Source organism: Undibacterium sp. WLX3042 (assembly GCF_049544825.1).
Taxonomy (GTDB): domain Bacteria; phylum Pseudomonadota; class Gammaproteobacteria; order Burkholderiales; family Burkholderiaceae_D; genus Undibacterium.
Window position 1 is genome coordinate 2421128 of sequence record NZ_CP186698.1, and the last position, 57671, is coordinate 2478798.

The window sequence follows — 57671 nt, forward strand, 5'->3', positions numbered from 1 at the left end:
TGACCCAGATATCGCCTTGCGTTTCACTGATCAGTGCAAATCCGCGTGTCATAAAGCCGCAAAAATACGAAACAGCAAAGGTGACCAGAAAGGCGGTAAAGGTTACGCCGAGTATCAGTGTGATGAATTTCGTCCGGTCACCACCCAGCATTTTTAATGCGATGTGATACATGTTGAATTATCCGGTGTCTGTTTCTGAAAACAAGAGTCTGTATCGCTGAGCTGGGATTCTGCCGATGAATGGTAAAGATGGCCGGCAAATGCCTTGTTGATCGCTATCCAGCTCGAAGCGAGGGCGGCGGTACTGCGTATCTGCTCTTGCTGGGTAGTGATCCAGGTATGTCTGGCATGCAGAACTGCGCGATAATCGCTGAGTCCCGCAGCATAATGTGATTCAGCCAGAGCGAGCCGTTTTTGAGCAAGTGTGACATTTTCTGAATATTGAGCTTGCAGTTTTTTTTCCTGCTCATAGCCGGTCAAGCTGTTTTCCACATCTTCTGTGGCCTGCAGAATAGTCTGACGATAAATGATCAGCGCCTGCTGTTGTTCTGTATTACGTACCTGTATGGTGGCAGCGATTTGTCCACCACGCAGCAGGGGCCACGATAAGGATGGACCGATACGCCAGATGCGGCTTGCGCCTTCGGCCAGTTTGCCGAAAACAGAGCTGGCCAGACCGATTTGTCCGAGCAGAGAAAAGCGTGGATACCAGTCGGCCTGTGCTGCACCTGCTCTGGCGGATGCTGCTGCCAGAAGTTTTTCTGCAGCCAGAATATCAGGGCGTTGCCGCAGCAGTTCAGACGGCAGGGCGGATGGAAGGGCAACGGGTGTTACAGGTAACTGCTGAAAACGACTGAGTTGCAGCTCGCCGGGGTATCTGCCAAGTAAGACACTCAGCCGGTTCAGTGCGACATTCTTCATTACGCGCAGCGGTACGAGCGCCATTTGTGCCGAGCGTAATCCAGTTTCTGCTGTGATCAGATCAGCGCCGCTCGCAAACCCGGCATGACTTCTGGCGCGTACCAGCTCCAGTATATTTCGTGCTGTTTCCTCGTCATCCTGTGCTGCTGCGATCAGCGCCTCCGCCTTTCTCAGTTCAATGTAATTGCGGGCGACCTCCGCCAGCATCGTTACACTGACATTAGCGAGTCCGGCCAGTGTCGCCTCTGTCTGCGCCAATGCGGCATCTGAAAGCTGATGGCGCACACCAAAGAAATCCAGCTCCCAGCTTGCATCAAAGCCGAATTGAAACAGACTGCCGGTTTCTCCTGGCTGGCTGAATGTACTGCTATCGATGTTGGCGCTTTCGTGTTCACGCTTCGATAGTGCATTACCCTGAAGTGCAGGATTTCGCATAGCGCTGATGCTCTGGTATTCAGCGCGGGACTTACGCAGCAAAATGCGGGCGCGTTGTATATCCGGATTAAGGTGTTTAGCTTCCGCCATTAACAGATCCAGTTGCGGATCGGCAAACGCTTGCCACCACGGAGCATTATCAGGTAAAGCCGTCGTCTGTTCCGGCATGGTTTGCCATTTTTCCGGTAGCGTGATGACGGGGCGCTGGTAGCCAGAAGGCGTGGAACATGCCGACAACATCAGACAGATCAAGGCACAGATAACAGGTATCAGTTTCATGGTCGTGATGTTTCTGCTCTTACTTGTCTGCCTTTGATGCTGTTCGCTGGCGCAGACCCGGCATCAATAAAGACATCCAGCACTTGACCAATATACAGTGGTATTTCTTTTGTCTCTACACTGTAGATAACTTGCAGAACGCGGGTATCAATCCGTTCTGCGCTTGCTCCGGTCAGAGTTGACTTCGGGCGTAAATACGGCTCTGTCCGTTCAAAACGTAAGGTGAGCGGATGTTCTGTGTCGTTCCGTAAATAAGCGATCGCTGCTGCATCCGGGCGGAAGCGGCGGACATCGTTTTCGTCAATATCGACACGCACCTGACGACGAGCGGCGTCACCCATTAGTATTAATGGAGCACTGTTATCAGCATATTCGCCGCTGTGCAGGCGGATCTGCAATATCTGACCCGATACAGGTGCGCGAATGATACGGCGCTGCATCTCCATTCTGATTTCATCGACGGCAGCTTGTGCGGTGGCGACAAGCGCTTCATCTGTTTTGGCGGCGAACCGCCGGTTGTCAAGTTCTTCTGTGCTGATGGCACGTTTATCCGTTATCTGCTCAGCGCGTTCGCGGGCAAGACGTGACATTGCCAGCCTGGTCTGTGCTTCCTTCACGCGTGCATTAGCTGACGGCAGACGGGCTTGCAGATCGCTGTCATCCAGATACACCAGTGGTGTACCGGCACTGACCGTACTGCCCCAGCTTACGGGTATGCTTTTGACAATCGCAGTCACGGGCGTGCCGACAGCGATATTGCCTCCAAAAGCTTCCGTAATTCCTGTACCAGCGACCTGACTGGAAAATGGCGAGCGGATCTCTGTGCCCGGCGCTTTATCCGGCATGGTGACCTGCTCGTCGCGGATAACGGAAAACACGGTCAGTACGAGGCCGGAGAAGGTCAGTAGAGCCAATACATAATAACGATTCATAACGTCTAATTTCAGGAAGGGGACGTTTCAATGGAAATCACGCGGCCGTCGTCCATATGGGCGATGCGGTCAGCAAAACAAAAAATACGCGGATCGTGTGACACCACCAGCAGCGCTCGTCCGGCAGTTTTCGCAAGCGTGCGCAGGATTTCCATCACGTTTTGTCCTGCATCATGATCGAGACTGGAAGTCGGTTCGTCACAGATGATCATTTGCGGTTCGTGTACCAGCGCACGCGCAATGGCTACCCGCTGTTGCTGACCGCCACTCATACGTCCGGGTGAGTGGTCGGCACGACTGGCCAGCCCCAGCGACTCCAGCACAATTCTGGCCTGAGCTTCGGCGGCTTGACGCGGAACGCCTTGCAGTAAAAGCGGTACAGAGACATTTTCAACAGCGGTCAGCGCCGGTAATAAATTAAAACTCTGAAAAACAAAACCGATGTGCTGTCTGCGAAAATGTGCCCGCTGCTGCGCGGACATCGTTTTTATATCGTTGCCAAGTATTGTGCAATCTCCGCTGTCGGCATCGAGCATACCGCCGATAATCGAGATCAGACTGGTTTTACCGCAGCCTGACGGCCCGGCCAGCATCAGTAATTCGCCATCCTGAATATCGAGATTAACGCCGCGCAGGGCAGGGGTCTGCACCTCACCCTGATAGTAGGTTTTATGAATCGCTCGGCAGGAGACCAGCGGAGATACAGAGGGCATATTCTGGACAGGTATTCATTCGGAATCTGATTAACCAGAATAACAGTCACGTCTGATAGCAGCATGACGCGAATCTGACGATTTCGTCAGATTCGCTGCGGCATTCAATATGCAGAGGAAATAGGTCTAGGCCAGCACGGTTCAGCGCTGATGCCTTGCGTGGTGTGGCGATGCGGCATCAGGTGGAAATTTTCAGGCAGATGCACTGTGTCGGGATAGATCGTCTGCCGGGAATTGCAGTTTTACCTCGGTGCCCTGACCGGGAGTGCTGCTGAATGTGATCGTGCCACCGTGCAGACGCATGATGGACTGCACGATGGCAAGGCCCAGGCCACTACCCTGACCGAGACGCTGCCTGGATCTGTCTGCAGTATAAAAACGTTCCGTGATGTGTGGCAGATCTTCGTTCGCAATTCCACAACCGGAATCGCTGACGCTTAGCTCGACGTCGCCATCTTGCAGAACGAGGGCGTTCAGTGTCACTGTGCCTCCTCTGCCGGTATGTCTCAGCGCGTTATCCACCAGATTTGCGAGAGCGCGCCGTAAAAGTCCCTGATCCGCCGACAGATGGCCGTGCGCCTGCATGTGAAGAGTGATATCAAGCTCGTCCGCCATGGCCTGAAAAAAATGGCAGACAGACTGTAATTCGGCGGACAGATCGAGATTTTTATAATCGAGAGCAGTATCGGCTTGCTCAGCGCGGGCGAGGAACAGCAGAGCATCCACCATACGTGATAGCCTGGCGTATTCATCAAGCCCGGATTCCAGGCATTGCCGGTATTCCGCCGGGGAGCGCTCACGCGATAAGCTCATTTCAGCCTCGCTGCGTAATATCTGCAACGGTGTGCGCAGTTCATGTGCAATGTCTGCGGAAAAACGTGACATACGGGAAAATGCGTCGTCCAGTCGTATCAGAAGTCGGTTGAAATTATCTGCCAGCAGGCGCAATTCTTGCGGCCAGTCGGTTTCGCCGACACGCTGATTCAGCTGCTTTACACTCAGTCCGTCAACCAGAGCGGCCAGACGATGCAGCGGTGCCAGCCCGTAGCGCGCAATCGCGTAACCGGCGAGCATGGCGATCAACAACACGGCGGCGACGCCGGTCAGCAGCATATCGCGATAGAAGTTCAGCAAGCGCTGTTCCTTGGCGAGGCGCATGGCTGCGTGTATGGTCAGCTTACCGGAGTGCTGTTGCATCAGGCGGTAACGCGTTTGCTGACGGTCGTACCAGTCTGTTTTTTCTGTTGTCCACGGCATGGCATCGAATATTTCTGACGCAATACCATGTGTATTTTCATTATTGGTATCAGCAATGACAGCATGATGCTCATCAAGAACTCTGACGCGAATATCAGGAAAGGTCTCGCCTTCGTGTTGCAATTCCTCTTGCAGAGCGTCGTAATTTTCCGGGTGCAGGGCGATCACGGCGCGCGCTTCTGAGACTTTACTCAATAAAAAAGTATCGTCTTCGCGCAGCAGCCGGTCAGCCAGCATCCAGTACATTGTGTAACCCACTGATGCGATCAGTGTCGTACTCAGCAATGCGTACCAGACCGTCAGCCGGATGGAAATCGAATTCAGTTTCATCGTCAATCAGTGTCGTACTTCCAGCACGTAGCCGACACCGCGCAAGGTATGGATCAGTTTTGGCTCAAACGGATCGTCCACTTTTTTACGCAGGCGACGGATAGCGGCATCGATCACATTGCTGTCGCCGTCGAAGTTCATATCCCATACCTGTTCAGCAAGATGAGTGCGGGTCAGCACTTCACCTGCATGGTGCATCAGATAATCGAGTACCCGGTATTCTTGTGGTGCCAGATCGAGTATCTGCCCGGCACGGGAGACACGGTGTCTTTTTCTGTCCATTTCAAGATCGGCAACCCGGATTAAATCTGATGCTTGTACCGGTGCGCGTCGTAAAACATTACGGATACGTGCCAGCAATTCAGAAAAAGCAAAGGGCTTGACGAGGTAGTCGTCCGCGCCGGCATCGAGTCCTTTGACGCGATCAGATACCGCATCCAGTGCGGTGAGCAGGATAACAGGCAAGTTGGCCCGCTCCGCTTTGAGTGTACGTAAAACAGACCAGCCATCACACTTGGGCAACATGACATCGAGTATAATCAGTTCGTAGCTTTCACTCAGTGCCAGATGCAGACCATCGATGCCGTTCTCAGCGATGTCCGCAGAATAACCTTCCTCCCGCAGGGAACGAGCCAGCGCAGCGGCAGTCTTAGGTTCATCTTCGATAATGAGAATTTTCATAAAGAGGGGCGTGTGACCGATCAGAAATTCGCGCCATTGTAACGCGAATGACTGTTACCGCTTTGCCCGGATAAACACTGGGGAACTGACGCACGACTTCGTTGCGGCGGTCGGCGGGATGACAGTGAAGCCAGCTGCAACTGAATGTCCCGGAATACGATTTGCCGCGTATTGCGTATGCTGGCCGTCACTCAGTCCTCAGGCTGGGAAGGATGCCAGCAGCATATTGACGCCATTCGTTGCGGCTTCTATTGCGCCGGCGACGTAGCCTGGAAACTGTGGTGACCATTCGCTGGCGATACCTGTGATTCTGTTACGCCACGGGCCCTCCGCAACAAAGGAAACAGGCGCACTGGTGTGATGTCCTGACACTTCCAGATCGGCGCTGGTGGCCGTCCAGGGATCGGCAGCCCAGTCTTTGATGAAATCCGCTTTCGGCGTTGATGCTTGCCCACCAAACAGCCGTGACAATTGGGCTCTGCAGTGTGCCCGCAATGCATCTTCACCGACATCGCTGCGGGTACGGGCAGGAATGCCAAAAAAGCCAAAAAGCGCCGCGTTGCCACCGGGTATCGACGCATCATGAATTTCGGCAAGCGGGCCTTTGGCACTGCGCGCTTCGCCGGATAATCCTTGCATACGCCAGAAAGGTTCATCGTAAAGGGCAAGGTACTTGGCATGTGCTGCCATCCAGGTGGAGGTATGACGCCAGGCACGTACCAGTGACTCCGGAAGCAAGGGGGCGAAGTCGATTTTTGCCAGTGCCAGTCGCGGCGGCACAGCCAGCAGCACATGTTCGACCCGAAAGCTGTTGAGTTTGCCTTGCGTATCGAGAGTATCTTTAGTATCGAGTTCGATATGGCCGTCTTCACTGCGCATGCGCAGTATCTGTTGCCCCGGGAGCAGATTTTCTGGCGTTAATTTCAGACGTAAGGCCTCGGTCAGCGAGCGCATTCCTCCTGGCAAGCGCATGGATGCTGGTGTCGATGCGTAACCTCTCATGCGCATGGGGATGGCGTGCTGCGTGTGTTCGACCAGCATATCGCCGTCTTCATATTGGGCGAAACTTTCCAATCCCAGATGCTTGATGAGCTGATCGAGCTGCGGCTGATAAGCAGGCCAGAACCACGTTGGCCCGAGATCAAAGCGATCAAGCGGATGCGTACCTTCGAGGTGTGATGCAGATGCGATTCGGCCGCCCCATACTTTTCGGGCATCCAGAATAATGTAATCATTGATACCGTTCTCTTCCAGCAGATATGCTGCGTACAGGCCGGAAAGGCCTCCTCCTGCGATGGCGACGCGTGCTGTCTGTCTGCTCATATTTCTGTTCCGATTTCCGCGAGGTGACTGATCTTGAGATAAAGGATCGCGCCTTGTGTGCCGGCAACGATATCGGGATAGTGGCCTGCCGGCAGGCGAATCCAGCTGCCGCGCTCATAAGATTTATGATCTGCCACGATATTCCCGCTCAGAATGAATAACTCAGCACGTTGAACCGGTGCGCTGAACAGGGGCTCTCCAGGAGGCAGTCTTTGCAGACTTGTACTCTCGGCTTGGTCCTGATACAAGGGGCAAACATCACGTCCCGCCTCGTTGTGCCAGGATGCAGCTGCATGGGTGTCAATACGTACAGTTTGCGTTTCGTCGGGGCGCATCTGTTGCAGTTTGACGAAAATGACCGCTCCCTCACGGCTGGCGGGCTGATGAGCGGAGCCGGGAGGATTTCGCAAATACCAGCCCTCCGGATAGTGTGTTTCCCCCTCAGAAAAAACACCGGACAGAACCAGAATTTCCTCGCCTCCCGGATGCTGGTGCGGGGGGAACCGCGAACCGGGAGCGTATCGCACGATGCTGGTCGCGCGGGCCTGCTCAGCACCGATACGATCCAGCATAACGCGCTCCACTCCGCTTTGTGGTGATGGCAGCCATTCGTACTGGCTGGGAAGTACAACGGCGGGGCGTGAAAAGTCGGCATTAATCAGCATAGTTATTCCAGAAGTGCGTACGGCAACCTATTGCAGAGACTGGTATGGGGGCATTTATGTTGTCTCTTTGTCTGCACAATGACGCTTTTATTTACGATCAGTGAGCAGTTCACTGGGATTTGTTCTCTATGAAAGAAAATCTATGGTAAATTTTTTTACTACTCTCTCTCAGGAGAAGATTATTCATCGATTTCAGGCGGATAACAAATCAGATAAAGTATCTGTCCGAGAAAGAAAATATTTAATGCTATGAAATTTCCCATCCATCTGAATGCGCTTCGCGCCTTTGAGTCCAGTGCCAGACACCAGAGTTTTTCGGCGGCAGCGCAAGAACTGAATGTCACTCCGGCAGCAGTCGGTCAACTTGTCAGGGGACTGGAAGACTGGTTGGGAAAGCCATTGTTTATCCGCAGCACCAGCGGTAAAGCCAGACTTGTGATGACCGATGCCGCAGCGCGCGCGTTGCCGGATATCCGTGCCGGCCTGAATAAGCTGGCCTCGGGCATGGAACTTCTGAAAGAAGACGAGGCCCGCAATTTGCTGACGGTTACCGTGAGTCCTGCATTTGCCGCTAAGTGGCTGCTCCCGCGGTTTGAGCGATTTCAGGCAATTTGTCCCGACACTGATGTACGCCTGGAGACGCATCTGAAACCAGTCGATTTCATTGCGCAACGGGTGGATGTCGGTGTGCGTTACGGCGCTGGTACCTGGCCGGGCTTGACTGCTGAGAAATTGATGGGTGAGGAGATTTTTCCGGTCTGCTCTCCCGGTTTTTTACGGAAACACCGACGCTTGCACTCGCTGGCAGGGTTAAATTCTGTGACCCTGATTCACGACCTGTCGATGGACGGTCAATCGGGCTTCCCGACCTGGGAAAAGTGGTTTGCAATAGCAAAGCTCTCAGGTATCAACGCTGAGCGGGGGATGGAGATCAATAACTCGGCAGCGGTTCTGCAAGCAGCAATCGAAGGTCGTGGTGTGGCGCTGGCACGCAGCATCATGGCGCATGACGACCTGGCCGCCGGAAGATTGTTACGCTTGTTTCCAGAGATTCAGTTTGATTCAGAACTATCTTATTACGTGGTATATCGGCCTGAGTGCGCAAGTCAGCCACCACTGGCGGCATTCCGGGACTGGCTGATAAGCGAAGCGGCACGCCGCAACGAATTATGTCCTGAGTTCTGAATGCGGATTATTGTTGACACGCGAGTTCTGCTTTTTCTTTTGTACGCCTCAGTTTTTGCCGCGCTTTCGCTTCGGATTTTGGGGAGGCGTTACGCGCATCTTCTTCAGCCCATTTTATTTGCAAACGTGCTCTGTCGCATTGGCTTTTTTGCTTTTCTGTTTTGGCTGCCTGCCGACTGAATTCTTTGTCTCGTTTATCTTCTGTTTTATGCCGCTCACGTTCTAATCTGGCTGCTTCTTTTTTATCCTGCGCTAATTTTTGAATATGATGCTGTGTTTCGTTTGAGTTCTCCGTTGCATCCTGAGTGACTTTTTTTCCTAATGTCTTTTGATCAGGCGTACAAGGTGTCTGGCTGTATTGGATACGCCCGTCTCTTTCACATTGATAAACTTCGGCTGCAGACAGATGTTGAATGCAGGAGCTACTGAGCAACAAAGCCATCAGAAAACGTCTCATCACTTCTCCCTGATCAGATAATTTTTCCCGGATTCATCAGATTATGAGGATCTAAAGCCTGCTTAATCAATCGCATCAGATTCATTTCGATGGGGGATTTATAACGTAGAATTTCTTCTTTCTTTAACGCGCCGAGTCCATGTTCTGCTGAGATCGATCCCTGGAAATGATGAACCTGATCGTGTACCAGCCGGTTAACTGCTTGCTGGTTCTCGATAAACACGTCGGCCGCTTGCCCGGTTGCAGGTGAAATGTTGTAATGCAGATTACCGTCGCCCATGTGGCCGAAACAGACTACTCTGCTTCCGGTGAAATGTCGTGCTAATAATTGATTCGTTGTTGCGATGAAGGCAGGGATACTGGAAATCGGGAGAGAAATATCGTGCTTGATATTTTTACCTTCTTTGGCCTGTGCCACCGAGATGTTTTCCCGCAGACTCCACAAGGCCTTCGCCTGACTGATGTTTTCTGCAAAGACTGCATCGTGTATGTGTCCCAGACTGAACTGGGTTTCCAGAAAGTCTTTAATCAGTGCCGCTGAGAGTTCTGCTGACTGATGCTCTGAGGTTTCTAACAGCACGTAATACGGATATTGCTGTGTGAACGGGTCTGACTGTTGCGGGATATGTTTGATCACCAGTTCCAGGCAAATCCTGGAAATAAATTCAAATCCGGTCAGGGTGGGGCCGAGTTTTTTACTCGCCTCATTCAGTAATAATAAGGCGGCTTCCGGGCTTTCCAGTGCCACCATGGCAGTCATCTTGGCTAATGGTGCCGGATACAATTTGAGGGTCGCGGCGGTAATGATGCCGAGAGTTCCTTCAGCTCCGATAAACAGATCACGCAGATCGTAACCAGTATTATCTTTACGTAATCCTCGCAAGCCATCCCAGATATCGCCGTTTGCCGTGACGACCTCCAGCCCGAGACATAAATCACGTGCGTTGCCATAACGCAGTACGGCGGTACCACCCGCATTCGTTGAAAGATTGCCGCCGATAGTGCAGCTTCCCTCCGATGCGAGCGACAGAGGATAAAGTCGGTCGGCATTTGCCGCCGCTTGCTGTATATCGCTGAGCAGGCAACCGGCTTCAGCAGTCAGTGTGTTGTTGGCCGTATCAATCGTACGCAATTTGTTTAAACGCCTGAGTGATATGACGACCGACTTACCGCTGTTGTCCGGAACGCTGCCTAATACCAGCCCGGTGTTGCCGCCTTGTGGCACGACAGACACGCCGAAGGTGTTACAAAGAGTGATCAGCCCTGCAACCTCTTGCGTTGATGCTGGCCTTAATACTGCAAGGGCATTTCCGGTAAAGCGTTGGCGCCATTCCTGTTCGTACGCGAATGTCTCGTCTTTATCCGTCAGAACATGACTACTGCCAATGGCGTTACAACACTGGCGGATGAATTCATTCATTCTGATTCTTTCTCACTTTTTTTGCTTCCTTTTTAATCGGACGCAAGTAACCCAGAACACCGGTGACGTAAGCGACAGAGAGCATAACTTCCATCCATGCAAGTTTAACTGACAACAGGTTGATGTCGCTGTAGGCACGGACGATACCTTCCGTGAAATACAGCCAGATCAGCATCGACGTCCATTGCATCGTGTAATTATCCTTGCGCAAAACGCCACGTAAAGGAATGAACAAAGGTAATGCTTTCAGTATGAGCCAGAAGCTGCCCGGCCTGACGGGGGCCAGCCAGGCTTCCCATAAAATACACAGCAAAATCAACGCAGTCAGACTGAGACAAGCCAGCAGATGAAATTGTTTCTGGCGCGCCGTAATCATGATCTTGTATTGAGTTTGACTGCCGTTTCAGCCAGACGACGACCCAGCGCGATCGCGAGGCGCCGGCTGTCTTCGGAAATACTGTTTTTACCATCCAGACCGGACCAGTGCGTCGCTCCATAAGGACTGCCGCCGGTGGATGTCGTCATCAGTTCAGCTTCGCTGTACGGCAGACCGGTGATCAGCATGCCGTGATGCAGCAGCGGTAACATCATACTTAATAAAGTTGACTCCTGACCTCCATGCAGACTACCGGTACTGGTGAATACGCAGGCTGGCTTTCCGCACAGTGTTCCTGACAGCCAGTCGGCAGCAGTGCCATCCCAGAAGTACTTCATTGCGGACGCCATATTGCCGAAGCGCGTCGGTGATCCCAGCGCCAAGCCCGCACATTCCTTCAGGTCTACGAGTTCGACATACGGTGCACCGCTGACGGGAATATCGGATTCGCTGGCTTCTGTTGTCGGCGACACCGATGGTACGGTACGCAATCTGGCATCGCAACCGGGCACGCTGTCGATTCCCTGCGCGATAAATTCCGCCATTTTTCGCGTGCTTCCGTGGCGTGAGTAATATAAAACGAGTAGGGTGAGGTTAGTTGTGTTCATATTTATTATTATATGGGGCTTTATTGTGGCGCTCTCAGTAAAATAGAGGACTTGTAATTTTTTATTTAAGAAATGTATGCATGGACCGTTGTGGAAGCATTTGCAGAATTTGTTTCAGTTTGCCCGCAAGCGATTGCGGGAAGGGCAGTTGTCACAGGTGGCAGGCAGCCTGACGTTTACTACGGTACTGGCACTGGTACCGATTCTGACTGTTGCGTTTGCCATATTCACTGCGTTCCCCCTGTTTAATACTTTCAGGACTTCGCTGGAAGCCTATTTCATTCAGAATCTGATGCCGAAAGGGATTGCCAATACTATCCTCGGCTATCTGACTCAGTTTGCAACCAAAGCGACCCGGCTTTCAGCTGTGGGTGGTATTGCCCTGATGATCACCGCGATCGCAACGATGGCGATGATAGACAAGACATTTAATCAGATATGGCAGGTCAAACGGTCTCGTCCTGTTTTTCAACGTATTCTGGTGTACTGGGCGATTATCACACTGGGCCCTTTGCTGATCGGCGCTTCAATTTCTGTGACGTCTTATTTATTCACCGCGACCAGCGGTGTTGTGAAATCGGTTCCGTTTGTCGGAGGAATTTTTTACACCTCGATTTCTATTGTGTTCACAATGGGGGCGTTCACCTTATTGTATCTGGCTGTGCCTTACCGCAAAGTCAATCTGCGCGATGCTGCCTGGGGTGGTTTGTTTGCGGCATGCGTATTTGAAATTTCCAAACGCGGTTTTGCAGCCTTCATCACCCATTTTTCTACATATACCGTAGTTTATGGCGCGCTGGCTGCCGTGCCTATTTTCCTGATCTGGATTTATCTTTCGTGGCTGGTGACTCTGATTGGTGCGGTGATTGCGGCAGCGCTGCCGATAGTGAAATACGAACGCTGGTGGCATGTGCCGACGCCCGGCAGCGCGTTTGAAGATGCGATCAAAATATTGCAGGTATTGTTTTTTGCCCGTCACAGTTCGGATAACGCGATTGTTAATGCGGCGCAGATCCGTGCGCAAACAAGGTTCGGACTGGATGAGATAGAAGGATTGTTGCAGCGTATGCTGGAAGCAGGGTGGGTGGCACAGGTATCATCACCTGCCGTCGGGCCAGCTTCAACTCTGTGGGCGCGTAACAGCGATGGCGGGGATCTGTGGACCATGGTAGCGAACCCGTCTTTATTGAAAATGGCCGACGTTTATAAGGTGTTTGTATTTGAACCTGTGCAAGGCAGCCGTTTATCCGCACTCGTGGAAGAGGTGATAGAAGTGAGTCTGCAAAAAAATCTGCAAGAATATTTTCTGACACAAGAGCAGACAAATGAAGTTTAGTCAGATCATCGCCGCAGAATTAGATACCGCTCTGCTGATGCAATGGGAGCAGTTGCAGTCGGTATCTCCGGTGTACGGCAGCCCTTATTATCATCCGCACTATTCACAGATCATCGCCGCTGCGAGGCCGGACGTGCGTGTTCTGGTCATAGAAGATGCCGGGCAGGTGACGGGTTTTTTGCCGTATCACAAAATAAATCGTTTACGAGCGGATGTCATCGGCGGCGGTCTTACCGATTATCAGGGGCCGGTCTGTTCTTTTCAGAATTCATTGCCCGTTGGCGAGCTGCTGAAAGCCATGGGTGTCGCATACATGGGCTTTAATCATATGCCGCAGGAACGCTCAGATTTTTCTGCTTATGCCTGGAGTCACAGCCGTTCATTGACACTGAATCTGGAAGGTGGTTTTGCAGCCTATGCTCAACGTCTGAATGATAAGCGTGATGCGTCTTTGTTCAAAAAAATTGAAACCAATGAGCGCAAACTTGCGAAGAAATGTGGTGCGCTGTCTTTCACTATGAATTCTGCAAGCAAGGCGGAATTTGAGGCTTTGTTGTCGGGTAAATCGGCGCAATTTATCAGAACACTCGGAGCCGGACACGATATCTTTGCGACCACCTGGATACGTGAAGTTGTACATCACATTTTTTCGCATAATGGCCCCGATTTTGGCGGGATATTGTCAAGCCTGTATGCAGGCGACAAGATGGTCGCCGCCCATTTTGGTATGCGTTGCGGCAAGGTTATGCATTATTGGTTTCCGTGGTATGACACGGATTATGCCGAGTTTTCACCGGGTCTGATTTTGCTGGCATTTTGTGCCAGAGAGGCGCAGGCGCATCAGATTGAACTGATTGATCTTGGTCGCGGAGAGCAGGCATATAAGCAGCGTTTTGCAACCGGATTTATACCTCTTTGCGAGGGGGCAGCGTCTGTGCCGGCCGTTATCAGTCAGACGCAGGGTGCGTACTTCTCGGCCCGGATGCGTCTGAAAGAATCCTCTTTGGGGAAAGTTTTCCGCACATGGAAGAATGCTAAAAAATAAGACCTTACAAAGACCACTCAATAAGCATTTTTGTCGCCAAAAACGACTTTCAGCGTACGCCAGATGATGACGATATCCAGCCAGACCGACCAGTGCTGCATATAATAAAGATCGTAATCAACGCGGGCCTGCATTTTTTCCAGCGTTTCTGTTTCTCCCCTGAGTCCGTTGACTTGTGCCCAGCCAGTGATTCCCGGTTTGATCTTATGGCGGAACATGTAGCCAGTCACTAGCTTTCTGTAGAGTTCATTGTGCTCAACGGCATGGGGCCGCGGTCCAACCAGACTCATCTCACCTTTCAGTACATTAAACAACTGCGGCAATTCATCGAGCGATGTTTTCCTGATAAAGCTGCCAAATTTAGTTACTCTGGAATCACCGACTTTGGCCTGAATGACCGGAACATCTTTCGGCGCTGCCTTCATACTGCGAAATTTATAGACGTTGATCGGTCGTCCTGCAATACCGTAGCGCACTTGTTTGAACAATACAGGGCCGGGTGAACTGAGGCGTACGCCGATGGCAATTGCCAGGAAAACGGGGGCCAGCAAAATCAGGCCGATCAGAGCGCCGGTAAAATCCAGTATCCTTTTGGGGAGCGCGGCGAGCCCGATGAATGGCGTTTCAGTGGATGCCAGAACTGGCTGACCTGCCAATTCACGCAGCTGTATGCCCGGCATGCCGAAAATTAAGGACTCCGGAACAAAATAGGTCGTCGCTGTGCTGTCATACAGAACCTCAATAATTTCCTCGAGTTCCGGGGATTCTTTGCTGCTCATCCCTATAAAAACGATGTCGACATTCATTTTTCCGGTTTCCTGATCAACGATCCAGTTCACCGCGTCTTCGATATTCCCCAGTTTTTTCAGATCAATCGGTGGACGAAACTCATTCCTGTTGTCAAAAAAACCGATCAGATCAATTGCAGCCAGAGGTGAATCTCTTAACGCCCGTACCAAAGATGAGGAAGCTGAATTTGACCAGATCAGCACCGCTTTTCTGCGACGAGCGGGATTGGAATAATAAGCTTTGGCAAGCGACCGTATCAGCATCGCAACGGTCATCAGAACAAAGGGGGTTATCACCAGCCACAAGAACATGACTTTACGGGAGAGTTGTTCTGATGCTTTGTCGATATACGCGGTCAGTAACACAACCATAAAGACGATAAACCAGCGCCAGCTCAGTTTAGGAAATAAAGGGAGCGCATCTTTGGCCTGAAGTGAGTTAAGTAACTGGTGGCTCGAAAATACGATGATGCTGGTGAAGCCGGCAATAAGGATACGGATACCAAACACATCCGGATCGGTTCCCTCTACATGATGCAGAATGGCAAACAGCGTGGCACAGACCGCGCTACCGAATGCTATCCCCGTCAGCACAGAAAGCAGATGTGCCGGTTGCGATGAGCTAGCATGCGAGTAAGAATTAAACATAAGTGCTGAATCTTTTATCTGGTTTTACTTTTGAAAAATAAATTTTTGATTTGTGCCAGTTGCCATTGATGCAGGTGTTTCCTGAATTCCGGATTGTCGTATCTGGGCGCATTCTTCAATGCTGCCTGCAGATAGCCGGCAATAATCAGCAAACCGCCGATAATAAAGGGCTTTTCGCGCATCCTGAAGACCCCGGACGCAATTGCATATAGTGGGTGGTACCCCATAAACCAGATTCCCCGGCCCCAGCGCAGACGACCACGATACACATTTTTATCTGACGACCCCATCAGCCTGTGATGCATCAGAATCGCTTCCGGATGATAAAAACTCAGCGTATTCCATCCCTTCATTCTGGCGGTGTGCACATCGATTCCGTCCCACAATACTTCTTCGACAAATCCTCCGATCTGCTCGAAAGCCGACCGCCGGTAAAGCTTGAACTGACCTGCAACATGTTCGTCGATGATGATTTCTTCGATTTTCTGACTGCCTTCTTCGCGAAAGACTTTGCCGGAAACGGCGGCTAATTTTTCATCCTTTGCAAACTGATCAAACATCAGCTCGAGGTAGCGCGGGCCGAACGACATGTCGCCATCCAATTTCGCGATGTATTCATAATCCTGGTGTTTGATCTGCGATACGCCGTACTTGAAAGCGGCAACCACGCCGCCGCCGACTTTGCGGAATCCCCGGTCTGGTCTTTGCACCAGACGGATGAAATCATATTTTTCTGCATATTCACGAACGATGTCTGGTGTTGCATCTTGTGATCCGTCATCGACGATGATCCACTCAACAGGACGTATGGTCTGACGCACCATCGAGTCCAACGTTAAACGGATTAAATCTGCTTCGTCGCGGACAGGCGCGATGATGACCAATGGTACGGTCTTGTAGCTGACTGAGCCGGCACTGGTATTTGTATCGAAAAGGGAATGCTGCGGGACTTGCTCTGTTGAGGATGGCACCATAATTTGCTTTCATTCATTTTGTGCAATATTAACGTAGCAAGTGTCGCGCTAACAATTGTTAATGGTTAATAATTGTTATGTTTGTGTTTTCAGTCGCTGCAGTTGACGAGGGATTTTAAACTAACGATATTTTGTGTCTATGACAAAAATTTGCATCTTTATTTACTCTGGCAAGATAAAATAAAACCGTTTTCTCTCTCAGTTCAGGTTTAAATGATTTTTACTTCTATTTTGAAATTCAATACAGGATTTTTCGGGCGCCTATGCGCTGGAATTCTGCTGATTTCAATATTTGCGAATGTTGTTGCGCAGGAGGCTGAGCAGGGTATCAGCGCAAGACTGAAGTTTGAAAACAAATTATCCAGTGTACCTCCGGAGAAAACGCCTGCCGCCGGAGAGGAACAGCCTGCTGCATCTGCAGTTGAATCTTCTTCAGATCTGGTCGGTGAAGGCGACCAGTTGCTGATTACCGTATTCGGGCAACCTGATCTGAGTGCTGATGTGATTGTTGGCCCGACCGGGATGATTACTTTGCCTCTGGTGGGGACGATTAGCATCAAAGGAAAAACTGCCAATGAGGTTGCCAGTATTTTTTCCGGCAAACTCGAGCAAGGGCAATATTTACTCAATCCCAAAGTATCGGTCAAAATCAATCAGCAGATCAGTCGCAGTTTTTCCGTGATTGGTGAAGTGCTGCGTCCGGGGCGTTTCCCGCTGCAAGGACAGATGAGTATCGTCGAAGCACTGAGTCTCGCGGGTGGGGTGACTCCCAGAGCGGACAAACATCTGCGGGTATTACGCCGCGCAAATCAGGGCGGACAGAATGAGTTGCGCGAATTTACTTCTCTGAAGCTGGATTTTGACGATGAGAAAAGTAATGACAGCCTCATGCAAAAAATTCTTCCGAACGATGTGCTGATTGTTGGGCAGCAAAAGAATTTCTATGTGTACGGTGAAGTCCGCCGGCCAGGTATGTATCCGATGGAAGATGATCTGAATGTCGTGCGCGTCTTGTCTATCGGTGGCGGCATTACTGATCGTGGTTCCGCTTCGCGGATCATCATTCACCGGAAATCAGAGAATGGAGAACTGAAAGAGATTCCGGCAAAAATTTCCGATCCGGTATTGCCAGGGGACGTGGTCATGATCAAAGAACGGATTTTTTAATGACTAAGACGAAAAATCCTTCGGTTGAGTTGATCCTGTCATTTACCCAGATCGGCGCGATGCTGCGTGCCAGGCGCTATTTGATTTTCATCGTGGCGGCGATCGCCGTCGTTGGTGCAGGAATTACCAGCGTTTTACTGCCCAAAACTTATGTTGCGACGGCTGATATTTTTATTGATTACCGTGTCAATGATCCTATCGGCGGCCGCCAGTTTCATCCTTTGCAGGATGAAAGTTATCTGCAAACTCAGTTTGATGTGATTAAAAGTGTGCAAGTGGCAGAGCGCGTGATTGCCCAGTTGCACCTGCAGGATTCTGACGAAAGCCGGCGCCTGATTGCCCGATACGGTGAGCAGGGCGGCTTGCGTGCGCTGGCAGAGTCAATCGCAAAAAATATCGACGTTGCCCCGCACAAGAACAGTCGCGTGATCGGGATACAGTATTCTGCCGGCACTCCTCAGCATGCAAAAGAAGTCGTGAATGCAGTGGTGAAATCCTATATTGATCTTTCATTAGAAATGATGAATGCACCGGCACGCGCGCGCAAAGATCAGTACAACGCGCAATTGGAGACTTTAAGCCGGCAGATGGATGAATTGCAAAAAAAACTGACGGCATATCAGGAAGAATTTCAGATCGTTGATGTAGATGAGCGTGCTGATCTGGAATCCCGTCAGATGGCGGCATTGAGCGCGAAACTGATGGAAACTCAGTTGCAAAAACTTGAGGCACAGGCCAAACGGCAATCTTTAGAAAAGTTGCTGAAACAGGGTAATCTGAATTCTGATATACCCGAAATTGCCGGTATCGGTCATATATCCGGCCTGAAGGCAGCTCTGATTTCTCTCGATACGCAACTGGCAAATGCGAAGACCACGCTCGGTGCAAGACATCCCCGTTACATCGCGATTCAGGATGAGCGAAAAGCGCTGATGGATAAGCTGGAAAAAGAGTCCGGCACTGCTTTGCAATCCCAGTTGGTTGTCGAGAGCAGACTGGCGCAGCAGGAAAAAGTGATGGAAGCGGAATTAGCTGCCTATCAGAAAAAAACATTTGAAAACAAAAAACACCGCGATGTCATCAGTTCTTATCAGCGTCAATTGGACAGTGTTCAGAAAGTTTATAACGCGGCGATACAGAAATTTGATGAATTGCTGATGACGAGTAACGTTGTAATCTCAAATGCGACAGTCATGCAATGGGCTGAGCTGCCGGAAAGACATGCGAAACCTTTGTTGAAAAATAATCTTATTTTTGGTCTGATCGCTGGACTGATGCTGGGTTTTAGTCTGGCGTTTTTACTGGAGCTGATGCACAGAAAAGTACGTTGCCGCGAAGATCTTGAACGTGAATTCGATGTTCCTGTGATGGCGCAGGTCGGCTTTTATGAAAAGCTGCTGGATAAAGATGAGAGTGCCGGTCGTATTGCTGAGAGGAAGACCCATGCCTGAACTGAATGAGACACCATCAGGCGCAACAAAAATCGGGCGTCTTGGAGAGTTATTTTTACAGAAAGGCTTGCTGACCGAAGCCCAGGTTGAGCAGATATCTGTCGAACAGAGAGAAAAAAAATTGCGTTTTGGTGATGCGGCACTGGCTCTGGGTTTGCTGAGTCAGGCTGAAATTGATTCCGCTCTGGGTGAGCAATTTGGTGCTGGCAGCAAGGATTTATACAACGGTAGCGCAGACAAGAAACTGCGTTTTTTTCATGCGCCTTTTTCTAAAGAATCAGAAGAAATCCGTGGATTGCGGAGCGAATTATTGCTGAAATATGGTGCGCAGGAAAAAATTAAATTTGCGCTGATCAGTCCCGGCACGGGTGAGGGTAAGACGTATATGGCTGCCAGTCTTGCGATTGCGTTGTCGCAGGTTGGTCGAAAAACCTTGCTGATTGATGCAGATTTGCGTACCGGCGATTTACACGAGCTGTTTTCGCTGGGAATCCGTGATGGTCTGTCGTCGGTCCTGGTCGGCCGGCTACCACTCAATGATGCCCTGATTCCGTTGATGCCGAATTTACACATTCTGCCCGCCGGTCCTCGGGCGCCGAATCCTCTGGAAATCTTGCGGGTTCCGAGACTGCGTGATTTGCTGGAATCATGCCACGACCAGTTTGACGCGTTTGTATTTGATACTTGTGCGGCTTCTGAAAGTTCGGATGCCCAGATGGTTGCTCATCAGATTGGCGATGCTTTGCTCGTTGCGCAGAAGGACGTCACCGAATTAAGCGATTTGCGTCAGACCAGAAGCGATATGCAGGCGGCGGGTGTGAATGTGATAGGGACGATATACAACCAGTATTCACCCCGGGCGGGCGCTGGTCTGCGGGTCAGCATCTTGTCTGCCCTGCGCCGGCTGCCATTCTTCCGGCGTACGGCTTAAATTACGGACGATACACCAGATGATCGATGTCAGCGTCTGTATTTGTACTTTTCGTCGCCCTCAGTTATTGCGCCGCTTATTATTTGCTGTTTTTTCGCAGAACATCCCGGATTGCCGGATTGAGGTCGTCGTTGTCGATAATGACCCGCAACAGTCAGCAGCAAGTGCATTGGCGGAATTTAAAGCAGAGCATCACGATCAGTTGATCGTGCTGAATTTAAGTCAGCCGAATATTTCCCTCGCAAGAAATGCAGCCATCCGCGCTTCTCGTGGCGAATGGATATGCATGATCGATGATGACGAGCTTCCCCGGCGTGACTGGTTATTGAATTTGTTCAGCGCGCAAAAAAAATACGCAGCAGACGTCGTGTTTGCACCGGTGTTGCCCGAATATCAGGACGGTGTGCCTGAATGGATCAAAAAAGGTGGCTACTTTGACCGGCGTCGTTTAGCGACTGGAACCGTGATCGATCATCGTGATGCCCGTAGCGGCAATGTGCTTGTTCGTCGCTCGGTACTTACGCAGATAACTCAGACACAAGGCGGTACGGAGGGGCCGTTTGATCCGGCGTTTGGCCGCACTGGTGGCGAGGATTCCATGTTATTCCGTCGTCTTGATGCGTCCGGTAGCCGCATGGTCTGGTGTGACGATGCACCGGCGCTTGAATTTGTGCCTGTGGATCGTGCCAGGGCAAGATGGTTGTTGCAAAGATCGTTTCGCACCGGGCAATTGTTTATGCGGACAGAGTTGGCAATGTGCCCGCCGTCGGCACGTTCAGGGCGTGCGCTCTGGTTGTCTTTCCGTGCGCTTGTGCAGATGACTATCGCGTCAGTTTTAGTGATTGCACTGATGCTGTTCGTTCCTCCGAAAGCGTTTCATTGGGCGCGGGTCGCAGCTTCTCAATTAGGTAAGCTCAGCCATTTCCGTGGCAAGGTATCAGAGGCTTACGGTGGTTAAAAAATAAAGTAGCGGGTTTCTTATGAGTGCTTCGTATCAACAGCGGCTTCTGGCATTAGATGGCCTGCGTGCCGTATCAATCTTGCTGGTGCTGGTGTCACATGCCTGGCTGGGGCACATCGTTCCCGGCGGTTTAGGCGTCACGATTTTTTTCTTTATCAGCGGCTTTATCATTACCCGCCTGATGATTGCCGAGTGGGATAAGACGGGTACGATCAGCATTAAGAAGTTTTATATACGGCGCTTTTTCCGCCTGATGCCAGCATTGATCGTATTTGTTGTTCTCTCACTCATCACGATGCAGTTAGCTCATGTTGACTGGACGTGGACAGAGCTGAGTTCGGTATTTTTTTATTTTGCGAACTATTTTGGTATCTTTATTGGCTTCAGTGGCGAAGTGTTGCCGCCGCCTTTGTCGATTACCTGGTCACTGGCGGTCGAAGAACATTTCTACATGATCTTCCCGGTATTTTTTCTTGCGGTAATTGCCGTACCCAAGCGCTTTTATCGTGTCGCAATTTCTCTGCTGATCGGCGTGCTGCTCTGGCGCATCTATCTGGTCTATGGCGTCGGGCTCGACAATTTGCCGCATTACCGTATTTACAAAGCGACCGATACCCGCGCAGATTCGATCGTGTACGGCACCTGTTTTGCGTTTTTACTCGCACGGACAGAGTGGGCCTTAGAATTTTTCAGTCAAAAGAAAGTGATCATCGCTGGTGCTGCGTTAATGCTGTTGTCGCTGTTGTTTCGTGACGAAAATTTCCGCGAAAGTTTTCGTTACTCGATACAGGGTGTCGCTTTAATGTGCCTGTTTCCGGCATTGGTTTTGAATACCTCCTTGGCTAGTCGCATCCTGAGTACGCCGGTATTTGTGTATATCGGGCGCGTCAGTTATTCGCTTTACCTGTATCACTGGCTGGTTTTTGGCATCATCACCATGTGGCTGCCTGATCTCAGTTTTGCGGTGAAATTTCCAATGATGATCGTGCTCTCGTTCATTCTTGCAGACTTGTCGTGTCGTTGGGTGGAAACTCCGTTTCTGCGCTTGGGGCGCCGGTTTACACATTAAGAAACAGTAGCCTGATTTGATGCTGATTCCGTTTCTGCATCAGGATGCTCTTCATTCTGATTCAGCCTGCGTGTGGACGATGTGACCGCGACCAGTGCAAAGATAAAAAATACATTCTGAAAACCGAATCCGCGGAACAGACTGCTTTCCGTAAAATTCGTCACCACCACAACCAGCAACATCGCGCTCCAGAATGCGGCTTGTGTTCTGTCTTTATGTGATAGCAGAACCAGCATTCTGATCTGCACCAGTAAAGTTAATATACAGAGCGTCAGTCCTGTCAGCCCTTGTTCATTTAAGATATCGAGATAGCCGTTGTGCGATTGCAGGGGAATCCAGTTCAGCGCGTCAATCACGAATTGCGAGAGACTGTCCGGCCCTAACCAGAAAGCGCCGTAACCCAGCCCAAGCACCCAGTGCCGCTCAATTTCCAGCCAGACCAAGTCCCAGATATCAGTGCGCCCGGTCAGATCCGAGCCTTTGCCGAAAATACTTGCGATCGGCGCAGAGATTTCCGGCCAGGTCGGAAAGCGCGATTCCTGCATATAAAAAATATAGACCGCAACCAGACACACGCAAAGCAGACTCAGCAGCACGCGGGTGATCGAGTAATCAGAACTCAAGCGGCGTTTTCTGAGTAAATGAAAAATAGCGCTGGTCGATAAAGTAATGATCATGCTGGTTGAACTCTTACTCATCACCAGCATAAAAAAACTGAACAGAATCACGAATAACAGCAGCTTGAAATCGACCTTTTCCAGACATGCTTTTACTTGCCACAACAAGATAGACATCGCGGCAACCTGGCCTAATTCATTTTTTTGTGAGAGTGCGCCACGCCACGCGCCCCCCAGTTCATAATCAATACCTATGCTGGGCACGGCCACCGCCATCACCAGTGAGAGTGCCAGCATGCTCATCAACGTATAAATTAAACAATTCACAATCAGATACAAAGGGCGTGGTGCAAGCTGTATGCTGAGACCGATCAGAACGATGCCGTAAAGTTGTATTGCCCGTTTGAATGTGACAGCAGGTAAGGGCGACCAGATACTCGACAGCACGCACCAGATCAGTACCAGCACCAGAAAAGGATTCAAAGCACGCAGGTCTTTCAACACCTCCGGCAGATGTTTTGATATGACGAACAAGGCAACCAGAAACAGACTGCCCCATTCTAATTTTGTCGTCAGCGAGCCTTCCATCGTCAAGGAAGATGTGCCAACATAATCCCAGGAAATACCGTAAGGCAGCAAAGAAAAGACCGCAAATAAGACCACCATTGCTCTGATGAGCAGGATTTCATAGTCTTGCATGGGCTTAAATTGTTCTGAAACCGGCGGAATTGTCATTGACTCATATCTTTGTCATTTGTTTGTGCGATATTCTAATGTCTTGCTCTGTTGTCGCGATTTATTTCATGAACTATTTTCTGCATTTGGCCAAACACGCCTGGCGCTCACTGACTTTTCAGTTAACATTGGCGCTTGCCGTATTTTCTATTCAGGCAAGTCCTGTCTTTGCCGCAGATGCAGAGTGGTTTCCGTTCAGCGTGAATGAAGATCAGCTCTCCACAGTGACGGATTTCAGCGCAATGAATAATCCGCTGACGCACAGTGATCGTTTGTTTGTGAAACAGGCGCACTTTTATCGCATCGGTGCCGACAATAAAATCAATACCGCAGATGATCAGCGCATACGCTTGTTCGGTATCAGCCTCAGCGGTGCCGCGAATTTTCCACCGGAAGAAGATGCCCCGAAAATCGCACGACGTTTGCGGCGTCTGGGTTTTAACGCAGTCAGATTACACCATCTCGATTCTGTGCTGAGCGATAGCGACGTACAGCCGCAGGGCATATTAAACAGCGGTGCGTTTCCCAGCTTTAATCCGGTTGCTTTGCAGCGCTTGCATACCCTGATCGAAGCGCTCAGGCAAGAAGGTATTTACGTTAATCTGAATCTGCATGTCGGCTATACCTTTCGTTATGCAGTTGACCGCCTGACGCCGATGTTGCCAGGTGAAACCATGCCGTACGCGAGCCACCCGCTGCATATATTCGAGCCGCGCATGATTGCACTGCAAGTTGAGTACGCGCAGCAGTTAATCCGGCGTTTACAGCTCAATGATGACCCTGCGCTGGCCATGATAGAAATTAATAACGAATCCTCGCTGGCAGGCGCGTGGCAACGCAAAGAACTCGATGGACTCTCCGGTGAATACGAACGTTTGTTGCAGCAGCAATGGCAGCACTGGATTACGCGCCAGCATGGCAGTCTGAAAAAAGCATGTGAACTCTGGCGCAGTTGCGGTCTTACCAAACAAGGTGCCTTACTCGTCAAAAGTGATGAGGCGCGTGTTCTGGCGCGTGGCGAAGGCTGGTTTGCGCAGTTCAAATATTTTTTGCAGCGTGTTGCCAGCAAATTAGGCTGGTCTTCGTCTGCGTTCTTTCAGCAAGAGTATGAAATTCATGAGCAGGGCGCCGGTCGTCGCGTTCTGGATTTCACCCGCTTTCTGGTCGAGATGGACAAGCAATATCTGGCGACGATGCGCAAAGCAATACGCGCAGAAGTAGGCCCGAATCTGCCGCTGACCGGTACGCAAGTGTACTTTGGCGGCTTGCTCAATACTGATGCTCAGCAAGAGATGGATTACGTCGACGAGCATTTTTATGTTGATCATTACGATTTTCCGCATCAGGCCTGGGACAGAAATGACTGGCGCATCCGCGATCATTCTGCCTTGCGTGAAGGCTGGGAGCCCTTGTTGAAAAGGGCGTTTTATCGCGATGCCAGAAAACCATTTGTGGTCAGCGAATTTAATCAGGCGTATCCGAATCGCCAAAGCGCAGAAATTATTCCCGTCATGACCGCGATCGCCAGTGCGCAGGATTGGGACGGATTATTTTTCTTTCACTACGCCGACGGCAATAGCTGGCAAGCCTTACCGGATAGTTTTGGCCTCAGCGGGCAGAGCGGGCAACTTGCCACGGTGGGCATGTCGGCCGCCATGTTCCGTTATTTTCAGATTCCCGTTTTGCGCGAACAGTTGCGCATACCCATCAGCGCAGAACAGCGGCAATTGTTTGGCGCGCTGGGCGATGGCGTTTCATCGGCGGCATACACCGATTATTTGAAAAGCAAGCGCAACATCGATATCAAAGACGCTTTTTCCAAACACATTACGGTCAGCGACGCGCCGGATAACAACGAACAAATATCGCAGTCGAAAGAAGAAATGCAAGCATCGTCAACGGATAATTCAGCCATCTGGTCTGCCGCCGGTGGTGCTTTGCAGTTTCACATTGACGGCCCGAATATGCGCGTCACGACGCCATACAGCGGGCTGTTTGCCGGGTTTGGCACACCAACGGATAAGCCGGTTGCAGAGCAATGGATGTCGCCCGTTTTTGCTAAAAACACGCGGCGGTTTGGTGTGATGCTGGCGATGAGCAGAGACGGCAAGCCTTTAAGCTCTTCGCGACGTGTATTGCTGAGCCTGAGCGGCGCAACGATGGGTAGCCAGCCCGATGAAATACCCACCCGACCAAAAAAACTGGTGCCGTATGCCGGTGATCATCAATGGTGGACGCTGGAGCCGGACAGCCGCAATGCAGGCAAACCATCTGGCCCACGCGACGCCATCGGCCCAGTCTGGCAGGAACGGGTTGCAGCAACGATCTTCTATCCGACCAAGGCACATAAAATCCAGATTTACCCACTCGACGGCCAGGGCCAGCGCCTGAGCGCGATTGCGGCAAATGACATCAGTCGTGTCGCTGGTGGTTTCCAGATCGCGCTGAATAAACCGACGGTGTGGTATGAGGTGTTGATTGAGGGAAGGTGAGGTTGATCCTCGTTGTTTAACTTATTTGTATCGAGTGGCGCTAATGCCTAATGTGGTCGCAACTTGATTCCAGCGAGCTTTAATCTCTCATAGGTGTCGCCATCTTCGAATGTCCAGCCAGACGGCATTTTAGATTTGAGGTCTTTCTCATCCTTACGGTCAAGGATTTTTTATAAAAAAGGGGAGTATGTGCCAAAAAACATTATTCTCAGCGTATTCATTGGGCGTTTAAAAATACTCCCCCCAGTATATTTTGGCCGTTAACAGGCAAAAAAACGATGAAGCCAGCACCATTGCCAAACTGAGCGGCTTTTCAGGCAGGTGTACTCAGAGCGTTGCCTCAACCATGCGCCTGATCTTTGCTGCTTTTTCAAAGTGATCCAGTTTGTTTTCCAGTATCCACCACCTTGCGGCTTCCATGAGCAGTTCAGGATCATCGTTTTTGTTGGCAAAGAATGCATAAAAGGACAGGCCAACGCTGTCGCCTTTAGTCTCGATCTTTTCATCACAGACTTTGATGATCTTTCTTTTCAGTGTGTCTCTCATGTGCTCAATATTCCTGCGTGTGTTTGGCTGGTCGGGATAACCGTGAAGAGATCGACGTTAACATGCTTGTGTGAAATTGACACGCAGCCCGCACTGATACAAAAGGTTGGCATGCATGACTTGCTGTTATTTCATTGACTGCACGATCTTCCGCCCTAAAAAATACCGTGATATGAAATCAGCTTGCCGCATTATGAGAAATCCTGTTTCGGCGCATCAATCTGCTTTCTCATTTTGAGAAAAACACTTCCGCATCGCGAAATAAAAAATGTAGGGCCTTGATTTAAAAAGGTTAAATATCTGTTTTCTGTCTTATATAAGACATTGTTGCTGCGCAAAAAAACTCCTATGATTTATATCAATAGAAATCGAATTTCATTGATCAGCAGGGGATAGTATGAGTACGCGGGAACAGCAAATTGCTGCTTTACAGGCAGACTGGGATGCCAATCCACGTTGGCAAGGTATCAAACGCAATTACACGGCAGCGGATGTGGTGCGGCTGCGCGGGTCAGTGCAGGTGGAGCACACGCTGGCGAAAAACGGTGCGCTCAAATTGTGGGATCTGCTGCACCGCGAGCCGTTTATTCACGCACTCGGGGCGATGACGGGCAATCAGGCGATGCAGCAAGTAAAGGCGGGTCTGAAAGCGATTTATCTGTCTGGCTGGCAAGTCGCGGGTGATGCGAATGTTGCAGGCGAGATGTATCCCGATCAATCGCTGTATCCGGCCAATTCTGTGCCGCTGGTGGTGAAACGCATCAATAACACGCTGACGCGTGCCGACCAGATTCAATGGGCGGAAGGCAAAGACGAGATTGATTATTTTGCGCCGATTGTTGCCGATGCAGAAGCCGGTTTTGGTGGCGTGCTGAATGCGTTTGAATTGATGAAGGCGATGATCGATGCCGGTGCGGCGGGCGTGCATTTTGAAGATCAGCTGGCGTCGGTAAAAAAATGCGGCCACATGGGCGGCAAAGTTCTGGTGCCGACCCGCGAAGCAATTGAAAAACTGAATGCGGCGCGTCTGGCGGCGGATGTGATGGGCGTGCCGACCCTGATACTGGCGCGCACCGATGCGGAAGCTGCCGATTTACTGACATCGGATATCGACCCGAATGACCAGGTTTTTTGCACCGGTGAGCGCACGGTCGAGGGCTTCTATAAATCCCGGCCCGGATTACAACAGGCGATTTCCCGTGGTCTGGCATATGCTGAATATGCCGATCTGATCTGGTGTGAAACCGGCAAACCCGATCTGGCTTTTGCACGGGCGTTTGCCGAGGCGATACACGCGAAATTCCCCGGCAAATTACTGGCGTATAACTGCTCGCCTTCGTTTAACTGGAAGAAAAATCTGGATGACATCACGATCGCCAAGTTTCAAAAAGAACTGGGCGCGATGGGTTATAAATTTCAGTTCATCACGCTGGCCGGATTCCATGCGCTGAATTACGGCATGTTCCATCTGGCGCATGGTTATGCGCGCCGTCACATGTCTGCCTTCGTTGAATTGCAGGAGCAGGAATTTGCTGCCGCCGCCAGAGGTTTTACTGCGGTGAAACACCAGCGCGAAGTGGGAACCGGTTATTTTGATGCAGTGACGCAGGCGATACAACAAGGCCAGTCGTCAACCACCGCTTTGCATGGCTCGACTGAAAATGAGCAATTTTCGGAAGAGCTGAAACAGATTGCGTGATTGAAAAAGGGTGTCAATGAATAAGGGCATCAATTGACGGCCTACAAACGGTGGCATCGTCGCAAGCAAAAAAAAGACCGCGCTGCTCATGATGCGCGGTCTTTTTTATTTTTGCGATGCTTGTTCAGGACTGGCGTCGCAGCGCTTGCTGTGCGCGGCGTTCGCGTAACAGGATGCCGATATATTTTGAGCCTTGCGTTGTGTAACGCTGCCACAAGCGGCGCGGTTCGCTGGCGAGACGCCAGAACCATTCCATGCCGATTTTTTGCATCCAAAGTGGCGCACGTTTTTTCTGGCCGAGCGCAAACTCCATCGCCGCACCGACGCACAGCAACAGCGGGGCGTTACGGCTGGTTTGCTCGCGGCGATAGCGGAAGGCGAAGTATTCCTGTTTCGGCATACCGAGGCAGATGAATACGATATTCGGTTGCGCCTGCTGTATCAGGTCAATCGCGGTATCAGCTTCGCTACCATCCGGTGTGAATTGCATTGACGGACAGAAGATTGAGACTTGTAATCCCGGGTAGGTTTGCGCGAATGCCCGCAGTAGCATGTCTTCCTGATCCGGCATGCCGCCGACGACAAAGATGGACATGTTTTTTTCAACGCAGCCCTTGCATAAAGAGACAAATAAGTCAGCACCGGTGACGCGTTCTGGCAGTGGGTTTGCAGACATTTTGCTGGCCCAGACGACAGGCATACCATCGGCAAAAATGTAATCAGAGGTTGAATACACCTGTTTGAATTCAGGCTGACTGTCGAGCCGTACTACGTGATCAACATTCGGTGTGACCACCACTCGCGCAGGATGCTGGCGATCGGCGGCAACATCTAACAAATGCTGATTTGCCTCTGCAAAAGACATATTGTGGATGTTGAGCCCGAACAGGCGTGTGCAGGAATTGCCGATGTGGGATTGCGATGCGGAGTTTGTCATAGTGCTGAGCCTGAAAAGATGGTCTGATTATCTCAGAACTCTGGTGTTTTGCCGCGTTATCGCGGGTGAAAAACATGAGCGAAAGGGTAAAATAAGTTTTCCTCCATTTTGCGGGCAGATGATGCAACACAGAACCAGAATTAAAATTTGCGGGCTGACTAATCTTGCGGACGTGAACACCGTCGTTGCCAGCGGTGCTGATGCTCTGGGATTTGTGTTTTACCCACCCAGCCCGCGTTATGTCGGGCCGGATGTAGCAGCGACGTTGTTGCAGGCGTTGCCGCCGTTTGTGGTGTCGGTAGGTTTATTTGTGAATGTGACTGAACAGGATTTGCAGGACACGATAAAAAAAGTGCCGCTGCAGCTGTTGCAATTTCATGGAGATGAAACGCCGCAGCAGTGCGCTGCGCTGGCGGCCAGTGTGCAGCGGCCGTTTATCAAAGCTTTTCGCGTCAGACCTGACACGAGCGCAGATGATTTGTTAGAATGTGAGCGTTCATATCGTGACGCAAGTCCTTTATTTAACGGTTTGCTGCTGGATACTTTCGTCGAAAGTTACGGTGGTAGTGGAAAGGTTTTTGATTGGTCTCTCATCCCAAAAGAGCTCGCGCCTCGGGTCGTTTTAAGTGGTGGCTTGAGCGTTCAAAATGTGACTGGCGCAGTTAGTCAGGTGCGTCCGTTCGCAGTCGATATCAGCAGTGGTGTCGAGTTATCGAAAGGGCGCAAGGATGAAGTCAAAGTACAGGCGTTTATCGCTGCGGTGCGTAGCGCTGATAGCGCTGATATCGAGACTCAGCGAAACTGATCAGTAATCTGCTGACAGCTATGCTGCACATATTGATGTTGCGCGTATCGCTGAAAAAACTACCATGAAGTCCGGTGCTGGTTCTGACTCTGACGTGATGAATCACGAGGAATGCATGACCGGGCTCAGCAAAAGAAATAAAGGAATGACATGAAAAACATCGTACCGGGCAGTGCCCATTCTGAATATCCTGATGTCGCCCGTCAGGCGATTTACCAATCTTCCGGTTACCATTTACCCGATCAGCGCGGTCATTTCGGCCCGTATGGCGGCACTTTCGTTTCTGAAACGCTGACGCATGCCTTGAATGAGCTCAAGGATGCATACGCGAAGTTTCACAATGATCCGGATTTCATTGAAGAATTTCGCAAAGAGCTGAAATATTTTGTCGGTCGTCCATCGCCTGTGTATCACGCTAAACGCTGGTCTGATCTGATGGGCGGCGCGCAGATCTATTTCAAACGTGAAGATCTGAATCATACCGGCGCGCACAAAATCAATAACGTGATTGGTCAGGCCTTGCTTGCCAAACGCATGGGAAAACCGCGCGTGATTGCGGAAACCGGCGCTGGTCAACATGGCGTGGCGACTGCCACGATCTGCGCCCGCTTTGGCCTCGAATGTGTCGTGTATATGGGCTCGGAAGATGTGAAGCGGCAGGCGCAGAATGTGTATCGCATGAAATTGCTGGGGGCGACGGTGGTGCCGGTGGAATCCGGTTCCAAAACCCTGAAAGACGCGCTGAATGAGGCGATGCGCGACTGGGTTGCGAATGTCGATAACACGTTTTACATCATCGGCACGGTGGCTGGCCCGCATCCTTATCCTATGATGGTGCGCGATTTCCAGTCGGTGATCGGTGAGGAATGCCTGTGGCAAATGCCTGAGCAAACCGGTCGTCAGCCTGATTATGTGGTGGCATGCGTCGGCGGTGGCTCGAATGCGATGGGTATTTTTTATCCTTACATCGATCAGAAAGATACAAAGCTGATCGGCGTGGAAGCGGCAGGTGAGGGCGTTGACACCGGCAAGCATTCCGCCTCGCTGACCGCCGGTTCGCCTGGCGTTTTGCATGGTAACCGCACCTATCTGCTGCAGGATGAGAATGGTCAGGTCATTGAAACCCATTCTGTTTCCGCCGGGCTGGATTATCCCGGCGTTGGTCCTGAGCATGCCTGGTTAAAAGACAGTGGCCGTGCTGAGTATGTGACGATTACGGATGACGAAGCATTAAAAGCCTTTCACGATTGCTGCCGCATCGAAGGCATCATTCCGGCGCTGGAATCGAGCCATGCGCTCGCGTATGGCGCGAAACTGGCGGCGACGTTGCCAAAAGATAAGATCGTGCTGGTAAATTTGTCGGGACGCGGCGATAAAGACATGCATACCGTGGCTGAACGTGCCGGGCTGAAGTTTTAATGCAGTCTTTGTCAGTAGCGTATAACCGGGCGTAAAAAAGGCAGTAAATGAGGTAAACGACAGATACTCCCCCATAAATTTTGATTTTCTCGCTTGAAGTCAGCATAAGTAAAGGGCTTCAGGATATACCCCGGGGAGTATCTGGATGCCTGTTTTGAGTGCCCGGATTGCACTATCTTTTGTCCGGGCGGCATTGCTGGTCAGTGATGTTTTGACGTGATGCCGCCGTACATTTTCTTATTTCATACTATGTCAAAAATTCAAGCTACTCTCGCCGCGCTCGCGGCGCAGCAAAAAAAAGGTCTGATTCCGTTTATTACTGCCGGTGATCCGGCGCCTGCTATGACCGTGCCGCTGATGCATGCGCTGGTCGAAGGTGGTGCCGACATCATCGAGCTGGGTGTGCCGTTTTCTGATCCTATGGCCGATGGTCCGGTGATTCAGCGTGCTTCTGAGCGGGCGCTGCAATTTGGAATTGGCTTGCGTGATGTATTACAATTCGTCCGCGAATTTCGCCTGAGCAATCAGACAACCCCGGTGGTGCTGATGGGATATGCCAATCCTATCGAACGTATGGGGCAGGATGCTTTCATTGCGCAGGCTGCCGAGGCCGGTGTCGATGGCGTGCTGGTGGTGGATTATCCGCCCGAAGAATGTGAAGACTTTGCCGCCAGAATGCAACAACAAGGCATGGATACGATTTTCCTGCTGGCACCGACGTCGACCGATGAACGCATCGCGCTGGTCGGTAAAATTGCCAGTGGCTATGTGTATTATGTGTCCCTCAAAGGGGTGACCGGTTCCGGCAATCTGGATTTGGATGCCGTGGCAGAGATGATTCCGCGCATCAAGAAACACGTCAAAGTACCGGTGGGCGTTGGTTTTGGTATCCGTGACGGAGCGACCGCCAGAGCGATTGCCTCGGTATCGGATGCCGTGGTGATCGGTTCGCGTATCATTCAGGAATTAGAGAATACGCCGCATGAAAACGGTGTTGCCGCAGTAAAAAGTTTTATTTCTGGTGTCAGACAGGCCTTGGACGAGTAAAATACGCGCCGAACGTACCTGAAAGTACACCATGGTTCCTGTATCAGAATGAACCAGATGCCGGTTTGCAGCGATTGCAGACTGGCTGTTACGAGGAGAAAACATGAGTTGGTTAGAAAAATTGTTACCACCGCGCATACAGCGCTCGGAATCTGCACACCGCAAATCGATTCCCGAAGGCCTGTGGGTGAAATGCCCTTCCTGCGAGGCAGTGCTGTACAGATCAGATCTGGAAGCCAATGTTCATGTCTGTCCTAAATGTAGCCATCACATGCGTATCGGCGCACGGGAGCGTCTTGACTCTCTGCTTGATGCCGGCGGTCGTTATGAAATCGGTCAGGAAGTCCTGCCTGTCGATACCCTGAAATTTAAAGACAGTAAGAAATACCCGGATCGCCTGAAGGATGCGCTTGAAACTACCGGCGAAACCGATGCGATGGTCGTCATGGGTGGTTCTATCATGTCGATTCCGGTTGTTACTGCCTGCTTTGAGTTCGAGTTCATGGGCGGTTCTATGGGCTCCGTCGTCGGCGAGCGCTTCGTGCGCGGTGCGCAGGCAGCGCTGGAGCAAAAAGTGCCATTTATCTGTGTGACGGCGACCGGTGGTGCGCGTATGCAGGAAGGTCTGTTGTCACTGATGCAGATGGCAAAAACAACTTCGATGCTGACAAAATTATCTGAAAAGCGTCTGCCTTTCATTTCTGTGCTGACTGACCCGACCATGGGCGGCGTTTCCGCTTCGTTCGCCTTCCTGGGTGACGTCGTGATCGCTGAGCCTAAAGCACTGATCGGTTTTGCCGGTCCGCGTGTGATTGAGAATACCGTTCGTGAAAAATTGCCGGAAGGCTTTCAGCGTGCGGAATTCCTGCTGCAAAAAGGCGCGATTGATATGATTGTTGACCGCCGTAAAATGCGTGAAGAAATCGCCCGTTTGCTGGCATTGCTGCAAAATCAGCCAGCCGATGCAGTTGCTTAATTAATCTGAATTTTCTCTGTAAGCCCGACATCATGTTGTTCGGGCTTTTTTTATCTTATGTCCAATTTGCCTGCAAGTCTGCCTGAATGGCTGGCTTTACTCGAAACACGCCACTCTAAAGAAATCGATATGGGGCTGGAGCGTGTTGCCTCTGTTAAAAATCGTCTGGGTCTGCAGTTTTCCTGCCCAGTCATTATGGTCGGCGGTACGAACGGTAAAGGCTCTACTTGCGCGATGCTGGAAGCGGTGTATCTGCAGGCAGGTTACCGCGTTGGCTTGTATAGCAAACCACATTTTCTGGATTTCAACGAGCGCGCCCGCATCAATGGTGAAAACGTCGATGACGCGAGCCTGATCAAGGCTTTCACCGCCGTTGAAAACGCCCGCGAATCGACCTCGCTGACCTATTTTGAATTTACCACGCTGGCGATTTGCTATTTACTTGCCGAAGCGCCGCTGGATGTCGTGATACTGGAAGTCGGTCTGGGTGGTCGCCTGGATGCGGTGAATGTGATTGATGCGGATGTGGCGATTGTTACCAGCGTTGATATTGATCACACCGATTATCTGGGCGATACGCGGGAAAAAATCGGCTTTGAAAAAGCGGGCATTTTCCGCTCCGGTAAAACTGCTATTTGCAGCGATCCGGTGCCGCCGCAATCGCTGGTCGATCATGCGAATGCAATCGGCGCGGATTTATGGCTGTTCGGTCGTGACTTTAATTACGCTGGCGATAAGCAGCAATGGAATTTCGGTGGCCGCGCCCAGCGTCGTAATTCGCTTGGTTATCCCAGCTTGCGCGGCGCGAATCAGTTGCTGAACGCTTCCGGTGTGCTTGCTGCAGTTGAATCGCTGCGTCATGTATTGCCCGTCGGGGCGCAGGAAGTCCGTACCGGACTGGTGATGGTGGAATTACCCGGTCGTTTTCAGGTGATGCCAGGGCGGCCTGCTGTGGTGCTGGACGTCGCGCATAATCCGCATGCAGCGGCAACACTGTCGCAGAATCTCGATAACATGGGCTTTCACGCCTACACCTATGCCGTGTTCGGCTCCATGCTGGATAAGGATATCAACGGTGTAATTGCGCAGTTAAAGGATAAAGTCGATCACTGGTATGTGACCGGCTTGCCTTTGCCGCGCGCTGCGACTGCTGCACAGCTGAAGCAAAAATTGCTGGATGCCGGTGTGTTAAGTGACCCGGAAAAAACCATCGTTGCGTTTGACTCGCCGGAAGCTGCCTATGCAGAAGCCATCAGCAAGGCGGGTGAAAATGATAGAATAGTAGTCTTCGGTTCTTTCCTGACGGTCGCCGGTGCAATGCGCGCCAGAAGGACTGCACTGCATTGATGTGATTTTGTCGGTTTGCCCGGCTTTTCCGGGCAGACAACGCTAACTAACCAGATTATTTGCACATGGGTTTGCTCTCGCGCTTTAAACAGAAGCAAGAAACTTCCGATAGTCAGGACAGCGGTGCATTCCGTTCCCGTTCTGAGGAAGACAGTATTCAGTCCCGGGCTCGTAGCAAAAAGACGGAAAGTGCCCGTAAAAATAAGATCAACGATCCTATTTTGCCGGAGAAAAAACGTGCGCGCCGTCGTCTGATCGGTGCGATGGCACTGGCGCTGGCCGCCATTATTGGTCTGCCAATGATACTGGATTCTGAACCCAAACCTTTGGCGGATGACGTCAATATCCGCATCCCTGCAAAAGACAAGGTGTCTGAGCTCGCATCAAATCAGGTTTCCGAACCAGCTGCACCGCGCAAATCCGCAGTCATCGATAGCGATCCCGTTGAAGAAATCATCGAGCCTGTCAGCAGCGTTAAAAATAAAGCGACTACTGATGTGATCGGTAAAGCTGCGCCAGCGAAAACCGATGTAGCGACAGTGACAGCGGATGCCGGCAAGTCAGTCAATGCTGAGCAAAGGCCTGAGCGCAAAGTTGAAACAAAAGCTGAAGTGAAGCCCGAGACGAAATCAGAAACCAAGCCGGAATCTAAGTCTGAAGCCAAACCCGTAGCGAAACCGGCAGACAAAACGGCAGACAAAACCGAGCATAAAACAGAGTCTAAGTCTGAACGTAAAGCCGATACCAAACCGGAACCAAAAACTGAAACCAAACTCGTGAAAACGAACGGCAACGATGACGATGCTGCGCGTGCATTAGCGATACTTGAAGGTAAGGCACCGCCAAAAGTAGCGAAACCTGAAGCCGCCGATAAATCTTCTTTTGTCGTGCAGATCGCGGTTTTGTCCACGCAGGAAAAAGTCGATGAGCTGCAAGCCAAGCTCAAGAGCGGCGGTATTAAATCTTACACGCAAAAAGTAGCGACAGCCTCTGGTGATAAAACCCGTATCCGTGTCGGTCCGTTTGAATCCAAAGAAGAAGCAGAAAAAATGCGCGTCAAACTGACGAAATTAGGTTTAAGTGGTTCGCTGGTACCGAACTGAACGGGGCGCGGATCTTGACTCTGTTTGACTACGTCGTACTGGTGATACTGATTTCCTCGATAGTGATCAGCACGATGCGCGGATTGATCAAAGAGATTCTGTCACTGGTCAGCTGGGTTGTCGCTTTCGTGGTTGCGAATGCCTACAGTGAAACTTTGGCTGAGTGGTTACCCGCCGTGTTTCCGGGGCAGATTATCAGGCTGATTGTGGCTTTTCTGCTGTTGTTCATCGGTGTGCGTCTGTTGATGGCGCTGGTGATGATGGCGGTGGACGCGGTCATTAAAGCTAGCGGCTTATCGCTGGCGGACCGTGGACTCGGTGGTTTATTTGGTCTGGCACGCGGCTGCGTGCTGGTGTTGGCGGCGGTGCTGGTGTGTGGCATGACGAGTATGCCGCAGCAGGCTTTCTGGAAAAACGCCTTGTTCAGCCCGTTGGCAGAAACAGCGGCGCGTACGGTGATCCCGTTTCTGCCAGCGTCGGTGTCAGATCATGTCCGGTTTTAATTTGTCTTTTTAGGAGTCCACCATGTGTGGCATCGTCGGTGTAGTTTCAAATAGTCCTGTCAATCAGCTCATTTATGACGCCTTGCTGTTACTCCAGCATCGTGGTCAGGATGCGGCTGGTATTGCTACCAATCACGGCAATAAATTTGCTATGCACAAAGCGAACGGCTTAGTGCGTGACGTTTTCCGTACCCGTAATATGCGTTCCTTGCCGGGGAATGTCGGTATCGGTCAGGTGCGTTATCCGACTGCTGGCTCGACCAGTGAAGAAGAGGCGCAGCCGTTTTATGTCAACGCGCCGTTTGGTATCGTGCTGGCTCACAATGGTAATCTGACGAATGCGGTTGAACTGAAAATCGAATTATTCAAAAATGACCGCCGTCATCTGAATACCGATTCCGATTCAGAAGTGTTACTGAACATTCTCGCGCATCAGATTCAGGAAGTGACCAGCGGTTATTCGCTCGACCCTGAAGGTTTGTTCCGCGCAGTGTCCATGCTGCATCGCCGGGTACGCGGTTCGTATGCTGTCGTGGCACAGATTTCCGGCTACGGCTTGCTGGCTTTCCGCGACCCGCACGGCATCCGTCCTTTATGTCTGGGTATTTCTGAAAATGCCGGTGGCACCGAATACATGATCGCCAGCGAATCCGTGGCGCTCGAAGGTCTGGGCTTTAAGTTTGTCCGCGATGTCGAGCCTGGCGAAGCCTTGTTCATCGACCTCGATGGCAAGCTGTATCAGCAGCAATGTGCAGAGAATCCCAGCCTCAATCCTTGCGCGTTCGAATACGTGTATCTGGCGCGTCCGGACTCGATCATTGATGGCGCGTCGGTGTATCTGACCCGTCTGAAAATGGGCGAATATCTGGCTGAAAAAGTCCGCCGCCAGTTTAACCTCGGTGATATCGATGTCGTGATGCCGATTCCGGATTCTTCACGCCCTTCTGCAATGGAACTGGCGGAAAAACTGAATCTCGATTATCGCGAAGGCTTCATCAAAAATCGTTACATCGGTCGTACTTTTATGATGCCTGGTCAAGCAGTACGCCGCAAATCTGTACGCCAGAAACTCAATGCGATCAGCTCTGAATTCAAAGGCAAGAGTGTGTTGCTGGTGGATGATTCCATCGTGCGCGGTACCACCAGCCGTGAGATCGTGCAGATGGCGCGTGAATCCGGTGCGAAGCGCGTGATTTTTGCCTCCGCTGCGCCACCGGTGCAATTCCCCAACGTCTATGGTATCGATATGCCAACCCGCAGCGAACTGATCGCCTTTGGTCGTTCCGAAGAAGAAGTCTGCCGCGAAATTACGGCGGATGCGCTGGTGTATCAGGATGTGGATGCGATGAAACGTTCTATTTCCGACGTCAATCCTCTGCTGAAAAACATCGAAGCATCTTGCTTTGACGGTTTTTACATCACGGGCGACGTGACACCGGCTTATCTCGATAAGCTGGAAGCTGCGCGTAACAGCCCGCGGCCGGACACGGAAGATTTGCTGCGTTCACAGCTCAATCTGAATCTGGCGGCGCGCGCAGACTGACCATCTGTTTTCATCGTTGCGCCGTTTCAAATAAGCCCGCCCGGATGTTTCCGGCGGGCTTTTTTTATCGGATTTATCTGCTTTTCAGGGGAGTATGCGACAAAAATGCCTTTATCTCCTTATAAATAAAGGGCGTGTAAATATACTGGGGGGGAGTATTTTTTACCTGATATCGTAAAAATACATGACTGTATGCCCGTATGTATCGGTGGGCAGCTGAGCTGTGCGGGCAGGGAAGCGCCGGAACATCGCGCTGACGTATGGTCACGTATCGCAAAGTATCAGCCCTGCTGCCGGTGTTTCAATTCCATACAAAACTGCCCCCACGGCGGGTAGCGTGCGCGGCAGTATAAAAATACAATCATCCTGTCGGCAGAGCGCCTCTTGTTGCATTGTCTGCTGATCTTTTCATACCTGATTGCTTTACTTTATCTGCTCTTTTTTTGACATCATGCTGATACCTTTTCGTTTTTCTCCTGTTGCGATCGCAGTTGCTGCTGCATTTGTTTCTTCGGCTTATGCGCAAACCGAGCCGGTAAAGCCTGCCAGTGCTGATGACGCCGGAAAGCTGGCAGCGCCGTCAACGAAAGCACCCGCATCGCAGTCACAAAAAACTGAGGCACCGGCCAAAGAGAATGTGCAGAAAGTGACGATCAGCGGTGGGCGCTCTGATATGGATGAGCGACGTCAGTCAACTGCGGCAAAACTGATTTTTGGTCGTGAAGAACTCGACAGAAATGGCGATACCAATATCGGTGATGTCCTGAAACGTTTGCCTGGTGTGACAATCGGTGGTCGTCCCGGGCGTGGTGGCGACATCCGCATGCGCGGCATGGGCAATGGTTATACGCAAATTTTGATCAATGGCGAGCGCGCGCCGCGTGGTTTCTCCATGGATTCTCTGACGCCCGATCAGGTGGAGCGCATAGAAATTGTTCGCGGCGCGGTGGCTGAATTCAGTACGCAGGCGATCGCCGGCACGATCAACATCGTTTTGCGCGAGGAATATAAGCAGAAAACAACCGATCTGAAATTTTCTCTGGGTTCAGAGCAGGGGCGGCTGGCACCGAATCTCTCGATCACCATGCCGGGCGAAATAGGGAATCTCAGTTACGCGTTCAGCGGTTCAGTGTTTCAGAATCGTCAGCATGATGAGAGTACGACGTTTACGTCTGAAAAGGATGCAAACGGTCAAGATGCTTTAATCCAGAATCAGGCTGATCAGACGAACCGGCAAACCACCGGCATTAATCTGGCGCCGCGTTTGAACTACCGTTTTGAGAATGGCGACACGCTGATGTTGCAACCGTTTTTAATGCACTCACGCAGCGATTCTGATAGTCGCAGTGAGGTGGATCAGCTATTCCGTTCTGACACTTACCGAGGCGCAACGCCGTATGCGCTGGCAAATGCAAACGCGCATGCGGAAACGACGTTCCTGCGTGGCTTTGGCAACTGGCAGCACCGCTTCGCAAATAATGCCAAGCTCACTGTCCGTTTTGGCGGCGGATTAGGGAAGATGGATAATGCGTCCAGTCGCAAGCAGTTTGATAGCAGCGGTAAGCAGATTGATCTGATTACCGATGTCAACAATACCCGTGACAGCAGTCTCAATACCGGTGGCAAATACATGCTGCCTTATGGCGAAGGGCATACGCTGGCAGCCGGATGGGAGTTGGAATTCGGCAGACGCGAACAGACGCGGGTGTCTTTGGATAATGGTCTGCCGCAATTTGCTGAGTCTGGCGACAATCTGGATGCGCGCACCCGCCGTCTTGCTGCATTTGTTCAGGATGAATTTGATATCAATCCGCAGTTCGCTGCGTATGCAGGTTTGCGTTGGGAATGCGTCCACACATCAAGTACAACTGCCAAAGGCGTAGTGACGAATGACAGCACGGTGGTGAGCCCGATTTTGCAAGGTGTCTGGCGCATTCCGGATTCAAAAGATCAGATCCGTCTCGGCTTCAGCAGCACCTATCGCGCACCGGCATTGAATGATCTGATTGCCTTGCCCAGCATCTCTAATCTGAATACGCCGACACGCCCCGATCGTACCGGCAACCCGAATCTGAAGCCGGAATTATCGAAAGGCATCGATCTGGCTTTCGAGCATTATCTGAGCCGCGCCGGCATCATTAGTGCAAACCTCTTTGTACGGAATATTGATGATCTGATCCGCCGCACGACTGAACCAGTGGTGACGGCACAGGAAACACGCTGGGTATCGTCGCCGAAAAATATCGGGCATGCAGTGACCAAGGGGATAGAGCTGGAAGCAAAATTTCAGTTGCAGGAATTTTTCCCGGAGGCGCCATCGGTTGATATCCGCACTAATTACAGCCGTTTCTGGTCTAAGGTGGACGATATTCTGGGTTCCAATAACCGCCTTGATCAGCAGCCTGCACAAACGGCGAACTTCGGTATCGATTATCGTCTGAGTGGCTTACCGCTGACGCTGGGCGGTAATGTTAACTGGACGCCCGCGTATTACACCCAGACCACGAATGCGCAGTTAAATTACGCCGGCATCAAACGCCAGCTGGATTTATATGCGCTGTGGAAATTCAATCCGAATCTGCAGGTACGTCTGTCCGCAAATAATCTGACGGCGAACGATGCCATCAGCAGTAGTCTGGTCACGACCGGCGGCATCAATCATATCGATTATAACGACGCCAGGACCTTTAAAACCCTGACTTTGCGCGTGGAGATGAAGATTTAATTTGCCTGATTTTTATCTCGTCAGGCCGAAATGGACATGCATTTTGCGCCGCAGCAGTTTGCGTGAGCTGAGAGTACAATAAGACCGTAATTGCATCGGATACTTCTTGTTACGCTGGCTGAATATTATGTCCATTCTTACTCTCAATGCTGATTTACACAGTCACTCCACCATATCGGATGGCGTACTAACACCCACCGCTCTGGCCGAAAGAGCAAAAGCGAATGGCGTCGATGTCTGGGCGCTGACAGACCACGACGAGGTCAGCGGCGTGGCTGCAGCCCGTGCGGCGGCACATGAGCTTGATATGGGCTTTATTTCGGGCGTTGAAATTTCCATCACGTGGGCTGGCAAGACCATCCATATCGTTGGTTTGAATGTCGATGAAAATAACCCGGATTTAATAGCCGGGCTGGCGAAGACGCGTTCAGGGCGTGAGCGCCGGGCGCAGGATATGGCCGCCGATCTGGCGAGTAAAGTCGGCATTACTGGTAGCTTTGAAGGTGCGCTGAAATATGTCGGTAATCCTGATCTGATTTCCCGTTCGCATTTTGCCCGTTATCTGGTGGAGATTGGTGCGGCCGCTTCAGTTTCCGATGTCTTTAAACACTATCTGGCTGAAGGTAAACCGGGTTATGTGCCACATCGCTGGGCAACGCTGGCAGAGGCGGTCAAGTGGATACGCGGCGCGGGCGGGGCTGCAGTCGTCGCCCATCCGGGGCGTTATGATCTCAGTCCAGTTGCATTCGATAGTTTTTTCCGTGAATTTAAGGAATATGGCGGCATTGCGATAGAAACGGTGACTGGCAGTCATACCGTCGATCAGTATGATGAATACGCGAAAGTCGCGAATCAGTATGGTTTTCTGGTATCGCGCGGTTCAGATTTCCATTCTCCGGAAGATGCGGACGTCGATATCGGCAAATTACCTTTGCTGCCTAAATTTTCCAAACCCGTATGGGAAAACTGGATCAGCGCTTGAAATTAACAATATTGCCTATATCTTCCCAAAAGATTAACTTCTTTCCCCCTGGCTGGAGACTCTGTATGAAACGTATTGTCTTATTTTTGCTGACTAACCTGGCGGTCATGCTTGTGATGTCTGTCGTCCTGTCTGCATTGGGTGTCAATCGCTATCTGACAGCAAACGGCCTGAATATGGGCATGCTGATGGTGTTTTCTCTGGTGGTGGGTTTCACCGGTGCGATTTTCTCGCTGTTGATCAGTAAGCCGATGGCAAAGTGGTCAACGGGTGCCCGCGTTATTGATGCACCATCCTCTTCCACTGAGTTGTGGCTGGTGAATACCGTGAAAGCGCTGGCTGACAGAGCTGGTATCGCTATGCCTGAAGTCGCTATTTATGATGGTGAACCGAATGCATTTGCAACCGGCGCATTTAAAAACTCAGCCTTGGTTGCGGTATCGACTGGCTTGTTGGAAAGCATGACAAAAGAAGAGGTTGAGGCCGTTCTGGGTCACGAAATTGCCCACGTTGCCAATGGCGACATGGTCACGATGACCTTGATACAAGGCGTGGTGAATACCTTTGTGGTCTTTCTGGCGCGCGTGGTCGGTTACGCGATTGACAAAGCCGTGTTCCGCAACAATGACGATGACAGGCCGGGTATTGGCTACATGATTACCGTCTTTGTCTGCGAAATTATTTTCGGTATTGCTGCATCGATGATTGTCGCCTGGTTTTCGCGTCAGCGTGAGTTCCGTGCCGATGCTGGTTCAGCGCAATTGCTGGGCAACCGTCAGCCTATGATTCATGCTCTGGCGCGCCTTGGTGGTATGGAGCCGGGTGAATTGCCGAAGTCGATTGCCGCTGCGGGTATCAGTGATAAACCGGGATGGGGTGCTTTGTTTTCCTCTCATCCTCCGATGGAACAACGTATCGCTGCGTTGCAAAATCTGAAATAATGTTGCACTAATTTATATAGCGGTAGCGGTTGCTACCGCTTTCTTCTTTTTATGACTCAATTTTTCCAGATTCATCCAGAAAATCCGCAATCGCGCCTGATTAGGCAATCGGCAGACGTGGTGGAGAAAGGCGGTATTGTCGCTATCCCTACCGATTCATGTTATGCGCTAGTATGCCGCCTTGACGATAAAGATGCGGTAACGCGTTTGCGGCGCATCCGTGGTGTTGATGAAAAGCACCACCTGACCTTGTTATGCCGCGATTTATCTGAAATTGCCTTGTATGCGAAAGTCGATAATCGTCAGTACCGATTGCTGAAAGCGGCAACTCCGGGGCCGTACACAATGATATTGGAGGCGACTAAAGAAGTGCCGCGGCGCCTGAGTCACCCGTCCCGTAAAACCATAGGTTTGCGGGTGCCGGAAAACAATATCACGCAGGCCTTGCTCGAAGAACTGGGGCAACCTTTGCTGGCAACGACGCTGATTTTGCCAGACGAGGACGAGCCATTGACTGATCCTGAGCTGATCCGTGAAAAGCTGGATAAAATAGTTGACCTGGTGATTGACGGCGGGGCCTGCAGCCTGTCGCCAACCACGGTGATTGACATGACGGGCGAGATGCCTGAACTGGTCAGACAGGGCAGAGGTGATGCCAGCCTGTTTGGTTTGTAATTTTCATTCATTCGAACGCAGATGTAAGCTGAGTGACAGAATATTTAAAAGACTTCCATGAATGAATTAATACAGACGGTACTGATTTACGCTTTGCCGGTGATTTTTGCGATCACCTTGCATGAGGCCGCTCACGGCTATGCTGCCAAATATTTTGGCGATACGACAGCTTATAGTCAGGGGCGTCTGAGTCTCAATCCTATGGTGCATATTGATCCCATCGGCACCATTCTGATTCCTGTCGTTTTGTACTTTGCGACCAGCGGATCATTTTTGTTTGGCTACGCCAAACCGGTTCCGGTGAATTTTTCGCGCCTGAAAAATCCTAAGCGGGATATGGCGTGGGTGGCGCTGGCTGGTCCTGCTGCCAACTTTGCGATGGCATTTGCCTGGATGTTGTTCGGCGCGGTATTGCAAGCGGCAGATATCGATGAAGCGTATTTTAATAGTATGGCTAAAGCGGGTTTGCTGACGAATCTTGTGATGATGGCGTTTAACCTGTTTCCTGTTCCGCCGTTGGATGGCGGCCGTATTCTGGTCAGTTTATTGCCATATAAACTGGCCTATAAATTTGCCCAGATTGAACCCTATGGTTTTTTTATCGTGATGGGGCTGGTTGTGTTGCACGTGCTGCAATTCTGGATGGTGCCGGTGATGGTGTTGACAAGCAGTTTCTTGTCGCTATTACTGACGCCGTTTTCTTTCCTGTTGGGTTTGTGAGTTGATCGAAGCCCTGTTTATGTCGAATTCCATGCTCGCAGAGCCATCACACTGGGTCAAAAGATTTGCATCGCTGAGTCCTGCAGGTGAGGTGCTTGATCTGGCTTGCGGCGGCGGCAGAAATTCCCGGTTTTTACTGGCAGAGGGTTTTACCGTTACCTGCCTCGATAGGGACGACAGCTCTTTTGCTGATCTGGCGTCTCGCGGCGCTAAAACTATTTTGCATGATCTGGAGCCTGATCCAGAAGAGTGCAACTGGCCATTTCCTTCTGCGTGTTTTGCGGCAATCGTGGTTTGTAATTATCTGCATCGTCCATTATTTCCGCACCTGCTTGACAGTTTGCAGCAAGGAGGTTTGCTGATCTATGAAACTTTTGCGACGGGCAATGAGCAGTTTGGTAAGCCATCCAGCCCGCGTTTTCTTTTGCAGCCCGGTGAATTGCTGCGGCAGATACATACTGCCCCGAAATCGCTTATGCATGTGATCGGCTATGAAGAGGGTTTTATTGTTGAACCAAAACCCGCGATTGTGCAGCGTATTTGCGCCAGAAAAGCAGCTGGCTCTGCGCCTGAAGATAAGCTGCCGGTCTGGTTGAATGAGGATCAAATCTAATTCCATCTATTTGCGCCCCGATTGCTGGTCTATCCGCTACAATCAGGGTTTTACTTTTTTCTCGCACTAACATGACAAAGATACAGGGTAGTCTGGTCGCGATTGTGACCCCTATGCATGAGGATGGCAGTCTCGATTTGCCATGCCTGCGCAAATTGATTGACTGGCATATCGCTGAAGGCACCGACGGTATCGTGATCGTCGGTACGACTGGCGAGTCTCCGACGGTTTCAGTTGAGGAACATTGTGAGCTGATCCGTGTCGCGGTTGAGCACACGAATAAGCGTATCCCTATCATTGCCGGTTCCGGTGCGAATTCCACTGCGGAAGCGATAGAGCTGACACGCTTTGCCAAAGACATCGGTGCTGATGCTTCGTTGCAGGTCGTACCTTATTACAATCGTCCGACACAAGAAGGCATGTATCAGCATTTCAAAAAAATTGCTGAGTCAGTTGATATTCCTGTGATTCTGTATAACGTGCCTGGTCGTACGGTTGCAGATATGTCGAACGATACTATTTTGCGACTGGCTCAGGTTCCAGGTATCGTTGGTGTTAAAGATGCAACCGGTAATATCGGGCGCGGAACGGATCTGATTCGTCTCGCACCTTCAGATTTTGCGGTGTATTCCGGTGATGATCCGACGGCAATGGCCTTAATGTTCTGTGGTGGTAAAGGTAATATCTCTGTGACTGCCAACGTCGCACCGAAAGCGATGAGTGAGTTGTGTGCTGCTGCAATGCGGGGCGACATTCAGGAGGCGATTGCAATTAATAACCGTATGTTGCCATTGCATAATAAGTTGTTTGTTGAGCCTAATCCTTTGCCTGTAAAGTGGGCGATGGTTGAAATGGGATTGATTCCTGCCGGCATCCGCTTGCCTTTGGTGCCTATGGCTGCGCAATACCATGACGTAGTTCGTGCAGCTTTGCGCGAGTCAGGTGTATTACAATAAACACCATTTTGAGCGGGTCACTGATTGACCCGCTTGCTCCACGTAGTTTTGATTGACGATAATGAGTAGGGACTTTCACATGGCAAAAAGCTTTGTTGCTAAAAATGGGATCATAGGCGCAGTAGCGTTGGTTGGATTGACTGGTTGCAGCTCTATTAGCAATATGATTGAGCCGAACAAGATTGATTACAAAAGTGCGGGTAAAGTCACCACTGCATCCTTGGAAGTCCCCCCTGATCTGACTCAGATCCGTCGTGATAACCGTTTTGCCATTCCTGATGCGAATAAGAGTAGTGCAACTGCGTCTGGTTACAATCTTGAAAGAGGTATCAAGACATCTTCTGTTGCAGCAGCAATAGCCCCGACTCAGATCAAAGGAATGCGGATTGTCCGCGATGGATCGCAGCGCTGGCTGGTCGTCGGACAGACACCTGAAGTGTTATGGCCGCAAATCAAGGATTTCTGGCAGGAATCCGGATTTTTGATTAATGTTGAAAATCAGGAAGCCGGAGTGATGGAAACTGACTGGGCAGAAAATCGCGCCAAAATTCCTCAGGATATTATTCGCAGTACCCTGGGTAAAGTAATTGACTCCTTGTATTCGACTGGTGAGCGCGATAAATTCCGCACGCGTCTTGAACGTGGAGCGAATGGTGAGGTTGAGATTTATATCAGTCATCGCGGCGCGCAGGAAGTGTTGACCGGGGCGCAAAAAGACAGCACTACCTGGACAGCGCGTCCTGTCGATCCGGATCTTGAGGCCGAGTTTTTATCTCGTCTGATGGTGCGCCTGGGTTCGGACGCTGATGTCGCCAAGGCGGCTGTTAATGCACCCGCTGCGAATGTTAAGCCCCGCTCTCAACTGTTGAAGAGCGGAGATTCAAGCTATGTTGAGGTGGATGAGGGATTTGATCGTTCCTGGCGTCGAGTTGGTTTGGCGCTTGATCGTGTCGGCTTTACCGTTGAAGATCGTGATCGCTCTCAGGGACTGTATTTTGTCCGTTATATTGATCAGGATATTGATGCAAAAACGAAGGGGGCCAGCGAGGGTTTCTTCTCGAAATTATTCTCTTTTGGTTCCAGCGATAAAACGAACGATGCGAAGAGATACCGTATCCTGGTTAAAAATGCCTCTAACGGTGCGGTCAGTCATATTACTGTCCATAACAACGAAGGCAAGGTGGATTCCTCTCCGGTCGCAGCAAAGATATTGCAATTGCTGAATGATCAGTTGAAATAATTCAGTTCTTTATTTAAGAAAAAAGCATAGGAACTCCTATGCTTTTTTTGTTTTTGCGCCCGGTAAATTTTTCTGAGCAAAAAAAAACCGACCCGAAGGCCGGCTTTATAAGTAATTAAAAATTACTTAGATGCTGGAGCTGCTGTAGCGGAAGCTGCTGGAGCTGCTGCTGCGTCAGATGCTGCTGCTGGAGCTGGAGCTGCTGCTGGAGCTTCTACTGCTGGTGCAGATGCTGGAGCTGCTGCTTCAGTTGCTGCTGGAGCTGGAGCTGCTTCTTCTTTTTTGCCACAAGCAGACAAAGCGATTGCTAACAGGGATACGAGCAAGAGTGATTTTTTCATGTTTTACTTTCAAATAAGTAGATCAAAAATAAGATCAAAATTTTGCGATGAATAATTACCGGTAATTATCGCTCTATAGGCTTACCCGAAGATTCCGAAATACTAACCGTTATCTTCGAAAGTTTCCTAACCCGTGATTATAATGATTTTTCCGGCAATGGAATAGGTGTTGCCACCTAATTCCAGTTAATTTCCTAAATATTTGCAATAAAGAACTAAATACCTCGGTGTTTTTTGATGAAATTTTCATTTCTCTGACTTCGGTCAACGTTCAAAATCAGAAATTATCGTAATTCTAACCAGCCGTCTTCATACCACAAACAAAATGCCTCCATCACGTCTGCTGAAGCCACAGACAAGTCTTCACCTTCAAGAAAACGCTGGTTTGCAAGCTTGTTTAAAAGTATTTTGTCGTCTTTGCCAACGGCAAATGACTCACCATTAATAAAGACGTGTTTGCCTTTGTATAGTATCGATGATTTTAACGATAATTTAATTCCCTTTTTTTGTGCTGCTTGCTCAAAGCGCTTGGGAGATAATGGTTTTTCTGGGGATGTGAAAAATACCGAGGGCTTGGGTTCAGATAAATATTCACCCAGAAAAATAGTGATATCGTCAGGCGTAAACTGGATTTTAGCGATCTGATCTGTCACTTTTTTCAGGAGGTCGCTGTTGATTTCAGCAGGTTTTGTTGTCGCTTTCAGTTCAGGGTCACTGTAGCGACCTGGCAAGTCTATCGATTCAGACATAAAGTGCAGGAATGCTTCACCCAGTTCCTGGAATGCAGGTGCTCTGAAACCTACTGAATATGTCATGCACTCTCCGATCGCAATGCCATCGTGCGCATATTGTGGAGGCAAATACAGCATATCGCCTGGTTCAAGAACAAACTCCTCTTCCGGTTTAAAGTTGCGCAGAATTTTCAGTGGCATTCCTTCAATGAGGGACAGGTCTTGCTGAGCGCCGATTTTCCAGCGTCGCTGACCATGTGCCTGCAATAAGAAAACATCGTAAGAATCATAGTGCGGGCCGACGCCGCCGCCATCTGCGGCATAACTGATCATCAGATCGTCCAGACGCGCATCTGGTATAAAGCGGAATTGCCGTAACAGTTCATCGGCTTGTTGATTGTGCAGATTGACGCCCTGAACTAACAGAGTCCAGTCTTTCTTTTCTTTTACCGGAACCTGTTTTATCGGACCGGATTTCATTTCCCAGTGTTTTTTAAAAAAGGTGATTAATCTTGACTCTGTATCTTCTCGGGATGCGAGTTCAAATAATTCATCCGGGGTCAGCAATGGTTTAAAACCGGGTATCGCCTGACGGATAAGTAGTGGCTTTTTATGCCAGTATTCACACAGGAATTGTTCCGGGCTGATGTTGCCCAACAGGGCGAGGGGAGAGGTGATTTTTTTCATTCCGGCATTATAGGCTTGCCTGCGGCGCTGTTCCAGACGGGTATAATCGCACATGAATATATTTTTTAAGGATATCGTATGAAGATTGTCAAAAATTCAGTTGTTACCGCGCGCTACACATTAAAGGATGCGCAAGACAATCTGATCGAGGAAGGTCAGGAGCCTATGGTTTACCTGCACGGCGGTTACGATAATATTTTTCCAAAAATTGAAGAAGCTTTAGAAGGTAAGGAAGCTGGGTTCAGTACCGTGATCCAGTTAAATCCAGAAGATGCTTTTGGTGACTATGATGCGGCACTGATCAAAGTGGAGCCGCGAAACCGCTTTCCGTCCCCTTTGGAGGTTGGCATGCAGTTTGAAGGTATGCCTGAAGAAAGCGGAGAAGAGGATGCGCTTATTTTCACCGTGACAGACATTGCTGAAGATAAGGTCGTGCTGGATGGTAATCATCCGCTTGCCGGGATAGCCTTGCGTTTTTCGCTGACTGTTGAGTCTGTACGCGAAGCTTCGGATGAAGAGATTGCTCATGGCCACGTGCATGGTGCTCATGGTCATCATCATGATGACGACGATGATGGCATGGGTGATGAGTACCGTACGCATCATCTGCACTGAACGTTAAATTGCGCCGCTACAGATTTTCTTGGCCCCTAAAAACCGCACCTGAGTGCGGTTTTTATTTTGTTTGTCTGATCAGCGATTTGAGCTCGTAGAGTGCATCGAGAGCTTCTCTGGGTGTCATGCTGTCGGGGTCTATGGATGCAATAGTGTCCTGTAATTCTTGAAGTGCAGGCGGAATGACTGCAATCTCAGGTTCCGCTTCGGCCGGCGCTGCGGATGAGGAAAATAAATCAAATTGTGCTGTCGATTGTACGGAGTGCGCTTCCAGCTCGGCCAGATGTTTGCGGGCAGATCGGATGACGCTCTGAGGAATTCCCGCTAACTGAGCGACTTGTAAGCCATAGCTTTGTGATGCAGGCCCCGGCTGTACCGCATGCAGAAAGACGATGTTTTCCTTATGCTCAACTGCGGATAAGTGAACATTTTCAGCACTTGGGTGAAGCTCCGGCAATTGCGTTAACTCGAAATAATGTGTCGCAAACAAAGTGTAGCTTTTCGATACCTGGATTAAATGTTTCGAGATTGCCCAGGCAAGCGCCAGTCCGTCGAATGTGGAAGTGCCACGCCCGACTTCATCCATCAGTACCAGCGAATTTTCTGTTGCACCGTTCAGAATTGCGGCAGACTCTGTCATTTCCACCATGAACGTCGAGCGTCCGCCAGCCAGATCGTCAGCGGCACCTATGCGGGTAAAAATACGGTCAATTGGTCCGATGACTGCAGAGCTGGCCGGCACATAACTACCAACGTAAGCAAGTAAGGTGATCAGCGCAACTTGTCGCATGAAAGTGGATTTACCACCCATATTCGGACCGGTAATCAGCAATAATTTACGCTGTTCAGACAGATCGCAGTCATTGGCAATAAACCGTTCTATCTGATTTTCCACAACAGGATGACGGCCTTGCTTAATCTGCAGAATCGGTTCGCTGACGAGTTGAGGTGAGCACCAGTTGTTTTTACTGGCGTGTCCGGCGAGACTTACCAGCACGTCGAGCTGGGCAATTGAGTGTGCGATTGCCTGCAGAGAACCGATATATGGCAGCAGATCCTGCAACAATTTTTCATACAGCATTTTTTCGCGTACCAAAGCACGTTCCTGCGCTGACAATGCTTTGTCTTCAAATGCTTTGAGTTCCGGCGTGATGTAACGCTCGGCATTTTTCAGGGTCTGGCGACGGCGATAATTGTCCGGTACTTTGTCACTCTGACCATTCGTCACTTCAATATAAAAGCCATGTACGCGATTGTATTCGACGCGCAGATTAGCGATGCCAGTGCGTTCTCGTTCTGTGGCCTCCAGTTGCACGAGGAACTGACCTGCATTTTCAGATAAAGCTCGCAATTCATCTAATTCGGTGTCAAAGCCATTCGCGATGACACCACCATCCCTGACCATAGTGGACGGTAAAGGCATCAGTCCACGTTCCAATAAATCAAGACAATCTGCAGGCGTTGCTAAATCTGACAATATCTTTGTCAATAAACTGGTCTGATTATTGGCAATGCACATGCTGACGTAATTGCGCAGGTTAGGCAGATGTTGCAGGCCATCCCTGAGTGCGGATAAATCGCGCGGACGTGCCGACTGCAGCGCAATCCGTGTGGTGATCCGTTCTATATCCGGTATCGCATTCAGGGTTGTGGCCAGCCCATCGGTAGAATCCGCCAGAATCAGAGCTTTGATCGAACTATGCCGACTTGCTGCAATGGTCTGATCGCGTTTGGCATGGTGCAACCAATGTCTGAGCAAACGCGAGCCCATTGCTGTACGACAGTGATCAAGCAGTGAAAACAGGGTTGGCGATTCCTGACCGCGCAGTGTTTCGGTCAGTTCCAGATTGCGCCGGGTTGCGGTATCCAGACCGATAAATTCATGCTCGCTTTCGACACTGAGGCTATTGACGTGTTTCAAACCACGACCCTGTGTATTTTCGGCATAACGTAATAATGCTCCCGATGCTCCCAGGGATGCGCTCAGATTCTCTGCACCGAAACCTGTCAGCGTCGTTGTTCCCATCTGATCTTGTAACGCCTTTTGCCCCTGCTTGAGATCAAAATGCCAGTCAGGGACTTCAGAGAACTTGCCTGGCAGTTGCGCATAGTGTTCATCGAGCAGAAGGGTGCCGGCAGATAATAAAATTTCAGCTGGAGAAATGCGTTCTAATTCTTGTTGCAGGCGCTGAAACAGTGATTTTTCATCAGTTGAAAATTCCATGAGTTTCAGTGAGCCACTCGCTAAGGATAACCATGCGAGTCCGGCGGTAACGGTTTTCCGGTGTTGCAACAGGCAGAGCGAAAGCAGCGGGCGATCCGACTTCTCAGGCAGTAAATCAGTATCAGTCAGCGTACCTGGTGTGATGATACGCATGACCTTGCGCTCAACCGGCCCTTTGCTGGTGGCGGGGTCACCAATTTGTTCGCAAATTGCCGCAGATTCTCCCATTTTCACCAGCTTGGCGAGATAGGGTTCTAATGAATGAAACGGCACGCCAGCCATTTTGATGGGGCTGCCTCCTGAGCTGCCACGCTGGGTCAGCGTGATGCCTAGCAGGCGTGAGACTTTTTCTGCATCGTCAAAAAAAAGTTCATAAAAATCTCCCATGCGATAGAACACCAGCGTGTCTGGATGATCTGCTTTGATACGCAGATATTGCTGCATCATGGGAGTATGTTGTGTTTCTTTTGCGGTCATATTGCTTATTGTTATTCGATGTATTTTTTTTGCTGTTACCCGTCCTGGGTGTAGGGTATATAAGGTCAGATTTGTTGCGCACCTTATCACAGACGATGCTGGTGGTCTACGCTTGCTTCCAGATCTGCCTGATCCGATTTGGTAAACGGGAAAGTTCCCGTATGCGGCTAGTGTCTTTGTCGGAATTGTGAGCATACCTATCAGGACAGCTAGTTTGTGACTGGTAAAAAGCACTGCAATCAGAGACAGAAAGAGAGCAGGTACTGACATCACCGACTCAGCAGATGCATGAGCAGTATTTGATCAAAGTGAGAGTGAAATGGTGACGAAGAACGCAGGGAAATCAGTTGTATCTTCCTGTGTCCTTCGTTGTGTGAAATGAGTTAAATAATTAACTCTTGCCGCGTCCGCCAGAGCGGTGAGCGCATGATTGCTTTACCGCCGGACGATTTCCCTGCGGGCGGGGCTTGCCTGCGCCATCGCGGGCAGGCGCAGCTCCAGATGTTTTGCCAGGTGTGCGGGCTTGTCCCGGCTTGTTGCCAGCCTGCGAACGTGATCCTCGGTTGGGGTGACCGTGACCGCGTCCCTCAAAGCTACGCAATTGTATGGGTTGTGCTTTGGCGTTCGGATCGGGAATAAATCCATCAATTATTTCCTGTGGAATTTTGCGTTTGATGAATTTCTCAATGTCAGCCAGCAATTTGAATTCATCCACGCACACCAGTGACACTGCTTCACCGCTGGCGCCAGCGCGGCCGGTACGTCCGATACGGTGAACATAATCTTCAGGCACATTCGGCAGATCATAGTTGACGACGTGCGGCAACTGGTCGATATCAATGCCGCGCGCAGCAATATCGGTGGCAACTAATACAGGCAGGCTGCCATCTTTGAATTCGGATAAGGCTTTGGTGCGCGCAGACTGGCTCTTATTGCCGTGGATTGCCATTGCAGCGATACCGTCTTTCGCCAGTTGCTCCACCAGTTTATTGGCGCCGTGTTTGGTGCGGGTAAACACCAGCACCTGAGACCACGCATGTGTCTTGATGAGGTGTGCTAGCAGCGGATGTTTTTTATCCCTGTCAACCGGATGCACTTTTTGCGCGATCACTTCGACCGTTGAATTACGACGGGCAACTTCTATCATGGCCGGATTGTTCAGTAGCCGGTCGGCGAGCGCCTTGATATCATCGGAAAAAGTTGCCGAGAACAGCAAGTTCTGACGTTTGGGTGGCAGGATGGCCAGCACTTTTTTGATGTCGTGAATGAAGCCCATATCCAGCATACGATCAGCTTCATCCAGCACAAGAATCTCGATGTGACGCAGATCGATCGTTCCCTGCTGATGATGATCCAGAAGACGACCCGGCGTCGCAACCAGAATATCGATGCCATGCTTTAATACTTTGATTTGCGGATTGATACCCACGCCACCGAAAATTACCGCCGATGTCAGCGGCAAAAATTTTCCGTACAGCTCCACACTTTCCTGTACCTGGGCTGCCAGCTCCCGCGTTGGTGTCAGCACCAGTGCGCGGATGGGGCGACGACCAGTTTTATCCTTAGGCGCATTGGCTGAGGTCGATAGACGCTGCAAAATCGGCAGCGTAAAACCAGCTGTTTTACCAGTGCCGGTCTGCGCACCAGCCAGCAGATCCCCGCCTTGAATGACCGCTGGAATTGCTTGTTGTTGAATAGGCGTAGGAGATGTGTAACCTTGTTCGCTGACAGCGCGAAGAATGTCCTCGGATAAACCGAGTTCGTTGAATGAGGGCATGTGTTTCTGTAGATTTTCTTTAAAACCCGGACTGGTTATTACCAGTCCGGCGAAGACGGTGCCCCGGGATCCGGAGCATAAGAGATATTATTTTGTTGCCGATGCTGCAAATGGCTGCAATAAATTAACCATCTGTCCGAAAACTTTAGGTGTGCCGGCAAGTACATCACCTTTATACAGATAATCTGATTCGCCAGAGAAGGTGCCGACAATACCACCTGCCTCAGTAATCAGCAAAGAGCCGGCAGCAACGTCCCACGGAGCCAGTCCTTTTTCAAAGAAGCCATCAAGGCGACCCATCGCAACATAGGCAAGATCCAGTGCAGCAGAACCCGGTCTTCTCAGTCCCTGACATTTACCTGTCATCACTTTGAACATCTCCATGTACTGATCGAGGCCAGACAAATCACGTGAAGGGAAACCTGTGCCGATCAGCGCGTCGGCGATCTTGTCGCAGCGGGTGACGCGAATACGTTTTTCGTTGAGAAACGCCCCCGCACCTTTGCTGGCGGTGAATAATTCGTTACGGGTAGGATCGTAGACAACCGCTTGCGTAATAACGCCGCGATGTTGCAGGGCAATTGAAACACAGTATTGTGGAAAACCGTGGATGAAATTCGTCGTTCCATCGAGAGGATCAATGATCCAGACATAATCATTTTCGTCGTGCAAATTAGCGGAAGCTCCCGACTCTTCGGCGAGAATCGCATGATCAGGGTAGGCTGTCTTCAGCACTTCAATGATGGCGGCTTCAGCGGCCTGGTCAACTTCTGTGACAAAATCGTTGAAATGTTTTTCAGTGACGCTGACGCGGTCGAGGTCAAATGAAGCGCGGTTAATTAATGTCGCGCCGCGACGAGCGGCTTTAATCGCCGTATTGAGCATTGGGTGCATATAGTTTCCGATAAAATGACGGCAAACGGTATCTCCCTCTCTTGATGGGAGAAACTGGTTTGCTACACAAAAATGATAAAGAGCGTGCGCTATTGTCTTTGCCCGGCGAAAGCACGTAACCAAAAATAATTAACGCTGAATGGTGCTATTTTAAATGAACTTGACCCAAACCGACACATCTCTTTTTCAACGTCTGCGTTTTGTACTGGTAGAGACCAGCCATCCCGGTAATGTCGGTGCTGCGGCAAGAGCGATGAAAACCATGGGGTTTACGAAATTGCTACTGGTGCGGCCGCGATATCCTGATGTGTTGACCCATCCTGAGGCAATCGCTTTTGCCAGCGGGGCGCAAGATATTCTTGAATCTGCCCGCATCGTTGATACTGTTGAGGAAGCACTCGCCGGTTGTGATCTCGTTGCGGCAGTGAGCGCCCGTTTGCGCGAATTTTCACCACCTGTTATCACTCCCCGAGAGTTGGCGGAAAGTATTGCTCACCGGCAGGGGGGGGACGTCGCTTTTATATTTGGCAGCGAGCGTTATGGTTTGCCAAACGAGGTTGTCATGAATTGTCAGGCATTAATCAATATTCCTGCGAATCCGGCATACTCGTCTTTAAATCTGGCGCAGGCAATACAACTGCTGGCATACGAGGCCAGGATGGCGATGCAACTGACGTCTGCTGAACCGCAAGTCGGATTCCATGGGCAGGCGGCAACTAATGAGGCGGTCGAAGGCATGTATTCGCATCTTGAGCAGGCATTGATTGCGATTGATTTTATTGATCCGGCACATCCGAAAAAGCTGATGCCGCGTCTGAAGCGTCTGTTTTCACGTACCCGTCTGGAGTTGGAGGAAGTAAATATTTTGCGCGGAATCGCCAAGAAAATTCTGGATCACCGGCAAAAATAAACCTCAATCGAACCGGATGCCGGCGTTTATATTATTTGTTATTCGATTTGTTGCCTGAATTGATAAATATCATCAAATTACTTGCCGGAAAGCCAGATTGTTTTCTGTTTAGTATTTCCAGTTGTAACAAGTTTTGTTATAACGACAGTAATATTGCGATTAGAGCATATCGTCAGAATGCTGTTTCATTTTCATTGAGGAAATTATTATTTTTGCTCCCTTTCCAAGGTCGTCCTTACACTTGATATGTGCCAGCGTGATCGCGGCCGGTTCGGCTGGGTCGGCTTATGCACTTGGTGTTGGTGGCTTGCGAGTTCAGTCGGGTTTAGGGCAACCTTTGAAAGCGCAATTAGAAGTCACTGGTGCCGATGCGCGGGATGCCGATCTCCACTGTTTTAAAGCTCGTGTAGAAACAACTGATGGTGACTTACTGTCAGTAGTCAGTCTGGGCATGTCGGCTCAGGGCGACTCACGGATACTGACTCTGTCTACCCGCAAAAATTTGCAGGAACCTGCATTGAAGGTGGTGCTGAACGTCGGTTGTGAGATTCAGTTACACCGTGATTATCTGATATTGCTCGATCCTCCGGAATTTAAGGCTTTTGGTAAAAATCTGAGTTTGCCAGTCGTGAATCAGAATGACAGCCCGGCACCGGCATCGCAAGGCGCGATGGTTAAAGAACCAATACGGAGCAAAAAAGAACCGCAGCGCCCATCGCCGGTGGCAAATACCAAGGCGGAAACAAAAAAGAGCAATGTCGCTGCTGCGCAAAAAGTTCATGCTGCACGCGCATCCGGCTCAGGCCGGGATGCGTTGAAGTTATCTGATGAGGCGGATGTGCAGCTCATTCCGGCCGGGTTGAAAATGGCGGATACCTTGTCTGCCACAACACCGGAACAGCAAGCAGAAAATAGGCCGGATATCGCGGAGTTACGCCTGGCACAGGCACAGTTTGCGGCGATGTTGCGTGGAGAAAACCCGCCAGTCTCAGCTGATAAAAATAAGGCTGATCAACAGAAAATACAAAGCCTTCAGCAGGAGGCGATTCAGTTAAAACGCAAGATCCAGCAGGATAAAGCGGCTTTTGATGAATTAAAAGACACGGCTGTTGCGAAACCCTGGCTGTATGTTCTGGGCGCGTTGATCATTGCCGGTCTGGCGATGATAGGTCTGCTTTTCGTCCACATTCAACGCTTGCACAAACGTTATGCATCAACCTGGTGGGAACAGGAAGAGCCTAAGCAGCCAGTGCCTGAACATAAGAGAAATATTGAAGAGCTGGTCAATGACGTACAGGCAACCTACGGGCCGACGACGACCAATGGCATTAACAGTTCGATCTTATTGAAAACACCGTCCGGACCCGCGTCCGCTGCGACATCTGTGAGAGCGCAGCCAGCAGAAACAGCATTGGATACAGGCGCTGTGTCGGCTACCGTCCGCGCGTTTACTCCATCGCTTGAAGACACCAACAGCAGTACCTTTAATTTCTTCTCGTCTCGTGCCAATTCTTTGAAAGTAGAAGAAATTTCAGATGTGACGCAAGAGGCAGAGTTCTGGATGTCGGTGAACGACCCTGAACGTGCGATTGAAATTCTGGAGCCGCAGGCAGAGCAGGAACGCCCCGATTCTCCAGTGCCCTGGCTGTATCTGCTTGATCTTTACCGGGTGACAAAAAACAAAGAAAAATACGACGCATTGCGGGATCGCTTTATTGTTTTCTTCAATGCGAATGTCCCTGAGTTTGAAGTGGATCCTTTGACTTTGCCAACCCGTCATCTGGATGATTTTGAGCATCTGATGAATAAGATATGTGCACTCTGGAATACGAAAGACATCTTGCCTTTCCTCGAGAGTCTGCTGGTTGATGATCGCGACGGTAAACGCATGGGATTTGAGTTACCGGTGTACCGTGATATTTTGCTGCTGATATCCGTCGCCAACGAGTTAGACAGGATGAGGCCTGCAGACAAAGATACTTCTGGCTGGCAAAAAGTGCCTAATGTGGTACTGCATGCCGATAGCGGGAAAGCGGAGCCGGATACAGATACCAACGTGATTAATTTTGAGACTATCGATTTCAAAACTAATCCATAATGTCAGTGGCGCTGTTGTCGCTGATAATCTTTATAAACCTTGATTAACTGTTATTCAGTTGTATCAATCATGAGGCCAGACAATGATTAAACTCTGTGGATTTGCTGTCAGTAATTATTACAACAAGGTGAAACTGGCTCTGCTCGAGAAAGATATTCCGTTTGAAGAAGTTCTCGTATGGACAGACAGAGCGCCTGATCTGCTGCGTAAATCTCCGCTGGGTAAAGTTCCTTATATTGAAACTGAACAGGGGACACTGTGCGAGTCGCAGGTCATTCTGGATTATTTAGAACAAGCGTATCCGCAAAAACCATTATTACCCGCAGATCCGTTTGCAGCAGCAA

52 protein-coding genes (2 of these 52 running past the window's edge) are annotated in these 57671 nt (G+C 50.5%); 31 read left to right on the forward strand and 21 right to left on the reverse strand.

Translation table 11 applies throughout. The features are described from left to right. The 8 genes from ACPAOP_RS11005 to ACPAOP_RS11040 form a co-directional block, all read right to left on the reverse strand. A protein-coding gene (locus ACPAOP_RS11005; RefSeq protein WP_423708020.1) for an ABC transporter permease crosses the window boundary here: on the reverse strand, nt 1-172 show its start. The gene continues 1019 nt to the left of window position 1, outside the view; the window shows 172 of its 1191 coding nt (coding positions 1-172); the start codon lies at nt 170-172; its stop codon lies off the left edge, out of view. Beyond that, nucleotides 154-1635 (reverse strand): efflux transporter outer membrane subunit, encoded by a 1482-nt coding sequence (locus ACPAOP_RS11010; protein ID WP_423708021.1) that lies wholly within the window; start codon nt 1633-1635, stop codon nt 154-156. Before ACPAOP_RS11010 ends, ACPAOP_RS11005 begins: the two co-directional genes overlap by 19 nt. After that, entirely contained in the window at nt 1632-2567 is a 936-nt protein-coding gene (locus ACPAOP_RS11015) for an efflux RND transporter periplasmic adaptor subunit (RefSeq protein ID WP_423708023.1), read from the reverse strand. Before ACPAOP_RS11015 ends, ACPAOP_RS11010 begins: the two co-directional genes overlap by 4 nt. A gap of 11 nt (nt 2568-2578) precedes the next feature. Then, a complete protein-coding gene (locus ACPAOP_RS11020; protein WP_423708025.1) occupies nt 2579-3280 on the reverse strand; it encodes an ABC transporter ATP-binding protein in 702 nt (233 codons plus the stop codon). Nucleotides 3281-3472: 192 nt separating this feature from the next. After that, nucleotides 3473-4867 (reverse strand): heavy metal sensor histidine kinase, encoded by a 1395-nt coding sequence (locus tag ACPAOP_RS11025; protein WP_423708026.1) that lies wholly within the window; start codon nt 4865-4867, stop codon nt 3473-3475. Between the two features lie 6 nt (nt 4868-4873). After that, nucleotides 4874-5548 carry a heavy metal response regulator transcription factor gene (locus ACPAOP_RS11030; protein WP_423708027.1) on the reverse strand — a complete coding sequence of 225 codons (675 nt, stop codon included), beginning with the start codon at nt 5546-5548 and terminating at the stop codon, nt 4874-4876. Between the two features lie 198 nt (nt 5549-5746). After that, a complete protein-coding gene (locus ACPAOP_RS11035) occupies nt 5747-6871 on the reverse strand; it encodes a flavin monoamine oxidase family protein (RefSeq protein ID WP_423682139.1) in 1125 nt (374 codons plus the stop codon). Next, on the reverse strand, nt 6868-7536 hold the full coding sequence (locus ACPAOP_RS11040; RefSeq protein WP_423682141.1) for a cupin domain-containing protein: 669 nt from the start codon (nt 7534-7536) through the stop codon (nt 6868-6870). The genes ACPAOP_RS11035 and ACPAOP_RS11040 overlap by 4 nt, the downstream gene beginning before the upstream one ends. 249 nt (nt 7537-7785) lie before the next feature. Between ACPAOP_RS11040 and gcvA the strand changes: the two genes are divergently transcribed. Then, nucleotides 7786-8721: a transcriptional regulator GcvA gene (gene gcvA, locus ACPAOP_RS11045; RefSeq protein WP_423682142.1), complete on the forward strand. Its 936-nt coding sequence runs from the start codon at nt 7786-7788 to the stop codon at nt 8719-8721. A gap of 7 nt (nt 8722-8728) precedes the next feature. On the opposite strand, the gene ACPAOP_RS11050 is transcribed toward gcvA, so the two are convergent. The 4 genes from ACPAOP_RS11050 to wrbA are packed head-to-tail and all read right to left on the reverse strand — an operon-like array spanning nt 8729 to nt 11582. Next, nucleotides 8729-9163, reverse strand: coding sequence for a DUF4124 domain-containing protein (locus ACPAOP_RS11050; RefSeq protein WP_423682143.1), 435 nt, complete (start codon nt 9161-9163; stop codon nt 8729-8731). A 28-nt stretch (nt 9164-9191) separates the two neighbouring features. Beyond that, nucleotides 9192-10598, reverse strand: a complete 1407-nt coding sequence (locus tag ACPAOP_RS11055) for an FAD-binding oxidoreductase (protein WP_423682144.1) — start codon at nt 10596-10598, stop codon at nt 9192-9194. After that, entirely contained in the window at nt 10591-10974 is a 384-nt protein-coding gene (locus ACPAOP_RS11060) for a DUF2069 domain-containing protein (RefSeq protein WP_423682145.1), read from the reverse strand. Before ACPAOP_RS11060 ends, ACPAOP_RS11055 begins: the two co-directional genes overlap by 8 nt. Further along, nucleotides 10971-11582, reverse strand: a complete 612-nt coding sequence (wrbA, locus tag ACPAOP_RS11065) for an NAD(P)H:quinone oxidoreductase (protein WP_423682146.1) — start codon at nt 11580-11582, stop codon at nt 10971-10973. The genes ACPAOP_RS11060 and wrbA overlap by 4 nt, the downstream gene beginning before the upstream one ends. 76 nt (nt 11583-11658) lie before the next feature. Between wrbA and ACPAOP_RS11070 the strand changes: the two genes are divergently transcribed. Together ACPAOP_RS11070 and ACPAOP_RS11075 are read left to right on the forward strand one after the other, a co-directional pair. After that, complete coding sequence (locus ACPAOP_RS11070; protein ID WP_423682147.1) at nt 11659-12918, forward strand: YihY family inner membrane protein; 1260 nt, start codon at nt 11659-11661, stop codon at nt 12916-12918. After that, nucleotides 12908-13963 (forward strand): GNAT family N-acetyltransferase, encoded by a 1056-nt coding sequence (locus ACPAOP_RS11075; protein ID WP_423708028.1) that lies wholly within the window; start codon nt 12908-12910, stop codon nt 13961-13963. Before ACPAOP_RS11070 ends, ACPAOP_RS11075 begins: the two co-directional genes overlap by 11 nt. Nucleotides 13964-13980: 17 nt before the next feature. Here ACPAOP_RS11075 and ACPAOP_RS11080 read toward each other — a convergent pair whose 3' ends face one another. Together ACPAOP_RS11080 and ACPAOP_RS11085 are read right to left on the reverse strand one after the other, a co-directional pair. After that, on the reverse strand, nt 13981-15399 hold the full coding sequence (locus ACPAOP_RS11080; protein WP_423708029.1) for an undecaprenyl-phosphate glucose phosphotransferase: 1419 nt from the start codon (nt 15397-15399) through the stop codon (nt 13981-13983). Nucleotides 15400-15413: 14 nt separating this feature from the next. After that, a complete protein-coding gene (locus ACPAOP_RS11085; protein ID WP_423708030.1) occupies nt 15414-16373 on the reverse strand; it encodes a glycosyltransferase in 960 nt (319 codons plus the stop codon). A gap of 213 nt (nt 16374-16586) precedes the next feature. Here ACPAOP_RS11085 and ACPAOP_RS11090 point away from each other — a divergent pair, with 213 nt between their 5' ends. The 5 genes from ACPAOP_RS11090 to ACPAOP_RS11110 are packed head-to-tail and all read left to right on the forward strand — an operon-like array spanning nt 16587 to nt 21952. Beyond that, complete coding sequence (locus ACPAOP_RS11090) at nt 16587-17540, forward strand: SLBB domain-containing protein (RefSeq protein WP_423708031.1); 954 nt, start codon at nt 16587-16589, stop codon at nt 17538-17540. Beyond that, a complete protein-coding gene (locus ACPAOP_RS11095; protein ID WP_423682153.1) occupies nt 17540-18991 on the forward strand; it encodes a Wzz/FepE/Etk N-terminal domain-containing protein in 1452 nt (483 codons plus the stop codon). Before ACPAOP_RS11090 ends, ACPAOP_RS11095 begins: the two co-directional genes overlap by 1 nt. After that, complete coding sequence (locus ACPAOP_RS11100) at nt 18984-19922, forward strand: polysaccharide biosynthesis tyrosine autokinase (RefSeq protein ID WP_423682154.1); 939 nt, start codon at nt 18984-18986, stop codon at nt 19920-19922. The genes ACPAOP_RS11095 and ACPAOP_RS11100 overlap by 8 nt, the downstream gene beginning before the upstream one ends. A 19-nt stretch (nt 19923-19941) precedes the next feature. Continuing rightward, nucleotides 19942-20880, forward strand: a complete 939-nt coding sequence (locus tag ACPAOP_RS11105) for a glycosyltransferase (RefSeq protein WP_423682155.1) — start codon at nt 19942-19944, stop codon at nt 20878-20880. A 22-nt stretch (nt 20881-20902) separates the two neighbouring features. Beyond that, nucleotides 20903-21952: an acyltransferase family protein gene (locus ACPAOP_RS11110; RefSeq protein WP_423682156.1), complete on the forward strand. Its 1050-nt coding sequence runs from the start codon at nt 20903-20905 to the stop codon at nt 21950-21952. On the opposite strand, the gene ACPAOP_RS11115 is transcribed toward ACPAOP_RS11110, so the two are convergent. Next, entirely contained in the window at nt 21949-23268 is a 1320-nt protein-coding gene (locus ACPAOP_RS11115) for an O-antigen ligase family protein (protein WP_423682157.1), read from the reverse strand. The genes ACPAOP_RS11110 and ACPAOP_RS11115 overlap by 4 nt on opposite strands. Before the next feature lie 104 nt (nt 23269-23372). Here ACPAOP_RS11115 and ACPAOP_RS11120 point away from each other — a divergent pair, with 104 nt between their 5' ends. Then, entirely contained in the window at nt 23373-25796 is a 2424-nt protein-coding gene (locus ACPAOP_RS11120) for a hypothetical protein (protein ID WP_423708032.1), read from the forward strand. Nucleotides 25797-26123: 327 nt separating this feature from the next. On the opposite strand, the gene ACPAOP_RS11125 is transcribed toward ACPAOP_RS11120, so the two are convergent. Then, nucleotides 26124-26342, reverse strand: a complete 219-nt coding sequence (locus ACPAOP_RS11125; RefSeq protein ID WP_423708033.1) for a DUF6500 family protein — start codon at nt 26340-26342, stop codon at nt 26124-26126. A gap of 397 nt (nt 26343-26739) precedes the next feature. Here ACPAOP_RS11125 and aceA point away from each other — a divergent pair, with 397 nt between their 5' ends. After that, the gene (aceA, locus tag ACPAOP_RS11130; protein WP_423708034.1) at nt 26740-28041 is read left to right on the forward strand and encodes an isocitrate lyase; all 1302 of its coding nucleotides are present in this window, start codon (nt 26740-26742) and stop codon (nt 28039-28041) included. Nucleotides 28042-28165: 124 nt separating this feature from the next. Here the strand turns inward: aceA and ACPAOP_RS11135 are convergent, their stop codons facing one another. Beyond that, entirely contained in the window at nt 28166-28978 is an 813-nt protein-coding gene (locus ACPAOP_RS11135) for a WecB/TagA/CpsF family glycosyltransferase (protein WP_423708035.1), read from the reverse strand. Between the two features lie 121 nt (nt 28979-29099). On the opposite strand from ACPAOP_RS11135, the gene ACPAOP_RS11140 reads away from it, so the two are divergent. The 17 genes from ACPAOP_RS11140 to ACPAOP_RS11220 all read left to right on the forward strand — a co-directional run bounded on the left by ACPAOP_RS11140 (nt 29100) and on the right by ACPAOP_RS11220 (nt 46931). Beyond that, a complete protein-coding gene (locus ACPAOP_RS11140) occupies nt 29100-29783 on the forward strand; it encodes a phosphoribosylanthranilate isomerase (protein WP_423708037.1) in 684 nt (227 codons plus the stop codon). Between the two features lie 150 nt (nt 29784-29933). Beyond that, nucleotides 29934-31202, forward strand: coding sequence for a tryptophan synthase subunit beta (trpB, locus tag ACPAOP_RS11145; protein ID WP_186897472.1), 1269 nt, complete (start codon nt 29934-29936; stop codon nt 31200-31202). A 249-nt stretch (nt 31203-31451) separates the two neighbouring features. Further along, a complete protein-coding gene (gene trpA / locus ACPAOP_RS11150) occupies nt 31452-32249 on the forward strand; it encodes a tryptophan synthase subunit alpha (RefSeq protein WP_190478244.1) in 798 nt (265 codons plus the stop codon). Nucleotides 32250-32352: 103 nt separating this feature from the next. After that, nucleotides 32353-33225 (forward strand): acetyl-CoA carboxylase, carboxyltransferase subunit beta, encoded by an 873-nt coding sequence (gene accD / locus ACPAOP_RS11155; RefSeq protein ID WP_423679496.1) that lies wholly within the window; start codon nt 32353-32355, stop codon nt 33223-33225. Nucleotides 33226-33282: 57 nt separating this feature from the next. Continuing rightward, nucleotides 33283-34572 carry a bifunctional tetrahydrofolate synthase/dihydrofolate synthase gene (gene folC, locus ACPAOP_RS11160; RefSeq protein WP_423708039.1) on the forward strand — a complete coding sequence of 430 codons (1290 nt, stop codon included), beginning with the start codon at nt 33283-33285 and terminating at the stop codon, nt 34570-34572. Nucleotides 34573-34637: 65 nt separating this feature from the next. Further along, a complete protein-coding gene (locus ACPAOP_RS11165) occupies nt 34638-35675 on the forward strand; it encodes an SPOR domain-containing protein (protein ID WP_423708040.1) in 1038 nt (345 codons plus the stop codon). Between the two features lie 14 nt (nt 35676-35689). Next, nucleotides 35690-36178, forward strand: coding sequence for a CvpA family protein (locus ACPAOP_RS11170; RefSeq protein WP_423679499.1), 489 nt, complete (start codon nt 35690-35692; stop codon nt 36176-36178). Between the two features lie 22 nt (nt 36179-36200). Beyond that, nucleotides 36201-37721, forward strand: a complete 1521-nt coding sequence (gene purF / locus ACPAOP_RS11175) for an amidophosphoribosyltransferase (protein WP_423708042.1) — start codon at nt 36201-36203, stop codon at nt 37719-37721. A 451-nt stretch (nt 37722-38172) separates the two neighbouring features. Further along, nucleotides 38173-40446 (forward strand): TonB-dependent receptor plug domain-containing protein, encoded by a 2274-nt coding sequence (locus tag ACPAOP_RS11180; protein WP_423708044.1) that lies wholly within the window; start codon nt 38173-38175, stop codon nt 40444-40446. 127 nt (nt 40447-40573) lie between these two features. Next, complete coding sequence (locus ACPAOP_RS11185; RefSeq protein WP_423708046.1) at nt 40574-41428, forward strand: 3',5'-nucleoside bisphosphate phosphatase; 855 nt, start codon at nt 40574-40576, stop codon at nt 41426-41428. A gap of 65 nt (nt 41429-41493) precedes the next feature. After that, entirely contained in the window at nt 41494-42369 is an 876-nt protein-coding gene (gene htpX, locus ACPAOP_RS11190) for a protease HtpX (protein WP_423679502.1), read from the forward strand. 51 nt (nt 42370-42420) lie between these two features. Next, a complete protein-coding gene (locus ACPAOP_RS11195; protein WP_423679503.1) occupies nt 42421-43044 on the forward strand; it encodes an L-threonylcarbamoyladenylate synthase in 624 nt (207 codons plus the stop codon). A 57-nt stretch (nt 43045-43101) separates the two neighbouring features. Next, the gene (locus ACPAOP_RS11200; RefSeq protein ID WP_423679504.1) at nt 43102-43764 is read left to right on the forward strand and encodes a site-2 protease family protein; all 663 of its coding nucleotides are present in this window, start codon (nt 43102-43104) and stop codon (nt 43762-43764) included. A gap of 19 nt (nt 43765-43783) precedes the next feature. Next, nucleotides 43784-44377 carry a class I SAM-dependent methyltransferase gene (locus ACPAOP_RS11205; protein ID WP_423708048.1) on the forward strand — a complete coding sequence of 198 codons (594 nt, stop codon included), beginning with the start codon at nt 43784-43786 and terminating at the stop codon, nt 44375-44377. A gap of 71 nt (nt 44378-44448) precedes the next feature. Then, the gene (gene dapA / locus ACPAOP_RS11210; RefSeq protein WP_423679506.1) at nt 44449-45333 is read left to right on the forward strand and encodes a 4-hydroxy-tetrahydrodipicolinate synthase; all 885 of its coding nucleotides are present in this window, start codon (nt 44449-44451) and stop codon (nt 45331-45333) included. Nucleotides 45334-45412: 79 nt separating this feature from the next. Beyond that, nucleotides 45413-46573, forward strand: coding sequence for an outer membrane protein assembly factor BamC (gene bamC, locus ACPAOP_RS11215; RefSeq protein ID WP_423679507.1), 1161 nt, complete (start codon nt 45413-45415; stop codon nt 46571-46573). Between the two features lie 178 nt (nt 46574-46751). Then, nucleotides 46752-46931, forward strand: a complete 180-nt coding sequence (locus tag ACPAOP_RS11220) for a hypothetical protein (protein ID WP_423679508.1) — start codon at nt 46752-46754, stop codon at nt 46929-46931. 267 nt (nt 46932-47198) lie between these two features. Here the strand turns inward: ACPAOP_RS11220 and ACPAOP_RS11225 are convergent, their stop codons facing one another. Next, the gene (locus ACPAOP_RS11225) at nt 47199-48332 is read right to left on the reverse strand and encodes a JmjC domain-containing protein (RefSeq protein WP_423710008.1); all 1134 of its coding nucleotides are present in this window, start codon (nt 48330-48332) and stop codon (nt 47199-47201) included. Nucleotides 48333-48410: 78 nt separating this feature from the next. On the opposite strand from ACPAOP_RS11225, the gene ACPAOP_RS11230 reads away from it, so the two are divergent. Continuing rightward, nucleotides 48411-48947 carry an FKBP-type peptidyl-prolyl cis-trans isomerase gene (locus tag ACPAOP_RS11230; RefSeq protein WP_423708050.1) on the forward strand — a complete coding sequence of 179 codons (537 nt, stop codon included), beginning with the start codon at nt 48411-48413 and terminating at the stop codon, nt 48945-48947. Nucleotides 48948-49008: 61 nt separating this feature from the next. Here the strand turns inward: ACPAOP_RS11230 and mutS are convergent, their stop codons facing one another. The 3 genes from mutS to ACPAOP_RS11245 form a co-directional block, all read right to left on the reverse strand. Beyond that, nucleotides 49009-51648, reverse strand: coding sequence for a DNA mismatch repair protein MutS (gene mutS, locus ACPAOP_RS11235; protein ID WP_423708053.1), 2640 nt, complete (start codon nt 51646-51648; stop codon nt 49009-49011). Nucleotides 51649-52039: 391 nt separating this feature from the next. Next, nucleotides 52040-53425: a DEAD/DEAH box helicase gene (locus tag ACPAOP_RS11240; protein WP_423708055.1), complete on the reverse strand. Its 1386-nt coding sequence runs from the start codon at nt 53423-53425 to the stop codon at nt 52040-52042. An 87-nt stretch (nt 53426-53512) separates the two neighbouring features. After that, entirely contained in the window at nt 53513-54319 is an 807-nt protein-coding gene (locus tag ACPAOP_RS11245) for an inositol monophosphatase family protein (RefSeq protein ID WP_423708057.1), read from the reverse strand. Between the two features lie 154 nt (nt 54320-54473). Here ACPAOP_RS11245 and ACPAOP_RS11250 point away from each other — a divergent pair, with 154 nt between their 5' ends. From ACPAOP_RS11250 to ACPAOP_RS11260, 3 genes are all read left to right on the forward strand, one after another. Next, complete coding sequence (locus tag ACPAOP_RS11250; RefSeq protein ID WP_423708058.1) at nt 54474-55229, forward strand: RNA methyltransferase; 756 nt, start codon at nt 54474-54476, stop codon at nt 55227-55229. Between the two features lie 337 nt (nt 55230-55566). After that, a complete protein-coding gene (locus tag ACPAOP_RS11255; RefSeq protein ID WP_423708060.1) occupies nt 55567-57327 on the forward strand; it encodes a type IV pilus assembly protein FimV in 1761 nt (586 codons plus the stop codon). Between the two features lie 82 nt (nt 57328-57409). Then, a protein-coding gene (locus ACPAOP_RS11260) for a glutathione S-transferase family protein (RefSeq protein WP_423679515.1) crosses the window boundary here: on the forward strand, nt 57410-57671 show its 5' end (the start). The gene runs 386 nt beyond the window's last position; 262 of the gene's 648 nt are visible here — the first part of the coding sequence; the start codon lies at nt 57410-57412; the stop codon falls past the right edge of the window.

What these genes read in the sequence shown, in the direction of transcription:
- ACPAOP_RS11010 (WP_423708021.1), bottom strand. Translation starts at nt 1,635, where the DNA reads ATGAAACTGATACCTGTTATCTGTGCCTTGATCTGTCTGATGTTGTCG.
- ACPAOP_RS11015 (WP_423708023.1), bottom strand. Translation starts at nt 2,567, where the DNA reads ATGAATCGTTATTATGTATTGGCTCTACTGACCTTCTCCGGCCTCGTA.
- ACPAOP_RS11020 (WP_423708025.1), bottom strand. Translation starts at nt 3,280, where the DNA reads ATGCCCTCTGTATCTCCGCTGGTCTCCTGCCGAGCGATTCATAAAACC.
- ACPAOP_RS11025 (WP_423708026.1), bottom strand. Translation starts at nt 4,867, where the DNA reads ATGAAACTGAATTCGATTTCCATCCGGCTGACGGTCTGGTACGCATTG.
- ACPAOP_RS11030 (WP_423708027.1), bottom strand. Translation starts at nt 5,548, where the DNA reads ATGAAAATTCTCATTATCGAAGATGAACCTAAGACTGCCGCTGCGCTG.
- ACPAOP_RS11035 (WP_423682139.1), bottom strand. Translation starts at nt 6,871, where the DNA reads ATGAGCAGACAGACAGCACGCGTCGCCATCGCAGGAGGAGGCCTTTCC.
- ACPAOP_RS11040 (WP_423682141.1), bottom strand. Translation starts at nt 7,536, where the DNA reads ATGCTGATTAATGCCGACTTTTCACGCCCCGCCGTTGTACTTCCCAGC.
- gcvA (WP_423682142.1), top strand. Translation starts at nt 7,786, where the DNA reads ATGAAATTTCCCATCCATCTGAATGCGCTTCGCGCCTTTGAGTCCAGT.
- ACPAOP_RS11050 (WP_423682143.1), bottom strand. Translation starts at nt 9,163, where the DNA reads ATGGCTTTGTTGCTCAGTAGCTCCTGCATTCAACATCTGTCTGCAGCC.
- ACPAOP_RS11055 (WP_423682144.1), bottom strand. Translation starts at nt 10,598, where the DNA reads ATGAATGAATTCATCCGCCAGTGTTGTAACGCCATTGGCAGTAGTCAT.
- ACPAOP_RS11060 (WP_423682145.1), bottom strand. Translation starts at nt 10,974, where the DNA reads ATGATTACGGCGCGCCAGAAACAATTTCATCTGCTGGCTTGTCTCAGT.
- wrbA (WP_423682146.1), bottom strand. Translation starts at nt 11,582, where the DNA reads ATGAACACAACTAACCTCACCCTACTCGTTTTATATTACTCACGCCAC.
- ACPAOP_RS11070 (WP_423682147.1), top strand. Translation starts at nt 11,659, where the DNA reads ATGCATGGACCGTTGTGGAAGCATTTGCAGAATTTGTTTCAGTTTGCC.
- ACPAOP_RS11075 (WP_423708028.1), top strand. Translation starts at nt 12,908, where the DNA reads ATGAAGTTTAGTCAGATCATCGCCGCAGAATTAGATACCGCTCTGCTG.
- ACPAOP_RS11080 (WP_423708029.1), bottom strand. Translation starts at nt 15,399, where the DNA reads ATGTTTAATTCTTACTCGCATGCTAGCTCATCGCAACCGGCACATCTG.
- ACPAOP_RS11085 (WP_423708030.1), bottom strand. Translation starts at nt 16,373, where the DNA reads ATGGTGCCATCCTCAACAGAGCAAGTCCCGCAGCATTCCCTTTTCGAT.
- ACPAOP_RS11090 (WP_423708031.1), top strand. Translation starts at nt 16,587, where the DNA reads ATGATTTTTACTTCTATTTTGAAATTCAATACAGGATTTTTCGGGCGC.
- ACPAOP_RS11095 (WP_423682153.1), top strand. Translation starts at nt 17,540, where the DNA reads ATGACTAAGACGAAAAATCCTTCGGTTGAGTTGATCCTGTCATTTACC.
- ACPAOP_RS11100 (WP_423682154.1), top strand. Translation starts at nt 18,984, where the DNA reads ATGCCTGAACTGAATGAGACACCATCAGGCGCAACAAAAATCGGGCGT.
- ACPAOP_RS11105 (WP_423682155.1), top strand. Translation starts at nt 19,942, where the DNA reads ATGATCGATGTCAGCGTCTGTATTTGTACTTTTCGTCGCCCTCAGTTA.
- ACPAOP_RS11110 (WP_423682156.1), top strand. Translation starts at nt 20,903, where the DNA reads ATGAGTGCTTCGTATCAACAGCGGCTTCTGGCATTAGATGGCCTGCGT.
- ACPAOP_RS11115 (WP_423682157.1), bottom strand. Translation starts at nt 23,268, where the DNA reads ATGCAAGACTATGAAATCCTGCTCATCAGAGCAATGGTGGTCTTATTT.
- ACPAOP_RS11120 (WP_423708032.1), top strand. Translation starts at nt 23,373, where the DNA reads ATGAACTATTTTCTGCATTTGGCCAAACACGCCTGGCGCTCACTGACT.
- ACPAOP_RS11125 (WP_423708033.1), bottom strand. Translation starts at nt 26,342, where the DNA reads ATGAGAGACACACTGAAAAGAAAGATCATCAAAGTCTGTGATGAAAAG.
- aceA (WP_423708034.1), top strand. Translation starts at nt 26,740, where the DNA reads ATGAGTACGCGGGAACAGCAAATTGCTGCTTTACAGGCAGACTGGGAT.
- ACPAOP_RS11135 (WP_423708035.1), bottom strand. Translation starts at nt 28,978, where the DNA reads ATGACAAACTCCGCATCGCAATCCCACATCGGCAATTCCTGCACACGC.
- ACPAOP_RS11140 (WP_423708037.1), top strand. Translation starts at nt 29,100, where the DNA reads ATGCAACACAGAACCAGAATTAAAATTTGCGGGCTGACTAATCTTGCG.
- trpB (WP_186897472.1), top strand. Translation starts at nt 29,934, where the DNA reads ATGAAAAACATCGTACCGGGCAGTGCCCATTCTGAATATCCTGATGTC.
- trpA (WP_190478244.1), top strand. Translation starts at nt 31,452, where the DNA reads ATGTCAAAAATTCAAGCTACTCTCGCCGCGCTCGCGGCGCAGCAAAAA.
- accD (WP_423679496.1), top strand. Translation starts at nt 32,353, where the DNA reads ATGAGTTGGTTAGAAAAATTGTTACCACCGCGCATACAGCGCTCGGAA.
- folC (WP_423708039.1), top strand. Translation starts at nt 33,283, where the DNA reads ATGTCCAATTTGCCTGCAAGTCTGCCTGAATGGCTGGCTTTACTCGAA.
- ACPAOP_RS11165 (WP_423708040.1), top strand. Translation starts at nt 34,638, where the DNA reads ATGGGTTTGCTCTCGCGCTTTAAACAGAAGCAAGAAACTTCCGATAGT.
- purF (WP_423708042.1), top strand. Translation starts at nt 36,201, where the DNA reads ATGTGTGGCATCGTCGGTGTAGTTTCAAATAGTCCTGTCAATCAGCTC.
- ACPAOP_RS11180 (WP_423708044.1), top strand. Translation starts at nt 38,173, where the DNA reads ATGCTGATACCTTTTCGTTTTTCTCCTGTTGCGATCGCAGTTGCTGCT.
- ACPAOP_RS11185 (WP_423708046.1), top strand. Translation starts at nt 40,574, where the DNA reads ATGTCCATTCTTACTCTCAATGCTGATTTACACAGTCACTCCACCATA.
- htpX (WP_423679502.1), top strand. Translation starts at nt 41,494, where the DNA reads ATGAAACGTATTGTCTTATTTTTGCTGACTAACCTGGCGGTCATGCTT.
- ACPAOP_RS11195 (WP_423679503.1), top strand. Translation starts at nt 42,421, where the DNA reads ATGACTCAATTTTTCCAGATTCATCCAGAAAATCCGCAATCGCGCCTG.
- ACPAOP_RS11200 (WP_423679504.1), top strand. Translation starts at nt 43,102, where the DNA reads ATGAATGAATTAATACAGACGGTACTGATTTACGCTTTGCCGGTGATT.
- ACPAOP_RS11205 (WP_423708048.1), top strand. Translation starts at nt 43,784, where the DNA reads ATGTCGAATTCCATGCTCGCAGAGCCATCACACTGGGTCAAAAGATTT.
- dapA (WP_423679506.1), top strand. Translation starts at nt 44,449, where the DNA reads ATGACAAAGATACAGGGTAGTCTGGTCGCGATTGTGACCCCTATGCAT.
- bamC (WP_423679507.1), top strand. Translation starts at nt 45,413, where the DNA reads ATGGCAAAAAGCTTTGTTGCTAAAAATGGGATCATAGGCGCAGTAGCG.
- ACPAOP_RS11220 (WP_423679508.1), top strand. Translation starts at nt 46,752, where the DNA reads ATGCTGCTGCTGGAGCTGGAGCTGCTGCTGGAGCTTCTACTGCTGGTG.
- ACPAOP_RS11225 (WP_423710008.1), bottom strand. Translation starts at nt 48,332, where the DNA reads ATGAAAAAAATCACCTCTCCCCTCGCCCTGTTGGGCAACATCAGCCCG.
- ACPAOP_RS11230 (WP_423708050.1), top strand. Translation starts at nt 48,411, where the DNA reads ATGAAGATTGTCAAAAATTCAGTTGTTACCGCGCGCTACACATTAAAG.
- mutS (WP_423708053.1), bottom strand. Translation starts at nt 51,648, where the DNA reads ATGACCGCAAAAGAAACACAACATACTCCCATGATGCAGCAATATCTG.
- ACPAOP_RS11240 (WP_423708055.1), bottom strand. Translation starts at nt 53,425, where the DNA reads ATGCCCTCATTCAACGAACTCGGTTTATCCGAGGACATTCTTCGCGCT.
- ACPAOP_RS11245 (WP_423708057.1), bottom strand. Translation starts at nt 54,319, where the DNA reads ATGCACCCAATGCTCAATACGGCGATTAAAGCCGCTCGTCGCGGCGCG.
- ACPAOP_RS11250 (WP_423708058.1), top strand. Translation starts at nt 54,474, where the DNA reads ATGAACTTGACCCAAACCGACACATCTCTTTTTCAACGTCTGCGTTTT.